Origin of the sequence: Corynebacterium bouchesdurhonense (assembly GCF_900078305.2) — a bacterium.
Lineage (GTDB): Bacteria > Actinomycetota > Actinomycetes > Mycobacteriales > Mycobacteriaceae > Corynebacterium > Corynebacterium bouchesdurhonense.
On the sequence record NZ_LT546014.1, the window covers coordinates 1 to 57,671 of the forward strand.

Consider the following 57,671-nt stretch of genomic DNA (forward strand, 5'->3'; position numbering starts at 1 on the left):
CCCACCCCCCGGGTGGTCGCGTCGGCCGCGCCGGTTGTCTATACGGGACCCCCCCCCCCCCCCCCCCGCACCCCCCCCCCCCGCCCCCCCCGCCTCGCGCGGGCCCTCGGCGATCGGCGCGGACGAGATCGCGCCCATCGCCGAGGGCCCGCGCGAGGCGGGGGAGTCGGGGGTGGGGGATGCGGATCTGACTAGGGTGCGTCGAAAAGCGATGCCCCCCTCAATCTTCGAAGACAAGGAGCAGTAATGGACAAGAAGGCGCGACTCGCGGAGCTGGTCAAGGAGCTTGCGGTGGTGCACGGCAAGGTGACGCTGAGCTCGGGCAAGGAGGCGGATTACTACGTTGACCTGCGCCGCGCCACGCTGCATCACGAGGCCAGCCCGCTGATCGGCGAGCTTTTGCGCGAGCTGACGGCGGACCTGGAGTTCGATGCGGTGGGCGGGCTCACGCTCGGCGCGGACCCGGTGGCCACCGCGGTGATGCATGCCGCGGGCCGCCCGGTGGACGCGTTCGTGGTGCGCAAGGAGGCCAAGAAGCACGGCATGCAGCGCCGCATCGAGGGCCCGTCGATCGCGGGCAAGAAGGTGCTGGTGGTGGAGGACACGACCACCACGGGCAACTCGCCGCTCACCGCCGTCGAGGCGTGCCGCGCGGAGGGGGCCGAGGTGGTGGCGGTGGCCACCGTTGTGGACCGGGCCACCGGCGCGGGGCAGGTGCTTGCCGACGCCTCCCTCGAGTACCGCTACCTCCTCGGACTGGACGACCTTGGACTCGCCTAGCCCGGAGGCCGACGCCGCGTCCGACCCGGGCCGCGGGCCCACCGAGTGGATGCCGGCGCGCCGGGGCGTGGGGCCGTGGGAGGGCCCGTGGCCGGATGACCCGCGCCTGGACCCTGAGCTGCTGCGCGGGGGCGACACCCGCAACGTGGTGGACGCGTACCGCTACTGGTCCATGCCGGCCATCGTGGAGGATTTGGACGCGAGGCGGCACGGGTTCCACGTGGCCATCGAGAACTTCGAAAACGACATGAACATCGGCACCGTGGTGCGCACCGCCAACGCGTTTTTGGCGCGCGAGGTGCACATCGTGGGCCGCAAGCGCTGGAATCGGCGCGGCGCCATGGTCACCGACCGCTACCAGCACGTGCGCCACCACGGCAGCGTCGACGAGCTGGTGGCGTGGGCCGGGGAGCAGGGGCTGCCGATCGTGGCCATCGACAACACGCCCGGCTCGGTGCCGCTGGAGACGGCGCGGCTACCCGAGCGCTGCATCCTGCTGTTCGGCCAGGAGGGCCCCGGGGTGACCGAGGGGGCGCAGGCGGCGGCGGAGATGACGTGCTCCATCGCCCAGTTCGGCTCCACGCGCTCCATCAACGCCGGGGTGGCGGCCGGCATTGCCATGCACGCGTGGATCCGCCAGCACGCGGACCTGGATCGTGCCTGGTAGGGGCGGGGAAACGTCCCGCCCGGCAGGTGTCTGGCAAGATGGCTACAGAACAACCGCATCCCGAGGGAGCCGCCGTGCCTGAAACCTGGTCGCACCGGGCCGACCTGGCATCATCCGCCATCGATGAGCGCCACGCCATGCGCCTGTGGGGCATTCCCAAAACCAACCTGGCGGCGGCCACGTGGCCGGCGGGCGCCAAGGACAAGCTGTTCTGGCACTGGCACTACTGGTGGCAGGCGCAGTACCTGGACTGCCAGGTGGACGCGGCGTCGCGCCGCCCGACCAAGAGCCGCAAGCGCCGCATCGCGGACACGCTGCGCGGGATCCAGCGCCGCAACCGCGGCAAGCTGACGGAGAACCAGCACTACGACGACAAGGCCTGGCTCGCCCTCGCCTGGAACCGCGCACTGGCACTCGAGGGCTCGCGCCGCCCCCGCGCCCTCGACGCGCTGGAGTTTGACCTGCTGGCGGGCATCGACCCCGTCACCGGCGTGCTGCCGTGGCGCAAGGGCGAGACCTTCTACAACGTGCCGTCCAACGCCACCGCCGCGATCGTCTTCGCGCGCACGGGCCGCCTAGACAAGGCGCGCCAGATCGTGGATTGGATCTTTGACAATCTGGTCACCGAGTCGGGCCTGCTTTTCGACGGCATCCGCATGCGCATGAACGGCCCCGAAGTGGTCGAGAAAATCTACACCTACAACCAGGGCACGGTGCTGGGCGCCTCGCTGGAGATCGCTCTGGCGCTGCGCGAGGACGTGGGCCTCGGCTACACCGACCAGATCGACTCCTTCGAGGACTCCCAGCGGGCCGACGACTCGGTCTTCTACATCACCCACATCCGCGCCATTGTCCAGGCGGTGGCGCTGCACCTGGCCAACCCGCAGGGCGTGATTGTCAGCCCGGAGTCCGAGTCTGGTGAGGGCGACGGCGGCCTGTTCAAGGGCATCCTCGCGCGCTACCTGGCCGAGGTGGCGGTGCGCCTGCCCGCGGACTCCAGAGAGAACATCGCCACCAAGAAAGTGGCGGCGCGCCTTGTGCTCGCCTCCGCGGAGTCCCTGTGGACCCACCGCCTGGAGGTGGACGGCCTGCCCATCTTCCCCGCCGAGTGGACCGAGGACGCGCGCCTGCCGCACAACTACGGCCTCGGCCCGTCGTCGCTGAGCGAGGCGGTGGGCCTGCTGCGCATCGACGAGCGCGACCTGTCCGTGCAGCTCTCCGGCTGGCTGCTGCTGGAGGCGGCGGCGCGGGTGGCGGCGTCGGACGTGTTGGGCTAGCCTCACGCGCCTCACGCGCCCCGCGCGCCCCGCGCGCCCCACAGATCCCACGCGTCCCACGCGCCCCAATCGCGGGGGCATACATGCTCGTTTCCGAAGCCGGCAGCATGTTGCAATCCGGCAGCATGTTGCGGGATTGAAGCATGCTGCCGGGAGCGTCGAAAAGCATGAAGCCCCCCTTCTCCCCGCACAGGAAACTCACAGCCTTAACCACGCGCCACCTCGGGCATACTAGAAGGCGACACTGTGCCCCGAGCAGGAAGGTTCACCCCATGCCCATCGCAACCCCCGAGGTTTACGCCCAGATGCTGGACACCGCCAAGCAGGGCGGCTACGCGTTCCCAGCGATCAACTGCACCAGCTCCGAGACCATCAACGCGGCCATCAAGGGCTTCGCCGAGGCGGAGTCGGACGGCATCATCCAGTTCTCCACCGGCGGCGCCGAGTTCGGCTCCGGCCTGGGCGTGAAGAACAAGGTGGCGGGCGCGCAGGCCCTGGCCGCGTTCGCGCACGAGGTGGCCAAGCACTACGACGTCAACATCGCCCTGCACACGGACCACTGCCAGCTCGAGGTGCTGGACGAGTACGTGCGCCCGCTGATCGCCATCTCCCAGGAGCGCGTGGACCGCGGCGAGCTGCCGCTGTTCCAGTCGCACATGTGGGACGGCTCCGCGGTGCCCATCGACCAGAACCTGGAGGTGGCCCAGGAGCTGCTGGCCAAGGCACACGCCGCCAACATCATCCTGGAGGTGGAGATCGGCGTCGTGGGCGGCGAGGAGGACGGCGTGCAGGCCAAGGCCGGCGCGAACCTCTACACCACCGAGGAAGACTTTGAGAAGACCATCGACGCCCTCGGCACCGGCGAGAACGGCCGCTACCTGCTGGCTGCCACCTTCGGCAACGTCCACGGCGTGTACAAGCCGGGCAACGTGCAGCTGCGCCCCGAGGTGCTGGACATGGGCCAGAAGGTGGCGGAGCGCAAGCTGGGCCTGCCGGAGGGTGCCAAGCCGTTCGAGTTCGTCTTCCACGGCGGCTCCGGCTCGGAGAAGGAGAAGATCGAGCAGGCCCTCGGCTACGGCGTGGTGAAGATGAACGTGGACACCGACACCCAGTACGCGTTCACCCGCCCCGTGGCCGCCCACATGTTCTCCAACTACGACGGCGTGCTTAAGGTCGACGGCGAGGTGGGCAACAAGAAGGCCTATGACCCGCGCTCGTACCTCAAGAAGGCCGAGCAGTCCATGTCCGAGCGCGTCATCGAGGCGTGCCAGGATCTCCACTCCGTGGGCAAGACCGTGTCCAAGTAAGCGGTAGTGTTAAGCACCGGCCGATTGTGGCCGGTGCTTTTTGCTTGTCGACGACCCCCCATACACCAATGCCCCAACAAAGAATGACCACCCGGGACCGCCTCCGCGCGGTCGAAGATTCCGTGCAGGCGCGCCTGAAACGCGTGCGTAAGCGGCTGCTGCCCATCCTGCAGACCGGCATCGCCGCAGGCCTGTCATACTGGCTGGCCAAGGACGTGATCGGCCACCACCGCCCCTTCTTCGCCCCCATCTCCGTGGTGATCATCATCGGCATGACCGGCGGGGACCGCATCAGCAAGGCGTGGGACATCGCCCTCGGCTGCCTGATCGGCGTGCTGATCGGGGACCTCTTCCTCTACCGCATCGGCGAGGGCGGGTGGCAGATCGCCCTCATCGTCTCGCTCTCCCTGCTCATCGCGTCCTTTTTCTCCAGCTCGCAGCTGATGAACAACCAGGTGGCCATCGGCGCCATCCTGATCGCCACGATCATGCACCCGGGCGCGGAGGTGACCGGCATCGACCGCACCATCGACGCCTTCGTGGGCTGCGCCGTGGCCCTGGCCACCCTGGCGCTCATCCCGCAGGCCCCCATCAACGGCGCCCGCGCCGAGATCTCCAAGGTGATGAGCCTGGTCAGCTCCGTGCTTGACGACGTCTCCTCCGGCCTACGCACCGGCAACCCCGATCACATCAGCGAAGCCCTCGACGCCATCCGCGGCTCCCAATCCCGCATCGACTCCATGGCGGCCGAGATCCAGTCCGGCGAGGAATCCACCAAGCTGTCCCCGTTCCTCTGGGGCTCCCGCCGCTACATCCAGTCCCTCGGCCGCGTCATCCCGCCCGTGGACAACGCGGTGCGCACCACCCGCGTCCTCGCCCGCCGGGCCTTGGTGCTCTGCGAGGACGGCGACTCCGCCACCGCCGAGCAAGTCGAGCTCATCGACGCCCTTTCCCAGGTCTGCCTCGAAATCTCCGAGCTCTACGACGTCCGCTCCCGCCAAACCCAGGCCGCCACCATTCCGAAGCTGGTCAACGAGCTGCGCGGCATCGCCCAGCGCTCCGGCATGGAGGTCCTCGCCGGCCCCGCCGCCTCTGCGGGTGGCGCGGGTGGCGCGGGTGGCGCGGGTTCTGCGGGTTCTGCGGGTTCTGCGGCCGGCGCGGGTTCTGCGGGTTCTGCGGCCGGCGCGGGTTCACCCACCCCGGATTCCGCCGAACCCGTGCTCTCTGCCTACGCCCTCCTGGCTCAGAGCCGCTCCCTGACGGTGGACCTTCTCCAAATCTGCGGTATGTCCCGCGAATCCGCCCTCGCTGCACTCGCGCCGACCTCGAAGACCCCGCGCTACCAGCCCGAGACCTTCGATCTGGACTAGCCCGGCGCTCCTAGGCCCGGGCCCGGTTCCCCGGTTCCCCCGACTCCTCGGTTCACCCGGTTCCCAAACAGGCATATTGGCCAAACAGGCATATTCGCGGGCGGGCCGAGCGCCGCCAAACAGGCATATCCCCAGGTCATTTTTCCCGAAACCCCAATATGCCTGTTTGGAATATGCCTGTTTGTAAGAAGTGCACCCGCCGAGGTGCACCTTCCGAGGGCGGGGCCCTGGGGCCGTGGTGGCCCCGCAAGTACTCTTCTGAGGCTATGCCTAGCGGCGTCCCAGACAGGCCCCTGGTCAAACAGGCATATTCGCGGGCGGGCCGAGCGCCGCCAAACAGGCATATCCCCAGGTCGATTTTCGCGTGGCCTCAATATGCCTGTTTGGAATATGCCTGTTTGCGGCAATATGCCTCTTTGCGCGAAGGGAGCTGCCCCGTCGGCCCCTCCCAAGCCCCTCCCAAGGCCCCAAAGCACGACGAAGGCCGGCTGCAAACCTGCAGCCGGCCTTCGGTCTAATCCGCTAGCCCAGTGGGCGGAACCCTAGCGGAACCCTAGAGGAAGCCGCCCAGCGGGGAACCTTAGCGGTTGATGTCGCCGTCGATGTTGCGAGCGTCGGCGTCGGTGACAACCTCGCCCTCGGTCTCGAAGCGCTCCTTGCGCAGCTCCTCGGAGACGCGCTGGGTGTCCTGAACGGTGTCCTTCTCCAGGGAAACCTTCTCCACCGGCACGGACTCCTTGGACACGTTCACGCGGTCCTCGTGGAGGGTGACGGAGGCCTCGGCCTCGCCGATCTGCTCGTTGGCGTAGTTGGCGCGGTCAGCCTCGGAGATCGGCTCGCGGACAACGCGAACCTCTTCGCGCTCAACCGGAACCTCGACGGTCTCGGTCTCGTTCACGACGTACTTGCGCAGGCGAACCTGGCCGGACTCGACGCGCTCCTTGGACACGTTGAGCTGCTCCTCGGAGCGGATGAGCTCGTCAGCGTGGTCAGCGTGGTCAGCGCGGTCCGCGAACTCGCGGCGGTCAGCGTCCACGGTCTCGTCGCGACGCTCGTCAGCAGCGTAACCAGCGGCAGCGCCCGCACCAGCAGCGCCAGCGGCGGCCGGAGCACCGTAGGCGGCGCCGGTCTCGTAGGTGGTCACGTCCTGAACGTCGGTCAGGCCGTAGTGGCGGTAGAACGCCTCCTGGTCCTCGGTGGTGAGGTGGCCGTTCTCGTCCAGATCCGGAGCGTCCTCGATGCGCTCCTTCGGGAAGGCGAGGTGCAGCTCGCCGTCGCGCAGGGAGTGGCCGCGCAGCGGGACGATGGAGGTGCCGCCGCCGAAGAGGCCGTGGTTCACGGAGATAAAGTCCGGCTGGCCGGTGGTGTCGTTCACGTACACGTCCTGCACGTCGCCGACCTTCTCGCCGTTCACGTCGACAGCGGTGGCGTTTGCCAGGTCCTCAATGCGGTTGTAATCAGCCATGATTTCTCCTTCGTTCATCAGCTTGCAATTTGTTCGGGGTTCCCTTTTCTGGGAGCACTGCCCAACGTAGCGAGATTCGCCGCTGTGCCGCGGGGCCCGCTTGACTTCCTGGATTCAAGGGCCACTTTCAGTCCGGTTTCAGGTATGGCGCAGATCATGGTGGCGTGACCTGCAGGAATGCAGTTGCTTTTCGACGCCCCCGACCACCCGCCATCCCCACCCAGGTCTCAGGAAGGTCACAAATCGCCCCACCAGGCTACAAAACGCCAGGATGTGATTTTTATCACATTTGTACTTTTTAGGCGTTTCGGACCGCCTGGATGTCGCGCAAGTGGCGGTAGAAGGTCGCGCGGGTGGCGGGGCGGGGCTTCAGGGTTGCGTCGATAAGCAATGCAATGCTCTTGCCCCCGGCCTGCACGGCGCGGCCCGTGAGCGCCCGGGAGGGGTCCGGCACGGCGGGCGGGGCGGTCTTGCCGCGGGTGAGCCAGCGCAGGGCGGGGGCGCCGGAGAGCCACTCGAGTTGTTCGGGGGAGCGCGAAGAAACTGGGCCTGAAGGTGAAATGGGCGTGGTGAGCGGCACGCACGCGATCCCGGGGGCGTCCATGGTGGGCACGAGGCGGGCGCCGAACTGGCCGTGGAAGCGGGCGGTGGCGCGCTCGTTATAAAGCACCGTCTGCGAATCCACCACGATCTCGCCCACGAACTCCTCCAAACCGTCACCGCGGTAGATCACGGCGGAGCCCGCCACCACATCGCCGGTGTCGTTGCGCACGCACGCGGCGGGCACAACCGGCGCCTCGAGGGCGAAAGCGGCCCCGTCCAGCCCGCCCACGCCCCAGCACACGGCGGCGGGGGAGGCCGGGTCCGTGGGTATATAGGCCACCTCGACCCACAGGTAATCGGCGCGCATCATGCGGGTGAGCACGGCGCCGAGCGCGGCGTCGGAGCCCGAGACCACCACGCGCAGCCGCTCGTCCGGCTCCTGGGGCGCGCGCTGAGGCGTACCCAGGTGCGCCACGTCCGGTTGCGCCTGGATCTCGGCCAGCGAGGGAGTGGGGTCCACGGGCAGGCACTCGCGGGCTAAGGCGTCGAGGAAGCGGAGGTCCTTGCGGGTGGGCACGGCGGGCAGCTGGTGGTGCTCGGCGCCGGGAAGACGCACGTCGGTGCCGCACGCGCAATGGATAAGACGCATGGCGCTCACGCTACAATAACGGCGGCTCCGTGCCAGATCCCGTGCCCTATTAAAGGAGATACGTACATGTCCGCCATCGTCATCGTGGGCGCCCAGTGGGGCGACGAGGGTAAAGGCAAGGCCACCGACATCCTGGGCGGCCAGGTGGACTACGTGGTCAAACCCAACGGCGGCAACAACGCCGGGCACACCGTGGTGGTGGGCGGCGAGAAGTACGAGCTGAAGCTGCTGCCCGCGGGCGTGCTCTCGGAAAACGCCACCCCGATCCTGGGCAACGGCGTGGTGATCAACCTCCAGGCCCTCTTCGAGGAGATCGACGGCCTTGAGGCCCGCGGAGCCAACGCGTCGCGCCTGCGCATCTCCTCCAACGCCCACCTGGTGGCGCCGTACCACCAGACGCTGGACCGGGTGCAGGAGCGCTTCCTGGGCAAGCGCGCTATCGGCACCACCGGCCGCGGCATCGGCCCCACCTACGCGGACAAGGTGGCCCGCGTAGGCCTGCGCGTGCAGGACATCTTCGACGAGTCCATCCTGCGCCAGAAGATCGAGTCCGCGCTAGACGTGAAGAACCAGATGCTGGTGAAGATGTACAACCGCAACACCATCTCGGTGGACGAGACCATGGAGTACTTCCTCTCCTACGCCGACCGCCTGAAGCCGATGGTGATTGACGCGGAGTACGTGCTGAACAAGGCCCTGGACGAGGGCAAGCACGTGCTCATGGAGGGCGGCCAGGCCACCATGCTGGACGTGGACCACGGCACCTACCCATTTGTCACGTCCTCCAACCCCACCGCGGGCGGCGCGTGCGTGGGCGCGGGCATCGGCCCCACCCGCATCACGGCGTCGCTCGGCATTATTAAGGCGTACACCACGCGTGTTGGCGCGGGCCCGTTCCCCACGGAGCTCTTTGACAAGTGGGGCGATTACCTGCAGGAGGTCGGCGGCGAGGTGGGCGTGAACACCGGCCGCAAGCGCCGCTGCGGGTGGTATGACTCCGTGATCGCGCGCTACGCCTCTCGCGTCAACGGCTTCACCGACCTCTTCCTGACCAAGCTCGACGTGCTCACCGGCATCGGCGAGATCCCCATCTGCGTGGCGTACGACGTGGACGGCCAGCGCTTCGACGAGATGCCCCTGACCCAGTCCGAGTTCCACCACGCCGAGCCCATCTTCGAGACGATGCCCGCCTGGGACGAGGACATCACCGGCTGCACCACCTTCGACGAGCTGCCCGAGAAGGCCCGCGACTACGTCCTGCGCCTGGAGGAGCTCTCCGGCGCCCCCATCTCCTACATCGGCGTGGGCCCCGGCCGCGATCAGACCATCGTGCGCCACGACGTCATGGCGCGGTAAAGATGGCCAAGGTGTATCTCTTTGCCGACGAGACTGGCAACCTTGATTACTCGAGTTCGCCAGACCCTCGCGGGGGAGGTGCGTCGATCTACTTCGGCTTTGGTACCGCCGCTTTCTCAGACACTCAGTACGCAAATGCAGTCGCAGAAGCGCATGAATTGAGGGCAAGTCTGGCGTCTTCGGGTCTCGCTAACGGGTTTCACGCGTGCGCCGACAGCAATAAGACGCGCTCGAAGGTGTTCGAGATGATCCGAGGTCAGCAGCCGCGCTTCGATACGACGTTCCTTTACAAAGCCAATGCCTATCCCGATGTGCGGGAGAAGGGCGGACTGTATTTGTACAAGCTGGCTTGGCATTTGCATGTAAAACAAGTGGCCCTGCAAGTTTCGGACCCGGGAGATGAGCTAGCCATTGTCGCGGCTGAGTTCGGTACCGCGAGGATGCGACAGACAGTCGATGAAGCCGTGAACGAAGTGTGCTCCCAGATCGACCGGGATATCACGACATGCATCTGGCGTGCACCGACATCGTGGGGCCTCCAGGCGGCGGATTATGGGCTATGGGCGACCCAGCGCATAGTCGAGGGAAAGCGCTGCACCTGGTTCGATCCCTGTATCGCTCCAACCCTGAAATCAACGTTTAAGCCTTGGGGCGAACCTGAAGTCTGAAAAAGAAAACCGGCTATCCCTGCTTAGCAGGGAAGTCCTCCCCTGGAGGACTTTTCGCCGGGTGGCCCCATCTTAGCTCGGCGGAATCCTGTTGTCGATATTCGTTGCGCCATTTGTCACCCAGACCCAGTTCCACCAAGCGGAACCGATCTTCGAAACGATGCCCGCGTGGGACGAGGACATCACCGGCTGCACAACGTTCGTTGAGTTGCCGAAGAAGGCACAGGACTACGTGCTGCGCCTCGAGGGGCTCTCCGGCGCACCGATTTCCTACATCGGCGTGGGCCCGGGCCGCGACCAGGCCATCGCGCGCCATGACGTAATGGAGCGTTAGGGAGCTTTTTGCTTGTCGACGCCCGCCTTGCCGCGCCCGCATTCCTCCGCGGCGTCACCCCGGGAACGTAACGCCGCGGGCCGATCACATCGATTCCCAAGTAACCGAGCGCAAGGGCCTGAACCCCTTCCTCCTGTTTGCCTCGACGCTTATTTTGAAAGGAATCCCCATGTTCGAGTCGAAAGCGGCCCGTCGCAGCACCCTGATCGCCGCAGCGCTCTCCACCGCACTAATCGCCCCGTCACTGGCCCCGGCGGCCACCGCGCAATCGAGCAACGCTGATCTCCCGTCCAGCTCCACTGGCTCCAGCAATGATTCCGCCACCTCTAAGCCGAGCAACGCCGCGGTGACGATCGTCCGCAACGTCACGGTGAAGCCGGGCGAATCCGCGAAGTTTGACCTGAGCAAGATCGCCAACCTGGGCGAGCTCGCCAATATCAAGATCACCGCTGGCAGCGACATCGCACAGGTGGAGGACAACGGCCTGGTGATCGAGCTGCCGACCAGCGGCACGTCGAAGGTAAGGGTCGAGGCCACCGTGGGCCGTCGCACAGTGACGTTTGACTTCAACGTGGCCAGGGGAGACGAAACCACCGTTGATAACAACGACCTGATCCCGAGCCCCGGCCCCGGCTTCCTCGTCATTCCGGACCTTTCGAGTCTCGGCTCCCTGGGCCTCGGCTCCTCGGACCGCCTCGGCTCCCTGGATCTCGGTTCCTCGGACTTGGAGCTGCCGGGCAAGTGCGAGATCGCGCTTGTTGGCCTTGGCCTGCCGCTGCTGGCGCTGATCCCGCTCGGCCTGGCATCGCAGGTCGCGCTCGGTGGGGCGGCGCAGTTCGCGGATCAGATCGGGGCGCAGATTCAGAATGTCAACTCCGAGCTGCAGCGCAAAGCAGGAATCATGAACCCGCAGCTTGCTGCCCAGTTCGAGGCGGCGAACAACTCCCTGCAGCAGTTCGGCCTCAACGCCGGCTCCGCCGCACTGGGCGTGGCCGCAGTGGGCACTGGTGCGGCGCTGACCGCCGGTTTGCTCGCTGCTTGCCTGAGGTAACGCGGCGTTTCCGGGCGCGCCGAACCCCTGTGGGATAATCCCCACATGAGCATCGACGGGAATCCGCAGGTTCTGATTATCGGCAGCGGCGTCATCGCTACCGAGCTGGCGGCGGCGTACGCGCAGCTGGGGTTCGAGTCCGTTATCGGCCCGCTGGCCAGCGCCGCATCCCTGAAGCCCCGCCTGATTGTCACCGCCACGGATGACTTCGACCTGGAGGAGCTCCGCCACGCCGCTGAGGCCACCGGCGCGGAGACGGTGCCCACCATCGAGGCCTCGGAGCTTACCGCCAACCGCCAGCGCACCCGCGCAAGCGCCAACGATGACTTGGGCCTGCCCACCCTGGAACATGAGTTTGTCACCGACCCCGCCCAGCTCGCGGAGGCCGCGGAGCGCATCGGCTTCCCGTGTGTGGTGAAGCCCGGCCGCTCCACTGATGGCACCGGCCAAAGCGTGGTGCGCGAGCCCGGCGAGCTCGACGCCGCGTACCGGGCCGCCCTTGAGGCGTCCCCCGGCGAGGGCGTGGTGGTGGAGCGCTACATCCAGTTCGATTCCGAGGTGACCATCCTCGCGGTGCGCTCCGTGGACCCAGCCACTGGTGAGCTGGCCACGTGGTTCTGCGAGCCCATCGGCACCCGCCACGAGCGCGGCCGGCTTGTTCAGTCCTTCCAGCCCGCCCAGCTCACCGAGGCCGCAATGGACAACGCGCGCTCCATCGCCGCCCGCGTCACCGGCGCGATGAACAGCTGCGGCGTCCACTCTGTGGAACTCTTTATCGACGGCGAGGAGGTCTACTTCTCCCAGGCCACCCCGCGCCCCACGCTCGACGGCATGGTCACCCGCGCTACCCAGCGCCTGGATCAGTTTGAGCTGCACGCCAGAGCATCGCTTCGCTTGCCTATCGACGCCACCTTGATCTCACCCGGCGCCTCGCAACTAGTCCCCACCGAGGGCCGCGCCGTGACCACGGAGTGCCTCGCCCGGGCGATGGCCGTGGAGGAGACCGGCGTGCAGGTCCTCGCCTCCGCCCTCCTGATGCGCTCCACGGGGGAGACCGCCGAGGAGGCCCAGGAGCGCGCCGCCCGCGCCGCCGCCGCGCTCTAGCGGGTACTCGCCCCCTTTGGTTCCCCCCAAATGGGTTATATATGGCCGGATCTTGATCAAACAAATGACGTGCGGGACCGAAATTGCTACGGGGATTGTCGGCTTTATCCCTGACCTGCCGTGGGCATGTATCACCTATCGGCGAGCTCTCCTTGCTCAACGTCGAATGCGTTTGGGCGCGACACATTGTGCCGATGCCGGCGGGAGAAGCGCAGGTTAAAGGGCCTAGTATTTGTTGAAGGCTGTAATAAAAGTGAGCGGATAGAAAGCTTGGGGAAACTACCTAAGCCTGTGTCTATCATGTGGATCAAGAGCGCTTGCTGTGCGATCAGATAGGCCCGCCTGTCTTCGTTCGAGAGAGCTCGGCCCTGGGGGCCGCATGTGGTGCCCGGGGAAATCCTTGTTTCGAGATCCCTGGAGGGAATCACATGCAAAGCAAGAAAACTGCTCGCCGCCGCGGCACGTCGATCGCCGCGGCTGCGATGTCTCTGGCGTTGGTGGCGCCGTTTGTGCAGCCGGTGGCGTTTGCGGCGGATGGTCCGGCGTCGGCTAACACGTCTGCGGATCGCGCGTTGCCGTACAACGTGGATCCGTCGTGCCAGACGCCGACGACGGAGTACATCTACGAGGCGAAGAATTATCAGCCGATTCCGGATGCGATCAATATTGACGGCATCGCCAACGGGTATGTCCGCGGTGGTGTGGGTAAAACTAATGCGAAGAACACCATTTCTGGTCAGGTGTTTATGGGTGGTTACGGCGCGATCACCAACGGTGATACGGGCACGAAGTTGCCGGTGCCTGAGGGTACGAATGTGTATATGCAGTGGCGTTCTCGCACGGGTGCGACGTCGCCGATCTATGTGACCCAGACCCATGATTGGGGTGGTACGGGCTCGTTTGGTCGTGGGTCGTATGTGTTTGATTTGCGTGAGGGGTTCTACGACAACCAGGGTGTCCACCACGTTTTCGGTGCGTATAACGATCAGTTCTACCGGATTTGGGTGGAGCCGCAGGTCAACCAGAATTCGGGCAATATGATGTACCCGCTTCGTGCGGGTGATGGTATTCGTGCCTATGAGCGCACCGCTGAGGGTGCGGGTCGTTCTACGGGTCAGTGGCAGACGATTGGCCTGAATTTGCAGCGTGTGGATCGGTGGATGACGGAGCTTCCGATTGATGTGGCTACGGGTGAGAACTACATGGTGGCTGACAACGTTGTTGAGATGCCGTATGTGGGCAACCGTGGTGGTTCGGCTACCGGTAAGAACCGTATTGAGGGTCGGGTGTGGTACGAGTCCGGCCAGGGTGCGGACGCGTCGAACGGGATTGCTGGTCCGTCGTATGAGGCGACGCGTGCGGGGATGGATTCGCCTGCTGGTGGGTACAAGGTGTATCTGACCACGCTGACGCCTGAGGGTGTGAGTGGGTTGCAGGATATTGAGCAGCTGGATCGTAAGGATCGCACGCGGACTGTGCGTGAGCGGTTGTTGGCGAATCCGCAGTGGTTGGAAACCACCTATGTTGCGACCACGGCTGAGGATGGCACGTACTCGATCGATGGGATTAAGAGCTCTGGGCGTGATTTCCGTGAGACGACTGGCAATGTGTACATGTGGGTAGAGGATCCCAACGGTGTGATCATGCAGACCGCGTCTGGGTTTGCCACACCGGAGTTCCGTAATGCCGCGGGCGCGGAGAACTGGCGCCCAAACCCTTCTACACAGCGTCTGATTGGTGCGGTGATCAACGAGAATTTCGCGATTCAGTCGTCGCCGTATGACGCGAACTTGAAGTTGTTTATCCGCAACTTTGATAATCACGAGTTCCCGGCGAAGCCGGGGAGCACGGCGGAGCTGGTGCTTGATGGCACGGTGCCGTTGTGGGCCACGAAGATTGTGTGGACCGATAGCGAAGGCTATGTGGTTGACACCAATGGTGTGCGTGTGAAGGATTCGCGTGGCCGGGAGACCAAGGATGTTGACGCGGCCACGGGTACTCCGATCACCACGTGTGGTGATGAGGTGAATGCGAACTTCACGGTGCCGGCTGGTGCGAAGGATGGTGAGACCTACACCGCGTTGTTGTACTCGGGTGCTGGTGTGGTGGCGTCGGATTCGTTTGTGGTGACAACCGGTGAGGCTGCGAAGTATGAGCCGCGGTATGAGTCCCCGGTTGCGCCGGACCCGGCTGGTAACCCGGTGACCTCTGATGCGCCGGTGTTCCGTAGGGAAGAAAACGGTGAGCCGGTCGGTGATCCTATCCCGACGAACCAGGTGCCGGTGAAACGGTACGAGTTCGGTGAGAACCCGCCGGCAGGTGCGACGATCGATGAGAACACCGGTAGGGTGACGTTGCCGCAGTCGCCTAGTGGTACGAAGAATGTCAAGGTGCCGGTGGTTGTTGTCTATGAGGACAACACGCGTGATTTGGTGTTTGTGGAGTTTGAGCCGGTGCCGACGGATGCGGATCGGTTCGAACCGGTGTACCCGGGTACTGCTGTGAACCCGGAGCAGGAGAATGTCTCGGTCACCCCGCAGTGGCGTGATGCAAACGGTGAGAAGATCGACACCCCCACCAGCCAGGATGGTCGGACCCCGCAGTTCAGCATTGATAAGAGCAAGCTGCCGAAGAAGGATGACGGTTCCCCGGTCTTTGACAATGTGACGGTTGATCCGGCGACTGGTGTGATCACCATTGGTAAGGCGCCGAAGAAGTCGGGTGACTACGTCATCCCCGTCGATGTGACCTACCCGGATGGTTCCACCGAGACCGCCGACGCTGAGGTTCGCGTCAACTCCGATGCTGACCGTTACACCCCGGAAGGCAAGCTGCAGGAGGTTGATCGCAACCACAACGCGGTGCCGGCGGATTCCATCGGCAACAAGAATGATCTTCCGGACGGCACTACCTACGTGTGGAAGGAAACCCCGGATACGACGCAGACGGGGGACAAGCAGGCAATCGTCGTTGTGACCTACCCGGATGGTTCCGGCGACGAGGTGCCGGTAATCGTACGTGTGAAGTCGCCTGCGATTCACTTCCGTGTGCACGCTATTCCGGATGTGACGCTGCAGGTGGAGCAGCCGATCGTGCCGATCCCGGTGATCGTGTCTGAGGCTGGTATCCCTGAGCCGGAAAAGCTTGAGGATGCTTCGGTTGAGGTGTTCGCTTTTGAGCGCGTAGGCGATGAAGAGCATTTCCTCGCGGATTTGGGGGACAAGAATAACGGCACGGGGTTGTACTACGACCCGAACTTCAGCTACCACGGTCAGCAAATGGGCGTGATTACTGGTACGCCGAACCGGGACTTGGTGAACAAGTCGTGGATTATCAAGGTGCGTGCGGTGCGTAACCAGGAAGAGGATCGCACTTACTTCTACACGCACTTTGTGGATCAGATCATCCTGGACAAGACCAAGGACGCAGATGGCGATGGCGTGCCTGATGACATCGAGATCGTCATCGGTACTGATCCGAAGAAGGCCGACACTGACGGTGATGGTCTCACTGACGGCGAGGAGATTTCTGGTTCCAAGAACCCGTTTGGCAACGAGCCGACTGACCCGTTGAAGGCTGACTCCGACGGTGATGGTCTTACCGACGGTTACGAAGTCGGCATCGTGGATGCCAACGGCAACCCCAAGGTGCCCACCAACCCGAACAAGGCAGATACCGACGGTGATGGGGTCAACGACGGTGACGAGGAGAAGTTCGGAACGGACCCGAACGACGCTAACTCTGTGCCCCCGACCATCAACCCGGGTTCGAAGACTGATGTTGTGACCTCCACCGAGCCGAAGACGCTCGACGATAGGGTTGAGAACCCGTCCAAGCTTCCGGTCAACGCAAAGGTTGTCGATGAGGCTGGTAACCCGATCGACGATGCGACCGCCACGATCGATCCGAACTCCGGTGAGATCACTGTCAACGTCCCGATCGATGCTCCGGTTGGCCCGGCCAAAGTCATCGTCACTACACCGGTGAATGGGAACGACGAGAAGGTCGGTGAGATTGACATTGTCATCGTCAAGCCGGGTACCCGTGCTTACGATTACCAGCCTTCCTTCGACCCCACCGGTGTCAAACCGGGGGCGAAGGAGACCGCCGAGGTCACCTGGGCGAAGGATCCGGCTGAAAAGCTGAAGAGCGCGGCGGGTAAGACCTCGGACGGGGCTACCAACTGGACCATTACCACGGATTCCAAGACGGGCGACGTCACAGCCAAGGCTCCGACTGATGCTCAGGTCAAGGATGAGTACGGCAAGATCTTCCCAGATGGCACCACCAACTGGAACGATTTCGTCGAGAAGTTCACTCCGTTCGCACGACCGACGGAAACGGTGACGTTCACCTACGACGACGGTTCGAAGAACGAAGCTACCGCGACCTTCGATCTGGTGGGTAAGGACGGAAAGTCCATCCTCGACCCGACGGGCGACTTTGATGGTGACGGGGTTGACAACAAGACCGAGGTTGAGAACAACACCAACCCGTTCGATGAGAACTCCAAGACGGTTCTAAACCCGGGCACAAAGATCGACGAGATTCCTGCTGATGGCAAGGGAACGGCGCTCGACGACACCGTTAAGAACCCAACGAACGACACCAAGGGCGTTGTTAAGGATAAGAACGGCGAGGATATCGAGGGTGCAACCGTCGAGATCAAGCCGCGCGAGGACGACCCGACCACCGGCGACATCATCGTAACTGTCCCTGAGGGCACCACGCCTGGTGCTGGCTCCGTCGTTATCACCGATGGCAACGGCAGCCAGATTGGAAACCCAATCCCGGTGGTTATCACTCCGCCGGCTATCACCGCTGGTGAGAATGACCGGGATGAGGTTGTTGCTGATGGTCAGCCGCACAAGGTCGACGACCGCGTGTCGAACCCGTCCGATGGTATGACCGGTGAGGTCATTGGTACCGACGGCAACCCGATTCCGGATGCCAAGGTTGAGGTCAACCCGAACACTGGTGAGATTACGGTGACGGTGCCGAAGGGTACTGATCCGCAGGATGCGACTGTGGTTGTCCGGGATAAGGATGGCAAGCAGGTTGGTGATCCGATTGATATCAAGATCACTGAGCCCAAGCAGTCCATTAAGGACGGTAAGACCACTGATCAGGTGAAGCCGGGCGTAAAGTCGCCGCTTGACGATACGGTCGTTAACCCGAAGCCTGGTTTGACGGGTACGGTGACGGACCCGAACGGTGACCCGCTGAAGGACGTCGACGGTAACGAGATTGCGTCCGACCAGATCAAGGTTGAGGTTGATCCGGACACGGGTGAGATTAAGGTCACGGTTCCGGAGAACACGAAGCCTGGTCCGGCGAAGGTGACGATTACGGATCCGACGAAGGATCCGAACAACCCGGAGACCGTTGGTTCGGTTGATGTTCAGATCATCCCGAAGGATCCGGCGATTACGCCTGGTGACACCACGGATGAGGTTGTTGCTGATGGTCAGCCGAAGAAGATCGATGATAAGGTGACCAACCCGACGACGGGTATGACCGGTGAGGTCATCGGTACCGACGGCAACCCGATTCCGGATGCCAAGGTTGAGGTCAACCCGAACACTGGTGAGATCACGGTGACGGTGCCGAAGGGTACTGATCCGCAGGATGCGACTGTGGTTGTCCGGGATAAGGATGGCAAGCAGGTTGGTGATCCGATTGATATCAGGATCACTGAGCCCAAGCAGTCCATTAAGGACGGCACGACCACTGATCAGGTGAAGCCGGGCGTAAAGTCGCCGCTTGACGATACGGTCGTTAACCCGAAGCCTGGTTTGACGGGTACGGTGACGGACCCGAACGGTGACCCGCTGAAGGACGTCGACGGTAACGAGATTGCGTCCGACCAGATCAAGGTTGAGGTTGATCCGGACACGGGTGAGATTAAGGTCACGGTTCCGGAGAACACGAAGCCTGGTCCGGCGAAGGTGACGATTACGGATCCGACGAAGGATCCGAACAACCCGGAGACCGTTGGTTCGGTTGATGTTCAGATCGTGCCGAAGGATCCGGCGATTACGCCTGGTCAGCCGCAGAAGCCGAAGCAGGGTTCTTCCTCGGCTCTGACCGACGCAGAACGTAATCGCTGCATTGCGACATCCGTGGGTCTCGGTATCCCGCTGCTGGCGCTGATCCCGCTTGGCCTGGCTACCCAGCTGCAGATCCCGGGTATCTCCCCGGCAGTTGAGCAGGTGTCCAGGCAGATCGAGCTGGCGAACGCACAGCTGCAGCAGCAGCTGGGTGTGTTTAACCCGGACGTTGCGATCCAGATCTCCCAGATCAACGCGCAACTGCGTGGCTATGGCGCTGACGTGGTGAAGGTCGGAGGCGCTCTGGCGATCATCGCCGCGGGCATCCTCGGCACCACGTTGCTGGTCAAGAGCTGCACCCCTGGTGCTGGCTCCTCGGTCAATGGATCTTCGGACCGAGCAAGCCTGACCACGGCGGCAGCTCCGGCGAAGCCGTAGTAGGTTTCAGTATCCGGTAACTCTGGAGAGCTAGCGCAGGCCGTTGTCCCGTTTCAAGTGGGGCAACGGCCTGTTGGCTTTTACAGAGTTTGGATGCCAGAAGGTGCTTGGCGGACACCCTCATCTTTCGATCAAATGGGTTTTCTCAGCGCGTCTGCGCGGCCACCTTGCAGTCGCCGAAGACTCCCTCCACCCTTACGTTTCACCTAAAATTCAATTAATAGACAGCCCTGTCCCAGCGTACATTTAAGGAAGTTCTGTGTCACCGAAGAATAAATCTCCGTTCGCGGCAGGCCGCTCGAGGCAAGCGCGTGCTGCTGCTCTGTCATTTGTGATGATTGCCCCGTTTGTGCAGCCGGTGGCGTTTGCGGCGGATGGTCCGGCGTCTGAGAACACGTCGTCTGATCGCGCTCTGCCGTATAACGTGGATCCGTCGTGCCAGACGCCGACGACGGAGTACATCTACGAGGCGAAGAATTATCAGCCGATTCCGGATGCGATCAATATTGACGGCATCGCCAACGGGTACGTCCGCGGTGGTGTGGGTGTCAGCGCTCGTTGAAAAGTAGCCCAAAACGCTCCTCGAAATGTAGCCCATCCGAAAAAGATTGGATGGGTGATTTCTTTGGATCAATGGGCTCAAATTCGGTTCCTGCGTGGGCAGGGACTATCAATCAGGAAGATCGCTGAGGAAGTCGGCTGCGCGAAGAAAACCGTTGAACGCGCTCTGACGTCTGACTCTCCCCCGAAGTACTCTCCACGCCCGGCCAGGTCAACGAGTTTCGACGCTTATGAGCCGGCGGTGCGCGCCCTGTTGGCCGAGTCGCCCCGGTTGAACGCGAAAGTCATCGCTCAGCGCGTCGGTTGGGAAGGGTCAGAATCATGGTTCCGCAAAAACGTAGCCAAAATACGCCCGGAATACCTTCCACCAGATCCGGTCGACACGCTGGACCACCTGCCGGGACATGAGATCCAGTGCGACCTGACGTTCGCTCCGGGCGGGCTGCCCGATGACACCGGAGCGTTTCGCAAGCTGCCGGTGTTGGTGATGGTTGCTTCCCATTCCCGTTTCGCCGGGGCGCGGATCTTGCCGTCGCGCACCACCGACGACCTTCTGGCCGGGATGTGGGATCTCCTCGAGCACACCTTCACAGGGGTTCCCACCCGACTGGTGTGGGACCGCGAATCCGGCATCGGCAGAGCCAGACTGTGCGAACCGGTGATCGCGTTCGCCGGCGCGTTGGGCTGCAAGATCGTGCAAACCCCACCCAGGGACCCGGAATCCAAAGGCATCGTTGAGCGCACCAACGGGTACATGAAAACCTCGTTCTTCCCGGCACGGCGCTTCACCAGTCCGAAGGATGTGCAAGCCCAGCTCGACGACTGGTTCACCACCGTTGCCAACGTGAGAACACACGCGGTGTTGAAGACTCCCCCAGCGAAACCCTCCGCCACAGTTGGGGCCGGGGGGCGGCCCCTCCCGCCATCCACCCCGCCCTTCGGCCCCCGCCCCGCAGTGCGGCTGCCGCGTAACTACTACGTCCCCGTCGACACCAACCACTACAGCGTCGACCCCGCCTACGTCGACCGACTCGTCACGGTGCACACCACCTTGCACCAGGTCATCGTGACCGGCCCGGGCGGGGAAACAATCGCCTCCCACCAAAGAATCTGGGCGAAAGGCCGCACAATCACCGACCCCGCCCACCAGGCCGCGGCCAAAGCAATGCGCCAGCAGCGCGCAACCACGCCTGCACCGAAACCCAGCTTCGACATCGCCGCCGCCGACCTCACCGTCTATGACCGCATCACCTCAAGCCCTGCGAAAAGGCCCACGGCACGACCCGCACCCCAGCACACGACACCACCGCAACAATTAACCGCTACGCCAGGCAGCTCAAAGCACCCCGCATCGCCAGCATCCACGCAACCATCGCGGAACAAGCCCGCGCCGAATCCTGGACACACGAGGAATACCTCGCCGCAGTGCTGTCTGTCGAAGCCACCGCCAGAGCAGAATCCGGCGCCACCCAACGCGTCAAACGCGCCGGCTTCCCCTCGATAAAAACCATCGCCGACTTCGACTTCACCGCCCAACCCGCAATCGACCGGGCAGAGATCGCCCGTCTTGAAACGGGCGCGTGGGTCGCCACCGCCGAAAACGTCGTCCTCCTCGGCCCGCCCGGCACCGGTAAAACACACCTCGCCACAGCACTCGGCGTCACCGCAGCCCAGCAAGGCTACCGGGTCTTGTTCGACACCGCCGCCGGGTGGGTCAACACGCTGACCGAAGCACACGCGATGGGCAGGTTGGAACCAACCTTGAAACGCTTAAGCGGCTACCACCTGCTCATCATCGACGAACTCGGCTACATCCCAGTTGAGGCCGACGCCGCGAACCTGTTCTTCCAACTCGTGTCCCGCCGGTACGAACACGGCTCCATCATTGTCACGTCCAACCTGGCATTTTCCCAATGGGCGCAATGCTTCGGCGACGTCACTGTCGCCACCGCGATGGTTGACCGTATTGTCCACCACGCCAAAATCTTCCAACACCGCGGCACCAGCCACCGCATCAAAGGCAGGGAAATCCCCGCAACAACCCCCGCCCCGCAACCACATCAGGCACAATAACCCAAGACCACACTGGGCTACTTTTCAAAGAGCGCCAGTGGGCTACATTTCGAAGAGCGCTCACAGTGGGTAAAACTAATGCGAAGAACACCATTTCTGGTCAGGTGTTTATGGGTGGTTACGGCGCGATCACCAACGGTGATACGGGCACGAAGTTGCCGGTGCCTGAGGGTACGAATGTGTATATGCAGTGGCGTTCTCGCACGGGTGCGACGTCGCCGATCTATGTGACCCAGACCCATGATTGGGGCGGTACTGGTTCGTATGACCGTGGGTCGTATGTGTTTGATTTGCGTGAGGGGTTCTACGACAACCAGGGTGTCCACCACGTTTTCGGTGCGTATAACGATCAGTTCTACCGGATTTGGGTGGAGCCGCAGGTCAACCAGAATTCGGGCAATATGATGTACCCGCTTCGTGCGGGTGATGGTATTCGCGCGTACGAGCGCACCGCTGAGGGTGCGGGTCGTTCTACGGGTCAGTGGCAGACGATTGGCCTGAATTTGCAGCGTGTGGATCGGTGGATGACGGAGCTTCCGATTGATGTGGCTACGGGTGAGAACTACATGGTGGCTGACAACGTTGTTGAGATGCCGTATGTGGGCAACCGTGGTGGTTCGGCTACCGGTAAGAACCGTATTGAGGGTCGGGTGTGGTACGAGTCCGGCCAGGGTGCGGACGCGTCGAACGGGATTGCTGGTCCGTCGTATGAGGCGACGCGTGCGGGGATGGATTCGCCTGCTGGTGGGTACAAGGTGTATCTGACCACGCTGACGCCTGAGGGTGTGAGTGGGTTGCAGGATATTGAGCAGCTGGATCGTAAGGATCGCACGCGGACTGTGCGTGAGCGGTTGTTGGCGAATCCGCAGTGGTTGGAAACCACCTATGTTGCGACCACGGCTGAGGATGGCACGTACTCGATCGATGGGATTAAGAGCTCTGGGCGTGATTTCCGTGAGACGACTGGCAATGTGTACATGTGGGTAGAGGATCCCAACGGTGTGATCATGCAGACCGCGTCTGGGTTTGCCACACCGGAGTTCCGTAATGCCGCGGGCGCGGAGAACTGGCGCCCAAACCCTTCTACACAGCGTCTGATTGGTGCGGTGATCAACGAGAATTTCGCGATTCAGTCGTCGCCGTATGACGCGAACTTGAAGTTGTTTATCCGCAACTTTGATAATCACGAGTTCCCGGCGAAGCCGGGGAGCACGGCGGAGCTGGTGCTTGATGGCACGGTGCCGTTGTGGGCCACGAAGATTGTGTGGACCGATAGCGAAGGCTATGTGGTTGACACCAATGGTGTGCGTGTGAAGGATTCGCGTGGCCGGGAGACCAAGGATGTTGACGCGGCCACGGGTACTCCGATCACCACGTGTGGTGATGAGGTGAATGCGAACTTCACGGTGCCGGCTGGTGCGAAGGATGGTGAGACCTACACCGCGTTGTTGTACTCGGGTGCTGGTGTGGTGGCGTCGGATTCGTTTGTGGTGACAACCGGTGAGGCTGCGAAGTATGAGCCGCGGTATGAGTCCCCGGTTGCGCCGGACCCGGCTGGTAACCCGGTGACCTCTGATGCGCCGGTGTTCCGTAGGGAAGAAAACGGTGAGCCGGTCGGTGATCCTATCCCGACGAACCAGGTGCCGGTGAAACGGTACGAGTTCGGTGAGAACCCGCCGGCAGGTGCGACGATCGATGAGAACACCGGTAGGGTGACGTTGCCGCAGTCGCCTAGTGGTACGAAGAATGTCAAGGTGCCGGTGGTTGTTGTCTATGAGGACAACACGCGTGATTTGGTGTTTGTGGAGTTTGAGCCGGTGCCGACGGATGCGGATCGGTTCGAACCGGTGTACCCGGGTACTGCTGTGAACCCGGAGCAGGAGAATGTCTCGGTCACCCCGCAGTGGCGTGATGCAAACGGTGAGAAGATCGACACCCCCACCAGCCAGGATGGTCGGACCCCGCAGTTCAGCATTGATAAGAGCAAGCTGCCGAAGAAGGATGACGGTTCCCCGGTCTTTGACAATGTGACGGTTGATCCGGCGACTGGTGTGATCACCATTGGTAAGGCGCCGAAGAAGTCGGGTGACTACGTCATCCCCGTCGATGTGACCTACCCGGATGGTTCCACCGAGACCGTCGACGCCGAAATACGCACGACCGGTACGGACCCGACCAAGCCGGATACTGATGGTGATGGGGTGCCGGATGCTCCGCCATCGATCAGCAAGGGCGATGTCGCTGACCAGGTCCCTTCGGATGGCCGGAGGGTAGTACTCGATGATCTGGTCAAGAATCCAACCCCTGGTCTAACGGGTGAGGTTCGTGACCTCGATAACAACCCCATCGCAGGGGCTGTGGTGGAAATCGATCCGAGCACCGGGAGCATTCACGTAAGCGTTCCGGAAGGAAGTTCGCCGGGTGACGCTTCGGTGCTCATTGTGGATAACAACGGTGAGCCGATCGGGGATCCGATCGACATCCGGATTGTTGAGCCGGAGCGGCCGTCTCCGGAGCCGGCGGGTGAATCAGGGGAAAACAATCTCCGGGCCAATGATGAGTATCAGCCGGTCTACGTGGCCTCGTGGGGACGCTCCGGCGAAGAGGTGACATCAGCGCCGCCGACGTTCGCACGTACGCTCTCCGGATTCGTTTTCAGGCGTCAGCCTGCGCCTGAAGGCGTGACCTATGAAGTCGTTGAGTCCGATATTGAGGGTGCGACGGTAGCGCCGGATGGTCGGGTGACACTGACTATCCCCGCAGGGTGGTCACCGCGACAGGAGATCAAGGTCAGGGTGAAGGTGACCTACGCTGACGGCACGACGGGTAGAACAAACGCGGTGTTCAAGGCCAAAGCACGTCTCGCGGCCGAGGGCTACCAGCCGATTTACCCCCAAGGCCAGCAGGCGGCGCCTGGAGAGTCAGTGGAAATTCCGCAGACGGAGGCATCGCTGCCAGATGGAACCGAGTTCTCCCTTGCAGACGGCCCGGACCTTGAGGGTTGGCGCGTGAGCGTCGACCCCGCAACGGGCCTGATCACTGCGACCGCCCCAGAGAAGGGCGGGGCGGAACGCATCGTGGTGCCGGTCAAGGTGAGCTACTGGGATGGGTCGAGCGAGGTGGTCGAGGCGAGCGTCGATAAGCAAAAGCTCGATGTCGACGCCTTCACCTACCAACCCGAATACGCGCAAACGGTCGTCGACAAGACCAACGCGCAGTCTGTTTCACAGACCGCGGAGGGGCTACCGGAAGGTACCACGTACACACTCGCAAATGACGGCGGCCTCGACGTAGGAGTGAACGAGACAACGGGTGAGCTCAGCGTCGCGGCGCGCGAAGATTCGACTCCCGCTGCTACCCACTTTGTCACCGTCCGCGTGGAGTACCCGGATGGGTCGAGTGAGTTGGTAATTACAGAATTCACCGTGGATTCCCAGGCGCGTACCGACTCCTCTTTCTGGAAAACACTCGCGGTGCCCGTGCGTGGTATTGCTGATGGACTGCAGGCTAACCCTGCACCGCGGAACAGCACTTTTGCTATAGCGGAGGGCTTTGACAGAACGGGTTGGGCTGTGGACATCGACCACATGACCGGCAGGCTGACGGTGGCTACGGCCGGTGGCGTTTCGGTGGGAGAGACAGCAGACATCCCGGTGGTAGTGACCTTCCCTGACGAATCCCAGCGGGTAGTCATGGTCAGGGCAGTAGCGGTGGCAAATCCCTGTGACTCCGCAAGTTCTCAACGCTCTTCGGGGTCCTCGTTGAGCTCAATCGGCTCGAGCGCGGTCGCCGGCTCATCTCGCGGGGGCAGTTCCGCAGTGTGCGCCGCGGACTCGTCGTCCAGAATCCGGTGGGATATCGCGGGAACCGTGCTTGGCGCGCTGACGCTTATTGGCGGGGTAGCTCTCGCGATTGTTGCCAACTACGAACCCATCCGTAACTACCTCCGCCAGTACGGCATCAACATCTAAGGAGCAGAAATGCGTACATCGAAATTCATCGTTGCACTTGCTGCGTCCCTTGCTGTCGTGTCCGGCAGCGTGGCCGTACCTGTGGCGAACGCGGCGGTAAGCATCAACGCAACCGCAGCGAACGTCACGCAAGATGTGGAAAATGGCGGAGCGTTTACTGGTTTTGACTTGACGGAAAAGCAGTGGAACAAACTCCGTTACGCTGACCCGCTTTCCGTTCCGGGTCTGATGGAGCTTGGATTCCAAACCAGCGTTTACGCTGGGGGCGGATTTGAGAATTTCACATCTAACACCACTGTGAGCAATCCGGACGGCAACACCGTTGTGTTTACTACTGACCACGGAGATGGTCGCAGAATCGTCCGGACCTTCGAGTTCAACGGTCCACAGGCCACCGTTACGGTAGAGGCGGAAGCGCCCGGGTACATCCAGATCGACCTCATCAACAGCTTTCAGGACACGTCGCTTTACGACGTTTCGCATGACGCCAATGCCAACTCGTACCGCATGGTTCCTCGCGGGGTGGGGTACGAAGTGGGCCTCGAATTCGAGAACGCGAAGAAGAGCGGTTACGCTGACGCGTTTGATAACGCCCTTGAACCGACGCCCGGGCAGTCGAAGTACCAGCAGGGTCTTTGGAGCGGCCGGGACAGGGTTACCGCGGTGGCAACGTTGACCGTAGCTACCCAAGAAAGTGCCGCGGATTTTGACCGCGACGGGCTGCCCGATACCTGGGAAGAGGAGGGCGTGACCATCGATGGCGTCACTTATGATCTCCCACGCTGGGGAGCCAAAACAGGCCAGAAGGATCTCTTCCTCCAGCTGGAATGGATGAAATCCGAGTGGGAAACCGCGGGATGTGCTAAGAAAGAACGGCCGATCGACCAGGCGGCCTGCGGACGCAAAGACACAACCTCATTCCGTCCCCAGCGCAGTACGCTCGTTGAGCTGGAGGAGCTGTTTGCCGCTCACGGAGTCGCACTCCACATTGACGCCGGCAACCTCTACGCGCCGGACTTCAACCTGAATGAGACAAAGGGTGGCGCAACGCTGGATTATCAGCAGTATCCGTTTGACAATGGATACGATTTGAGTGCCCGCCAGAACGAATTTGGCTCTCGAGCCAACATCTTCCGGCGCGGAATCATCGGCGGGCAGATGGAAGCTGGCCCAGTTGAAAGAGCGAGAAGTGGCCGCGGACAGAGGGCTATTGACAGTAAGGTCGGCGGTGTCGCGTTCTACGTGGCCAAGCTGCCTCAAATGAACGAGACGCACGTGCGCAACACGATTCTCCACGAGCTTGGACACACCCTCGGCCTCGATCACGATGGCTTTCCCACAGTCGAGAGTGCGAAGAACCCCGACCGCAACTACGTGCCCGGTTACAGGTCGACGATGAACTACCTGTACCAGATGGATAAAGAGCACGGGTTCAAGTACACCAAGGAGTCCGCGATAAGCGGGCCTCGTTCGAAGGAGTCGCTCGCGCGCGAGTTGCCGCGTTGCGCGGAGGAAAACTGCTACGCGGGGGCTTACAACATCCCGGCCGACTGGACCAGCCTGTCCTTGCGAAATCCGGCATTGGGTAAGAGCGCGGGGCTTGTAGGCGTTCCCGAAGCGAGCTTGGTTGAGGTTACGGAAGACCGCTCGGTGCGCGATCTAGAGATCATCGCCGCTGAATCGAACAACGGCGTAGGCGGTTTGAGCAACGATGAGAGTGGTCCAGGTGGCAACACAGTCACCGTTGGGAACGAACAGAACTCGATGAGAATGATTGTGGACAACAAGGGCATTGATCCGCACGAATTCACTCTGAAGGCTCAGTGGGCAACCGGCAGCTACGAGACGAAGGTGCCAACCACCGGCATCCTGGGCGATAGTTTCGCACAGTCAATTGACGTACCCCTCGGCCCACTCAACGGGTACTCCAAGAACACAATGCCCGTCACGTTCACCTTGCTGAATGCGTCCCGAGAGCTCCAGTCGAGGCAGACCATCGAGATCCCTGTCATTCGGGTCACTCGCGAAGAGGCCCAGGCTGTCCTGAATGAGGCAGCCGCCGCACCTGATTCCGTAGTTCCTACTGAAGTAAAGAACGACCTGAAGGTGAATCTGGAGCCGCTCATCGTTTTGCCGACTTCCACAGTGCCGGCCTCTCCGGCGCCCTCCGGAACGACTTCATCTACCCCGACCCCGGCCACTTCTAAGCCGACAACGAGCCGAGCAGTGACGCCGACGCCTGCGCCGACGACCAAGCCAACCACACCTACGACTGTGCCCACGGCAGTCACATCCACAGCGTCACCGTCATCACCGCGGACTACTGCGACCACTGCTCCTTCGACCGTGCCGACCCCAACTCCGAGCACCCCAACACCGATTCCGACTCGCACGTCTAACTCGAATCCGCCGCGCCCCCAGACGGGTAACGCAGCTTCCGGTTCCAGTGCTGGACTGTTCATCGGCCTGCTCCTCGCCATCGGCGGCGCGGTGGCTGCGATTATCGGGTGGCTGTTCAACCAAGGTTACGTACCCATGCCGGGTAAGTAGCACTGCTACCTTCTAGGGCTTGATTCGCGCTGAGCGACTCAATCAGCAGCTCGGTGTGTTCAACCCGGAAGTTGCCCTGCGGGTCGAGGCTATCAACGCCCAGCTTGGCAGGTTCAGTGCTGACCTTGGCAAGGTTGCGGGTGCGCTCGCCATCATCTCAGCTGGCATTCTTGGCGGCACCCTGCGGTGCACCCGCGGTACACCAGCGCTAAACCGGCGCTGAACCGCAAAGCCAGACCGCCGCCTCGGCTCCCCGAAAGGGGGACCGGGGCGGCGGTCTTTTCGTCGCGGGCCTCAAAGATCGCACCCGAAAAACCGTGCCCAACACCACACCCCGAAAAGCCAAAAGTCTCACCATTCGGCGCACGCGGCACCTGCGCCGCCGGTAGACTGGCACATGTTTGCGTACTCCCGCTCATGAAAGGTGAACCCATGTCCCAACCGAAGTCCCTGCTGGTCACCGCCGCGAATTACTCGCTGGATTCCGCGGATCTGGACGCGCTGGCGCAGCGCCTCGGCCTCGAGCTCGCCCGCGTCGAGGGCGCCGACATCGCCTCGGCTTACGCCGCGGGCCTGCCTCGCGAGGGCGCGCTGATCGCGGGCACGGGCGACTACAACTTCGACGCGGAGCTCGCCGCGGCGCTCGGCGTGCCGGTCGCGCTCATCGCGGATGCGCAGGTGGCGGAGCTCGCTGCGCGACGCATCGTCGAGCTCAACGCCACCCCCGCCGGCGTCGTCGCGCCCGACGCCCTGGAAAGCTTCGCGCCGGACACCGCCGGCGTGGACGCCCAGCCGGCCATGTCCCCCGTGGTCTTCGAGTCCTGGCTGCTGGAGAAGGCCAAAACCAACCGCCGCCACATCGTCCTGCCGGAGGGCGAGGATGACCGCATCCTCGAGGCCGCACACAAGCTGCTAAAGCAGGACGTGGCCGAGCTAACCATCCTGGGTGATGAGGCGGACATCCGCCGCCGCGCCGAGGAGCAGGACCTGGACCTGTCCCAGGCGCACATCATCAACCACCTCGAGTCGGAGCTGCTCGAGGAATTCGCGGCGGACTTCGCGGAGCTTCGCAAGAAGAAGGGCATTTCGCTTGACGAAGCCCGGGAGACCATGAAGGACATCTCCTACTTCGCCACCATGATGGTGCACAAGGGCACCGCGGACGGCATGGTCTCCGGCGCGGCCCACACCACCGCGCACACCATCAAGCCGTCATTCCAGATCATCAAGACCGCCCCGGGCGCGTCCGTGGTGTCCTCCATCTTCCTCATGGTCATGCCGGGCCGCCTCTGGGCGTTCGGCGATTGCGCAGTGAACCCGAACCCCACCGCCGAGCAGCTGGGCGAGATCGCGGCGGTGTCCGCCAAGACCGCCTCGCAGTTCGGCATTGACCCGAAGGTGGCCATCCTGTCCTACTCCACCGGCACCTCCGGCTCCGGCCCGGACGTGGACCGCGCGGTGGCCGCCGTGGAGGCCGCGAAGCAGGCGGACCCGCAGCTTGTGGTGGACGGGCCGCTGCAGTTCGATGCCGCGTGCGACCCGGGCGTGGGCAAGAAGAAGGCACCGGACTCCCCGGTAGCGGGCCAGGCCAACGTGTTCATCTTCCCGGACCTGGAGGCCGGCAACGCGGGCTACAAGATTGCCCAGCGCACCGGCGGCGCCCTCGCCGTAGGCCCGGTGCTGCAGGGCCTGAACAAGCCGGTCAATGACCTGTCCCGCGGCGCGACGGTGGCGGACATCGTGAACACCGTGGCCATCACCGCCATCCAGGCCGCAGCTCAGCCGGACGCTCAGGCGGACGCGTAGGAGGCGAAGTAGATGGCGTACGTACTCGTTATTAACTCGGGCTCGTCCTCGGTCAAGTTCCAGATCGTGGACCCGCAGGCCTCGGCATCGGACAAGCCGTTCGTCTCCGGCTTGGTGGAGCAGATCGGCGAGCCGCAGGGCCGCATCACCGTCAAGCACGGCGAGGACAAGTGGGTGGTGCAGCGCGCCGTGCCCACGCACACCGCCGGCCTGCAGGAGGCGTTCCGCCTCATGGACCTCAAGGGCGTCGGCCCCACCCAGATCGAGCTTTCCGCGGTGGGTCACCGCGTAGTGCACGGTGGCATGGTCTTCTCCGAGCCGGAGCTGATCATTGACCCGGTGGTCACCATGATCCGGGACCTCACCCCGCTGGCGCCGCTGCACAACCCCGCCAACGTGGACGGCATTGAGGTGGCGCGCGCGCTGCTGCCGCACGTGCCGCACGTGGCCGTGTTCGACACGGGCTTCTTCCGCGCCCTGCCCCCGGCCGCGGCGCTCTACGCCATCAACGCCGAGGTAGCGGAGCAAAATCTGATCCGCCGCTACGGCTTCCACGGCACCAGCCACGAGTTCGTCTCCTCGCAGGTGCCGGAGCTGATCGGCCGGGACCCGAAGCACACCCGCCAGATCGTCCTGCACCTGGGCAACGGCGCCTCCGCCTCCGCGGTGGCCAACGGCCACCCCATCGACACGTCGATGGGCCTGACCCCGCTCGCCGGCCTGGTCATGGGCACCCGCTCCGGCGACATTGACCCGGGCATCATCTTCCACCTGGCGCGTGAGGGGGGCATGACTATCGACGAAATCGATAACCTGCTCAACCGCCAGTCCGGCGTCAAGGGCTTGTCGGGCGTGAACGACTTCCGCGAGCTGCGCACCATGATCGACAACGAGGACGAGAACGCCTGGCTGGCGTACAACGTGTACATCAACCAGCTGCGCCGCTTCATCGGCTCCTACATGATCGCCCTGGGCCGCGTGGACGCCATCACGTTCACCGCCGGCGTGGGCGAGAACGACCAGCACGTGCGCGAGGACGCCCTGGAGAACCTCACCATGTACGGCATCGAGATCGACCCGGAGAAGAACGCGCTGCCGAACAACGGACCGCGCGTGATCTCCACCGACGCCTCCACCGTAAAGGTGCTCGTGGTGCCCACGAACGAGGAGCTGGCCATCGCCCAGAAGTCCGCTGCCGTGGCGGAGAAGGCGCGCGCCGCCGGGCTGTACTAGCGGTATAAACGGCGCCAGCGACGCCGCTAGAACCAGGTGGAGGGGCGGACCTTGTTCGCCATGTCCACCAGGGCAAAGCGGTGGCGCGGGTAGGGCGCCACGCGCGCCTGCTCGCGCAGCGTGATGGCCAGGCCGCGGCGCAGGCCCCGCTGGGTGAAGTCGTACTCGAAGAGGGGGGAGTCGCCGGCGGCGCGGTCCACGTTGTTGTCGCGCAGGAACGTCAGGCCCGCGCGCAGCACGGAGATCTTCAGCTGCAGGAAGCGGGGCTCGGTACTGGGGATCTCGTCTAGGCGGCGCCCGGCGCGGCGGATGCGGGACTCGGTGAGCTCGTCGGAAACCAGGCACAGGATGGCGGTCAGCGCGGCCATGCGGCTGTGGCGCGAGGCCTGCGGCACGCGGTCGAGGGCGTCCACGGCCAGCTCCACCTCGCCCTCGCTCATGAGTTGGCGCGCTAGGCCGAAGGCGGAGGACACGGTGGTGGGGTTGGACACCCACACCAGCGAGTAGAGGCGCATGGCGTGGAAGCGCAGCATGGCCGGGTCGAGGGTCACCATGGCCCATTCGGGGCTCAGGTGCCCGGTCTCGGAGAGGTGGCGGAAGGTGCTGGAGGGGACGTCGTGAAGCGATGCCCGAAGACCGGCACACGCGCGGGCGAGCTCCGGGGCGAGCAACGCGCGACCGCGCATCCCCTCCTGCTGCAGGAGTAGCTCGTCCACCGCGGCGAGCGCCAGCTTGGGTGCGGCCTCCCCGGGCAGGATGTCCAACACTGCGGCGAAGTCGCGTTGGGCGGCGGGGTAGTCCCCCAGCAGCGTGTTCACCACGCCGGAGTACCAGTAGAAGCGCCAGTTGGTGCCGAAGGCAGCGTCGAGCGAGCCCAGCCACGCGCGGGCCTGGGTGGTCAGGCCGAGCTCGAGCATGCTGCGCACCACGCCGAAGGGGATCTCCAGCGAGTCCCGGTACTGCGGCATCTGCATGGCCTGGCGTAGGTTCTCCAGGTTCTCCTGCGGCTCGGCGTAGGAGGAGCCCTGGAGCATGGCGGCGCCCACGTCGTGCCTGTCCACCAGCGGGGAGGGCAGGGCCGCCACCACCTCGGGCGGGGTGATCTCTACGGTGCGGGTGATGCCGTCGATGAGCTGGTCGGTGCGGAACACCAGGTGCTTCGTACCGAAGGTCTTGCGCTGCGGGGAGAAGAGGGAGTGCTGGGCGGGGTGGGTCTTGCCGTCGCGGATGGCTATCACCTCGCGCACCACGCCGAGCAGTTGCGCCTCCAGCTCGCCCGTGGAGTGGAAGCGGCGGGCGGGATCCGGGTGGCAGCAGCGCGCGATGAGGCGGTAGAGGGAGATGTAGCGGCGGAACAGGGGCTCGTCGTTGGGCGTGGGCACCCCGTCCACGTACACGCCGCCGTCTTTGGGCAGCTCCACCACGAGTGCTGCCAGGGTGCGGCCCACGGTGTAGATGTCGGACTCGATGCTGGGGCCCTCGGTGGCCACCTCCGGCGCCTGGAAGCCCTTGGTGCCGTAGATGAAGCCGTAGGCGCCGATGCCGGACACGGCGCCCAAGTCAATCAGTTTGACCTGGTCCTCGGTGACGATGATGTTGTCCGGTTTCAGGTCGTTGTACACCACCCCGCGCGAGTGCAGGTAGCTCAAGGCGGGGAGGACCTCGAGGATGTAGGCGATGGCCACGTCCGGCTCCAGCAGGTGCCGTTGCGCGGCGTTGCGGCGCTTGCGTAGCGACGGCCCGCCCACGTACTCCATCACGATGAAGCCGCCGGGCACCCGGGGGTCGTCGATGAAGTTGAAGGCCTTCACTATGCCGGGGTGGGTGATGTCCGCCAGGAACTCGCGCTCCGCCGCGGCGGCCGCCGCCTCGTCCGCGTTGTCGGTGGAGTGCAGGCCCTTGAGCACCACCACGCGCTCGGCCACGTAGTGGTCCTCGGCCAGGTAGATCCACCCCATGCCGCCGTGCGCGATCACGCCCAGGATCTCGTACTGGCCGGCCACCACGTCGCCCGGGCTCAGGGCGGGGGCGGGGATGCCCTTTTGCACCACTGCCTGCGTGGGGTCCACGATGGCGTCCTTCGGCTCCGCCGGGTCCACCCAGGGCAGCTCCACCATGCCGTCCGCCACGATGCGGCTAGCGCGGCGGGTGCCGCGGCGCTCGCGGAAGGTGTCCAGGGCCTGCAGGCGGGAGCGCTGGCTGGTGGCGTTGCGCTCCCCACCGCGGCGCAGCTCGTCCAGGTCGCGCAGGAGCCCCGCCATGTCGCCCAGCTCGGCGTAGGTGGAGTCGGAGGGCGTGTCTTCGGCGAACGGGTCGAAGGCCACCGCCTCGGTGGCCGGCTCCTCGGGCCCGGTGGTGCGCTCGGTCATCTCGCGTCCTCCCTGTACATGGGGTTGGGCGGCCAGGCGTCGGCGAGCGAGCCGGCGAGCCACTGCTCGTAGAGGCGGTACCAGGTGCCGTCGCCACGCACGCGCTCGAGCGTGAGATTGACCTGGCGCACCACGTCATCGTGCCCGCGCGGGGCCGCCACCGCGTAGAGCTGCTTGGCCAGCTCCTGCGGGTGGATCTCGGTCAGCGGGTCCTGGGCCACCATGCCGGCCAGCACCGCGTCGTCCGCCACCACGGCGTCCGCCTGGAACTGCTGCGTGGCCATCAGGCAGTCCGACCAGGAGCGTACGCGCAGCACCTTGGACTCGGGCAGGCGCTCGCGCACCAGGTTGAGCACGTTGGTGCTGTCCACCACGCACACGGTGCGCCCCGCAAGGTCGTCCAGGCCCGCCACCCCGCGGTCGCGCGGCGCGAGCATGCGCACGTAGGAGGCCAGGTACGGTGTGGAAAAGTCCACCTGCGCGGCGCGGCCCGGGGTGACGGACATGGTGCGGATGACAATGTCCACCGCACCCGCGCGCAGCGCCTCCACGCGGTTCGAGGAATCCACGAAGCGGAAATCCACCCGCTCCGGGTCGCCGAAGATGTCGCGCGCCACCTCGCGCGCCAGGTCCACCTCGAAACCGCGCAGCTCCCCGCGCGCCGCGTCGCGGTAGGAGAGCAGGTACTGGGACTGGTCGACGCCCACGATGATGCGCCCGCGCTCGCGGATGCGCCGCATATGCGTGCCGTCGCGCTCCGCCTCCGTGCCGGGCCGCAGCGAGCCGGGCCAGCCCTTGACGTTGGAGTCGAAGGCCTCCTCCGGCGGCTCGCCGGGTGAGTCCAGCACCGCGCCGGGCGGTTGCGGCGCCCCGCGGAAGGCGGGCACGTCAGGCGCCACCTCCGCATCCGGTTGGGAGCAGCCGCTTGTGAGCGCCCCCACCGCCGCAACCATTCCCACCACCAACGCCGCGCCCCGCCGCATCAGAAGTACTCCCCCAGGCGGTGGCGGATGCCGATCCAGATGCACGCCACCGCCGCAAGCGTGAGTAGCGCCACCGCGGCGGCCACGCGCCGGGTGGCGTCCAGCGAGGCGTCGATGTACGCGCGGGTGTTCTGGCGCGAGAAGGTGATCAGGCGATCCAGAGCGCCGTCTAGGTCGGCGAAGGCGCTCGCCGCGCCCGGGCTGGCGGTGAGGAGTTCGGATGCGCGTTCAAACTGGCCGTCGGCAAGCGAAAGCGCGAACGCCTCGTGGGACTCCGACCAAGACCTGAGGGCGGCGCGGGCGGCGGTTATGTCCTCCCCGGGCCCGCCGAGGCCCTCGATGGCGGCGAGGGCGTCGGTGACGTGCGCGCTGGTCTCGGCGAAGGACTCGGACGAGCGGGAGATGGACTGGCGCGACAGCAGCGCCAGCGTCTCGTCCGTGCGGGTCTCCTGCGCTTCGATGCGGGCGGAGGAGAGCTGGCGCCACGGCTCCGCCGCCCGCTCGAACCCCACCACGCCGGAGCGCCAGGACTCGAAGCTGGCCACGCCCACCCAGCCAATGGCCACCACCACCGCCAGCGTGGCGGCGAGGAAGCCGCGGTTGAGGCGGCGGCGGAACACGCGCCACAGCCACCACTGCGCCAGCACCAAAAAGAGCAGCGCCGCCACCAGGCCGGACAGGGGCACCCACTGCGGCGAGGACAGGCGCGCCACCTCGTCGGCCACCTCGCGCTGCGTGAGCTCGGAGAGCTGCTCGGCGCTGAGCAGCATGTCCTCGCGCATCACGGCGCTAGCCTCGGTCATGTACGCCACCCCCACCGGGTTGCCCACGCGCTGGTTCACCTTCGCCCGCTCCATCAGTGCCGTGTAGACGGGCAGGCTGCGCAGGATCTCCGTCACCGCGCCCGTGATCTGCCCGCGCACGGCGGCGCCCGCGGCGGGAGCGCCCGAGTGGATATCCGCCGCCGTCACCGCCGCCTTGTCCACGGATTCCAGGTAGAGGCGGAGCTGCTGCTCGTTCAGCAGCCCGGGCTGCACAAAGCCGGTGGTGGCCACCGTGTCCGCCTGGGACAGGGAGCTGTAGAGCTGGTGCGCGGAGTTGGCCATCGGCTCGGTGGTGCTCACCAGGGTGTCCAGCGCCCGCTGCCGCGACGCCATCGACTGGCTCATGGAGAACCCCGCCGCGATCAGCGCCACGGTGAGCACCAGCATCATCGCCACGATCTGACCCGGGGTGGTGGATGCGAAGGCGCCGGCGCGGCGGATGAAGCGCCCGGGGCGCGCGAAGGTGTCGTGCACCATTTGCCGCGCGGTGCGGCGCTCGGGTGGGCCTTCGAGGGTGTCCAACCATTCGTCGTCAAGCAGAAGCCCCGGCTCGGGCACGCTCGACTGCTGGACCATTCCCCAACCATATCGCGTTGTGCCTACAGTAGGGGCATGCTTGGCGACGGCAATGGATGGGTCCGCACCCCCGACGGGGCACAGCGCTGGGGCCTGTACGGCGCGGCGGGCCTCTTCCTCGTCGCCGAAGGCCGCGTGCTCATGCAGCACCGCGCCGCCTGGACCGCCCAGGGCGACACGTGGGGCATCCCCGGCGGCGCCCGCGACTCGCACGAGACCGCCACCGAGGCCGCCCTGCGCGAGACGGTGGAGGAGTGCGCCGTGGACACCGCGCGCATCACCGTGCACCGCGAGCTGGTCACCGCGGACCTGCAGGGCTGGACCTACACCACCGTGCTCGCGAGCGCGCCCGAGCCGCTCGCGGTGCAGGCCAACGAGGAGAGCGAGGAGCTGCGCTGGGTGCCCCTCGACGAGCTCGGCGCGCTCGAGCTGCACCCCGGCTTCGCCGCCTCGCTGCCTCAGGTCATCGCCGCGCTCGGGCCCGTGTGGGACGCGTAGGGCATACTGTCACGCATGATTGAAGTGCAGGGCCTGAGTAAGCGCTACGGCGCGGTCCAGGCCGTCGATGACCTCACCTTCACCGTCCAACCCGGCCACGTCACGGGCTTCCTCGGCCCGAACGGCGCCGGCAAGTCCACCACCATGCGCATGATCGTGGGCTTGGACAAGCCGAGTTCGGGCACCGCGCTTATCGACGGCACCTTGTACACCGCCCTCCCCAACCCCGCCCAGAAAGTCGGGGCCCTGCTGGACGCCAAGGGCGTGCACCCCAACCGCAGCGCCCGCGCCTCCCTTCTGTGGCAGGCGCAGGCCGCCGGGCTGCCCGCCTCCCGCGTGGACGAGGTCCTGGGCCTGGTCGGGCTTTCCGAGGTAGCCGGCAAGCGCGTCGGCGGCTTCTCCCTCGGCATGAACCAGCGCCTCGGCATCGCCGCCGCGCTCCTGGGGGACCCGGAGTACCTGATCCTGGACGAGCCCGTCAACGGCCTCGACCCCGAGGGCATCCGCTGGGTGCGCCGCCTGCTGCAGACCCTCGCCGCCGAGGGCCGCACCGTGCTCGTGTCCTCCCACATGCTCGCCGAGATGGCGCAGACCGCCGACCACCTCATCGTGATCGGCCGCGGCAAGCTGGTGGCTGACACGTCCGTGGACGACTTCATCCGCGCCAACTCGCGCGTGACCACCCTGGTCCGCGCCGCTGGCGCTGGCGCTGGTGCTGGTGCGGGCGCTGGTGCTGGTGCGGGCGCTGGCGCGGGCGAGGCGCTCGAGGCCGCCCTTGCCGCCGCCGGGGCCGCCTTCACGCGCGCCGCCGACGCGGACGGCCGCGCCGTGCTCGAGGTCCCCGACCTCTCCTCCGACGAGGTCGGCGCCATCGCCTTCGACGCCCGCGTGCCCCTAGCCGAACTCACCGAGCGCCGCGCCTCCCTGGAGGAGGCGTACATCCAGTCCACCGAGGGCCACGCGCAGTATGTGGCGGGTGGTGGTGAAGGGGGCGTCGGCAAGCAACAGCCCCACACACCGGAGGGACACAATGCTTAACCTGCTCCGAGCCGAATGGACCAAGCTGCGCTCCACCGCGTCGTTCTGGTGGACGTCCGGGCTGAACGTGGTGCTGGCGGCGCTCTACGGCGCGCTGTTCGGGTGGACCGCGCGGCTGAGCACGATCCCGTACCTGCCCATTACCGTGATCGCCACCGTGGCGCTGACGTCCGCGATCGTGCTGGTGGTGCAGCAGTCCATGATCGTGACCACCGAGTACCGCTACGGCATCCCCGCGACCAACTTCCGCATCGCGCCGAGGCGGTGGCAGGTGGCCGTGGCGAAGCTCGTGCTCGGCGCCGTGATCGCCGCCGCGACCACGCTGGTGGGGCTCGTGCTCGCCTTCGTGCTCGGCGACGCCCTGTCGCCCGTCCCCGCCTCCTGGCCCACCAACCCCGCCACCCAGCGCGCGCTGTGGGCCGTGCCGGTGGGCATGGCGCTGGTCAGCCTGTTCACCCAGGGCATCGGGTGGCTCGTGCGCAACACCGCCGGTGCCGTGGTCGCCGGCCTGGGCCTGCTGCTGGTTGTGGACTCCATCGTGGGCCTCATACCCAAGTGGGGCGCCGAAATATCCAAGTACCTGCCGTTTGGTAACCTCATCGCCTTCATGACCAACCAGCCCGCCCACGGGTTCTCCGCCGCCGCGTCGCTGGGGATCTTCGCCGCCTGGGCCGTGGCGCTGTGGGCCGCCGGCGTGGCCGCGCTCACCGCCCGCGACGTGTAGGGGGTCGGCTTCGGCTTGGGTTGGAGCTCGGCTGGCGCTCGGGTTGGAGCTCGGCGTGCGGGGCGGCTTGGGCGGTGCTACAGTTCCCGCTGACAGGGTGCGCGCCGAGGGGGCGCGCGGCCACAAGTTCGGGGGAACATTCGGGGGATCGCATGGACCGTGTTGCGTTGGTGGGGTTGTTGGTGGGTAAAGGGGGCGTCGATAAGCAGATGCTCCTGCAATTGTCCGCGACGCGCTGGATCGAGCGCGCCGAGTGGGACAAACTGAAGCGACACGAGCAGCACTTCCTCCGCTCGTACGCGACGGGAGCGGCAATGTACTCGGCGGTGCTCGCGGGGCGATCCGCGGCGCGGGTGGCGGGGATGTGGGTGCTGCCGGTGGAGGTGCTGCCGGTGGAGCTGGCCTCGCCGAACGGGCACCCACCGCCGAAGAAGCAGTGGCCGGCGGGGTGCGAATACATCTACAGCAAGGTGCCGGCGGGGGACATCGTGGAAAGCGGGGACATCCGGTACACGCGACCCGTGCGCACGGCTTTGGATATCGCCCGGTTGCACGGGGTTCGCGAAGGGACGGTTGCGATCGACAGCCTCTACTACGGAAAAGACATTGCGGCCCAGCGCGAGGTCTACGGCGACATCTCGCGGACACTCCGTGCCATGAGCGGAATGAAAGGAATTGGCACCGCCCGGAGGGCCTTCGAGCTGTCCACCAATCTTTCAGAATCCACGTACGAAACGTTGGCGCGCCTTGTGCTACTCGACGCGGGGATCGTCGCCAAACCCCAGCTCTACCTCGGTCGCTACCGGGTTGACCTGCTGTGGGGGCAGGTTGTCATCGAGATCGATGGGCGCGTGAAGTTCGAGGACACGCCGCACGCCACGGTCATCGCGCAGCTCGAGCGCGAAAACGAGCTCAGGAGCTACGGCTACGAAGTGGTGCGCGTATTCACCGAAGAACTGCGGCGCAGGCCAGCGGAGGTCATCGCCCGGATCCTGGAGGCCAAGCGGCGGGCGGATATGCGGGGGCCGGCATCGGTGCTTCCCGCCGCGGCGCCGACATTTCTGTAGCGCGGCGCCGTCGGTGTGGTGGCGCGGCCGGGGGGGGGGGGGGGGGGGCGCGGTGCGGGGCCGGCGGCGCCGCCGAGACGGCGGGTCATGCACAGCCACCACACCGACGGCGCCGACATTTCTGTAGCGCGGCGCCGTCGGTGTGGTGGCGCGGCCGGGGTGTGGTGGGGTGTGGGGCGCGGGATCTGGGGCCTAGTCCTGGGGGTTTTCACAAACAGGCATATTCGGGAGCGGGTTGGCGGGGGTTAAACCGGCATATCCCCAGGTCAGATTTTCGCGGCGGCCAATATGCCTGTTTGGAATATGCCTGTTTGCGCCAATATGCCTGTTTGGCGGGGTGGCGGCGGCAGGGTCTGCGGGGCCCGTGGGGTTTGTGGTGTCCAGCAGGCCGGTGTGGTCAAGGCGGCGCGCTGGGCTGGCGTCCGGGTGGGTTGGGACAGCCTGGCGCTGGGATATGGCGCTGGATCTGGCGCTGGGATATGGGGCCTGGTCCTGGGGTTTTCACAAATAGGCATATTCGGGAGCGGGTTGGCGGGGGTCAAACCGGCATATCCCCAGGTCAGTTTTTCACGGGGGCCAATATGCCTGTTTGGAATATGCCTGTTTGCGCCAATATGCCTGTTTGGCGGGGTGGAGGCGGCAGGGTCTGCGGGGTCAGTGGGGCTCGTGGTGTCCAGGGGCCCGGTGTGGCCGATGGGGCGCGCTGGGCTGGCCGTCTGGGTGGGTTGGGTCGGCCGGGCGCGGGATCTGGCGCTGGGATATGGGGCCTGGCCCTAGAGGTTTTTACAAACAGGCATATTCGGGAGCGGGTTGGCGGGGGTCAAACCGGCATATCCCCAGGTCAGATTTTCGCGGCGGCCAATACGCCTGTTTGGAATATGCCTGTTTGCGCCAATATGCCTGTTTGGCGAGTGGCGGCGGCCACGGCAACCCCAGCCAGGCGGCCGAGGTGCCGAGGCCACGGCGCCGCACCCCCCCCCCCCCCCCCCCGTCCCCTCTACACATCTCCCAGCCCGACCCGGCATATCCCGAGTCCTGACTTTCGGGGCGGCATATGCGCTTGTTTGGAATATGCCTGTTGGCGCCATTATGCTTTTTGGGCGGGTGGGGGGGGCCACGGCCGCCGGTCCCACGCCTCGAGGGTGAGTTCGCGGGAGACGGTGATGTAGTTCTCGGCAAGCTGGGCCAGCGCAGGCAGCAGGGGACCGGAGGCGATGAAGAGGCTGTTCTCGTAGTTGAGTGTGAAGGACCGGATGTCCATGTTGGAGGAGCCGATGGCGCCCACGGCCCGTTCGGTGCCGGGGTCCGCGAGGGCGAACTTGGTGTGCAGCACGTACGGCGCGGGGAACTCCCAGATGTGCACGCCGGCGGCGAGGAGCTGCTGGTAGTAGGCGGACTGGGCGTGCTGCACCATGAACTGGTCGGCCTTCTCGCCCACGAGCAGGTCCACGCGCACGCCTCGGTAGCAGGCGGAGGTGATGGCCTCCAGCAGGGAGTCCTCGGGCACGAAGTAGGGCGAGCACAGGATGAGGTGTTCGCGCGCGTGGTGGATCATCGCGTTGAACATGCGCAGGTTCGGCTCGCCCGCGTAGCCGGGGCCGGAGGGCACGAGCTGGAGCACGCTGTCAGGAGCCGCATGCTTGTCGACGCCCCCCAGCTCCAACCGCTCCCCCGACTCCGTGTACCAATCCACGGCGAACATGTGCTCTAAGGAGGCCACGATCGGGCCCTCGAGCTCCACGAAGGCGTCCACCCACTGGCGCCCCGCGCGGACGTGGCCGGGCATGAGGTAGCCGCGGTCGATGAGGTTGAACGAGCCCATCAGGGCGACGCGGGAGTCCACCACCACGAGTTTGCGGTGGTTGCGCAGGTCGGGGCGCCGCCACCGGCCGTGGAGGGGGTCGAGGGGCAGCATCATGTGCCAGTCCACGCCGATGGCGGTGAGGCGCTTTTTCAGGCGTCGGAAGCCGGGGTACTTCTGGGAGCCGATGTGGTCGAAGAGGAGGCGGACGTGGACGCCGCGGGCGACGGCCCGCTCGATGGCCTCGAAGACGGGGGCCGTGGTGGTGTCCCAGGCCACGGCGTAGATTTCGATGGAGATGTGTGAGGTGGAGGCGTCGATAAGCGATGCGATCCTGCGCATGGTGAGGTCGTAGTCCGTCCAGAGCGCGGGCGCGGCGCTGCGCACGGCGGGGTAGCCGGTGAGCGCGCGGTTGAGCTCCACGATGGCGGCCTTGTTGGGCGGGAGCGCGGCCGGCGCGTCGGCGATGTCCAAGTGATCGAGCTCGGCGCGGGCGCGGGCCTGGATGCCGTGGCGGCGGCGCGAGACGTAGGTGGAGCCCATGAGCAGGTAGAGGGGCAGGCCCACCACGGGCACGAGGAGGATGAGCAGCAGCCAGGCGTTCGCGCTGGAGGGCTTGCGGTTGCCGGGCACGATGCCGATCATGATGAACTTGATGGTGTAGTCCACCACCAGGCCGATCAGCTGCCAGGTGGACAGCGAGCCGAGCAGGGTCATCGCGGGCGGGTCACCGCACCTCGTCGATGGCGCGGGCGTGGTCGGCGGCGCGCGTGTCAAAGTCCGCGAGCACTGGCGCGTGGTCGGAGGCCCCCTTGCCCTGGCGCTCCTCCACGTCCACCCAGGCGCCGGTGAGCTTGGCGTGCAGGGGCTCGGTGGCCATGAGGAAGTCGATCAGCATGCCCTGGTTCTTCTGGAAGCGCATGGACTTGTAGTCCCAGAAGGAGTAGCGGTCCTCGTGGCGGACCTGGGTGAGCCCGGCCTCTTCGAGCATCTGGAAGGCGGCGCGCTCCGGCTCGGTGACGTGGGTCTTGCCCTCGAACCAGGCGATGTCCCACACGTCCTCGTCTCGCGGCGCGATGTTGAAGTCCCCGCAGAACACCTGCTCGCGCGCCGGCGAGACCTGGTTGCGCAGCTCGTAGAGGAACTCCAGCTTGTAGGTGTAGTGCGGGTCCCCGATCGCGCGGCCGTTGGGCACGTACAGGCTCCACACCTCCACGCCGCCGCACTCGGCGCCCACGGCGCGGGCCTCCACGGCCGGGTCCCCGGTTTTGGCGAACTTGGGTTGGCGGGGGAACTCGGTGTGGACGTTGTCAAGGCCCACGCGCGACGCGATGGCCACGCCGTTCCACTGGTTGTGGCCCACGTGCGCCACCTCGTAACCCGCGGCCTCGAACACGGAGTACGGGAACTTCGCGTCCGCCACCTTGGTCTCCTGCATGCACAACACGTCCGTGCCGCTGCGGGCGAGGAAGTCGGCCACCCGGTCGGCGCGGGTGCGCACCGAGTTCACGTTCCAGGTGGCAATTCGCATGGTGCTCACCCTAGCCCAGGCGGGCGTAGCGGTGGCGGTGATGCTCGACGAAGCCGAGCTTGCTGTACATGGCCACCGCGGCCTCGTTCGCCGCCTGGACCTGCAGGTACGCGGCGTCGACGCCGGCGGCAGCGCCCCACGCGAGGATGCTTTCCACGAGTTTGGAGCCGTTTGCTTGTCGACGCCACTTTTCACCCACCTCCACCGCCGAGATGCCGAGCCATGCCCGGCCGTCTTCCGAGGTGGTCACCGCCACCCGCGCCACGGCGGCGGTCTCGGGTTCAGAGGAAGCGCCGGCACCAGCGCCGGAGTCCTGCACGAGGCGGGCGAAGCGCAGCTGGCCGTCGATGGGGCGCACCAGGTCGCGCGCCTCGGCGGGGGAGAGGTCTTGGCCCCGGTAGCGGCACATGGCAAGCCACTGCGGGTGGGGCACCTCGTCGAGCACCACGCGGGGGTCGGCGTCGAAGGCGCCCTCGGCGAGCTCCACCGACATCACCAGCAGCTCCCCGCCGAGGCGCCACTTCCCGGGCGCGGCATCCACGAGGCGCTGCGCCGGCTTGCCTATGCGCTCGGGCACCAGCAGCTGCAGCGGCGCGCCGCGCTCGGCGTAAAACGCGGCCAGGGGCGCGAGCGGCACGGGGGCGAAGCCGGCGGAGTGGCCGATGGGCGTGGCCGAGTTGGAGCGCGGGGCAGGTTCGGTCGAGGTGCGGGCAAGCCAGCCGTCGATAAGCAAATGCTCCGATCCCGGAAACGCTTTGGCCGAGGCGGTCTCGATGGCGCGGATTCCTGAGTTGCGCACCGTGCGCGGCGAGAGGCGGCGCACGATGTGCGGCTCGGTGATCTCGATCGCGGGCGCCTGCGACGGCAAGCCGCCCACGGCCTGGGGGCGGACCACCAGCGGGTCGAGGGCGATGACGTGGCCGATCACGTCGCTGGCGTGGTCCCCGCGCTGGCGGCGCACCACCACGCGGTCGCCCGGCTTAACCGCCTCGGAGCGGAAGATGCGGGACACGCGGCTAGTGGCCGAACGGGTCCGGATCCGTGCCCGGCAGCCAGGTGCGGCCCGGCTCCGTCCAACCCTCGTCGCGCACCGTGCGCTTGGCCTCCTTCTTCCAGCGGCCTGTGAGCACGTCGGTGTAGAGGTAGCCGTCCAGGTGGCCTGTCTCGTGCTGGAGGCAGCGGGCGAAGAAACCGGTGCCCTCCACCTCGATCTCGTTGCCGTTCTCGTCCAGGCCCGTCACCTTGGCCCAGTCCGCGCGGCCCGTGGGCCAGCTGTAGCCCGGCACGGAGAGGCAGCCCTCGTCGTCCTCGCCGTCGTCCGCGGGCATGGTTTTGGGGATCTCGGAGGTTTCCAGCACCGGGTTGATCACGGTGCCGCGGCGCATCTCGTCGCCGTCCGGGCAGTGGTAGACGAAGATCCGCAGCGGCACGCCGATCTGGTTGGCGGCCAGGCCCACGCCGTGCGCCGCGTCCATGGTCTCGTGCATGTCCGCGATCAGCTCGGCCAGCTCCTCCACCGGCTGCGTCACCGGCTGGGTGGGGTTGTGCAGGACGGGGTCGCCGTAGATCACGATCGGTCGAATAGCCATGCGTCCAATGTACCCAGCGCTACTATGCGGGGTATGCAGACGCTCTTCGACCCCGTTCGCCGCCAGATCCTGATCAACCACATCCTGGACGTGGTGTGGCCGCTGCTGCCGCAGCGTGTGCTGGACATGCTCGCGTACGTGTAGGGGGAGCATGCTTGACGACGCCTCCCTAGCCATCCTCACCTTCGAAGCCACCGCGCCAAGATCCGCGGGCGCGAAGGAGGAAGCGATCCGGCGGGAACTGGGCATGGCGCCGATCCGCTACTACCAGCGCCTGAACGCCCTCCTGGACTCCCCGGACGCCCTGGCCGCGCAGCCCCAGCTGGTGCGGCGCCTGCAGCGGGTGCGTGACGCGAAGACGGGCGCCGACCCCGGCGCGCCGTAACCCTCAACCACAACTTGAGGCTACTGTGGCGCGTGTGACTACACGCATTCCTGGCCCTGGCCCCCGCGACGAATCCCCGCGCGATGAGTACCCGCGCGACGAGTACCGTGGCGCGCACCGCCGCCCCGACGAGGACGCGGACTACGAGTACGCCGAGTACGAGGAGTACGAGGAGCCCGAGAACTACGAGGAGCCCGAGAACTACGAGGACGCCGACGGGTACGAAGGCCCCGACGCCCTCGACGAGCCCGACTCCAGCTACGCCGAAGGCAACTACATCAACGAAGAGCCCGAGGACACCGAGTACGACGACGACTACGAGGACCGCGATGATCGCGGCGCCGCCGCTGCCCCGGCCGGCTCCACCGCCGCGGCCGCGGGCGGCGTGCCCAAGCGCGGCTTGGCCATGATCCTGATCGCGGTCGCCGCGTTGCTGCTGCTCTGGGGCATTTACGCCCTGACCCAGCGCGACGACGGCAACGGCAGCGCCACCAACACCGACGGCACCGCCACGCAGACCTCCACGGTTGCCACCGACACCGTGGTCAACACCAACACCGTGGTCAACACCGCAACGGCCCCCGCCGGCCAGGCCAGCCCGTCTGCGCAGGCCAGCCCCGCCAACCCGGCAGTGCCCGCGTCGCCAGCCGACGCCGCGAACCCCTCCGCGCCCGCCGCTAACGCGGGCCAGAACGGCCAGGCTACCGCGCCTGCCCCCGCGCCCGCGCCGTCCGGCCCCGCACTGACCGCGGGTGACGCCCAGGTGTACGTCTACAACAACTCCGGCATCCCGAACGCCGCCACCGACACGGCGAAGCGCCTGGACCAGCAGTACGCAATTGCGAACAACTCGCCTGACCCGGCCGCCATGAACATGCCGGAGCAGAACTACGGCGTGTTCCCGGAGACTTACGTCTTCTACAACCCGCAGGTCAACGGCGCTGAGCAGATCGCCGCGGACGTGGCCCGACGCGTGGGCGGCACCCCGCGCGCGGTGGGCGACCTCCCGCAGGGCGCGGCCGGCCTGCCGTCCGCGGCCACCGGCCGTAACGCCATCACGGTGGTGATCGCGGGCTAAGCGCCCCCTCCCGCCGTGTCTGCTAGCAGCGCGGCCGCCTTGCTAGCACACAACGTCCCGCGCCCCGCCCGGTCAAGGGTGGGTGCGGGACTTTTTCGGGGTCTGGACGTTGTCTGCTAGCAGGCCACTAGCACACATCGCCGGGGGCGTCCGCCCGCCTCACAAACCCCGCCTCGCAAGCCCCGCCGAACCGCATGCAACCGCATGCAATTGACGGTCAAGCGCGGGCGAGCGCATACACTTGCCGGCATGGATCCATTCCGCGATTTTGCGCGCTCGCCAGATTCCACGCTCGGTGTTGAGTGGGAGATCTGCCTGGTGGACCCGGCAACGCGCGACTTCGCCCCGCGCGCCGCCGAGGTCATCGACGCGGTACACGAGCGCCACCCCGAGACCCACCTGGAGAAGGAGTTCCTCCAGAACACGATCGAGCTGGTCACCCCGGTGTGCCGCAACACTCGAGAGGCCACGGACAGCCTGCAGCGCACGCTGGACCAGATCCGCGAGGCCGCGGACGAGCGCGGCCTGAAGCTCTGGGCCAGCGGCGGCCACCCATTCTCGGATTTCCGCGAGCAACCGCTGAGCCCGAAGCACACCTACGAGGAGATCATCAACCGCACCCAGTACTGGGGTCAGCAGATGCTCCTGTGGGGCATCCACTGCCACATCGGGGTGAGCCACGAGGACAAGGTGTGGCCGATCATCAACGCGGTGATGACGTACTACCCGCACCTGCTGGCCATCTCCGCCTCGAGCCCGGGCTGGGACGGCCTGGACACGGGCTACGCCTCCAACCGCACCATGCTCTACCAGCAGCTGCCCACGGCGGGCATGCCGTACCAGTTCCAGAGCTGGGATGAGTGGGTGGGCTTTATGCGGGATCAGCAGACGTCGGGCGTGATCAGCCACACGGGCTCGATGCATTTCGACGTCCGCCCGGCCGCCAAGTGGGGCACCATCGAGGTGCGCATCTCGGACGCCACGTCTAACCTGCGCGAGCTCGCGGCCGTGGTTGCCCTCACGCACGCGCTGGTGGTGCACCTGGACCGCACGCTGGAGGCTGGCGGCGAGTTGCCCACCCTGCAGCCCTGGCACGTTGCGGAGAACAAGTGGCGCGGCGCGCGCTACGGCTTGGAGGCGGAGATCATCACCTCGCGCGCCACGGATGAGGCGCTGGTTACGGAGGAGCTTTTCTCGCTTATCGACGCCCTCCAGCCCACCGCCAAGTCACTCTCCTGCGAGAAGGAACTGCTGCTGGTGCCCGAGATCATTGAGCGCGGCGCCGGCTACCAGCGCCAGCGCGACATCCACGAGGCTACGGGGGACTGGCGCGCCGTGGTGGACGCCACCTGCCGGGAGATGGACGAGCTGACGCTTTAGCTGCTGGTGGGGTCCACGCGGCCCGGGTGGTAGTCGGCCGGGTTCTCGTTCACGGTCAGGACGGTTGCGTCCGCGCCGGGCGGTTCGTAGAGGCCCTCGCGCCTGGCGATGCGGCCAAGGCGCTGCCCGGTGACGGGGTTGGTCATCAGGGCGAAGACCACGAGCAGCAGCATCATGCCCACGTCGCCGCGCTCGTGCACGCCGAAGGCGGGGGAGCCGGTGACGCGGATGATGGTGCCGATGATCATCAGCATCAGGCCGGTGGTCTGGGGTTTGGTGATGGCGTGGACGCGCGCGAGCGTGGAGTGGAAGCGCACCGTGCCTACGGCGGCGCTGAACACCATGAACGCTCCGGGGAGGATGAAGAGGAGGGAGGTTGCGTCGGTAAGCAATGCCCAATCCCAATTCACAGCGCACCGTCCCTCTTGCGGAAGCGGGCGACGGCGAGCGAGGCGATGAAGCCGAGCAGCGCGATGACGATCATGACGTTGACCACGGTGGTGTCGAGCGTCCAGCAGATGTAGAGGGCCAGCGCGCACTGGAGGGAGGCGGTGATGCCGTCATTGCCCAGGAGGCGGTCGAGGGAGTTGGGGCCGACGATGACTCGCCAGGCCATGAGCACGAAGCCGGCGGCGACGAGCACTGCGGCGACGGTGAGGAAGATCTGGTACGTGGCGGGGGACATGGCTACCTTTCAAAGATGTCGATCAGCTGCCGCTCGAGCTTCTGCACGTTGCGTATCTCGCGCTCGATGTCCTCGGGCGTGGAGGCGTCGAGGACGTGGATGGTCCATTCGCGGTTGGCCACGTCGATGTCCGTGACGCACCCGCCGGGCTGCAGGTTGTACGCGCAGGTGGCCAGGTACCCCACCATCTCCGAGGACACGCGCATGGGCACGCGCAGGATCGCGTTCTTCGGCTGCGGTTGCCGGCGCAAACTGAGCCACGCCACCTTCGCCGACGCCGCGAGCAGGTCCCAGAACCACTCGATGAGGAAGACGATGAGCTTGCCCCAGTGGATGCGCGTGGCCTGGCGCGGCACAGGCGGCAGGGGCAGCGCCAGCACGATCAGGGTGCCCAGGGCGAGTCCGGCGATGGCGTTGCCCCAGCTCAGCTCGCCCATGAGCAGGACCCACATGAAGGCGAGCCAGAGTACAAAGGCGGGGTGGAAGCGGTGCTTGAGCCCCGCGGTGATGTGTTGCGGCTGGTTCACTTCGCGTTACCTCCCGAGTCCGCGACCGGGGTGGGCGCATCCTGCGTGCTGACGGCGCTGTTGTCCACGGCCTGCTCGTCGCCGCGGGTGCGGCGGTGATCCAGGCTGTCGTACCCGCCGCCGCCCTCGTGCACGTCGGCGAACGCGTCGGTGTCGCGGGTGGGGTTGTCCAGGTCCCCGGTGAGGACGGCGTCGCGGTAGATGGTCAGGTCGCTGGCGGACTGGGCGGCGCGATCGGTGACGTCGGAAAGCGGGCCCGCAACAAACGTGATGCTGGTGGAGACCGCGACGAGGAACGCGGTGGACGCGAGCATGCCGAACGGGATGCGGCCCACGTCCTCGCGCTCCTCGAAGGTGCTGGTCTCCACCGTCTCCGTCAGCGTGGAGGGCCGTGCCTGCACCACGTCGCCCTCGGGGGCGTCGGAGCGGTCGCGCATGAACGCCTTCGTCCACACGATCACCATGGCGTAGAGCGTGAGGAGGGAGGTGACCACGGCGCCGGCGATGAGCACCCAGGCGAGCCAGGTGCCTGACTCGGCGCCGGCCTGGATCAGCATCACCTTGCCCAGGAAGCCGGACAGGGGCGGGATGCCGCCCAGGTTCATGGCGGGCACGAAGTACAGCACGGCAATGAGCGGCGCGGTGTAGAGCAGCGAGCCGAGGCCGCGCAGCTGCGCGGAGCCGGCCTGGCGCTCGATCAGGCCCACCACCAGGAACAGGGAGGTCTGCACGAGCACGTGGTGCACGGCGTAGAAGATGGCGCCGGACAGCCCCGCCTTGGAGCCGAGCGCCACGCCGAAGAGCATGTAGCCGATGTGGCTGACCAGGGTAAAGGAGATGAGGCGCTTCGTGTCGTTTTGGGCCAGCGCGCCCATGATGCCCACGATCATGGTGAACAGCGCCACCCACATCAGCATGCCGTCCAGCGCGCCGTCAATGAACACCACGGTGCGCATGCGGATGATGGCGTACACGCCAACCTTGGTGAGTAGGCCCGCGAAGACGGCGGTGACCAAGGAGGCGGCGGTGGGATAGGAGTCCGGCAGCCACGCGTCGAGCGGGAAGACGGCCGCCTTGATGCCGAAGGCCACCAGCAGCGTGGCAAAGATGGCGGCGCGGGTGCCGGACGGGATCTCCTCCATGCGAATGCCCACCTGCGCCATGTTCACGGTGCCCACCGAGGCGTAGATCATGCCGAGCGCGAACAGGAAGATCATCGAGGACGCCACCGAGACCATCACGTACCCGATGCCGGAGCGCACCCGCTCCGGCGACGCGCCCAGGGTGAGCAGCACGTACGAGGCCACGAGGAACACCTCGAAGCCCACGTAGAGGTTGAACATGTCGCCCGCGAGGAAGGACAGGTTCACGCCCATGGTCAGAAGCATGTAGGTGGGCAGGAACACGGCCACCGGCTCGTCGTCCCCGCCGTCGCGCACGCCCTGGGAGATGCCGTACCACTGCACGGCGAAGAGCACCAGGGAGGACACGAACAGCATGATGGTGGACAGGCGGTCCGCCACCAGCGTGATGCCGATGGGCGCCTCCCAGCCGCCCATCTGCACGGTCTGGATGCCATGCACGTCCACGGTGATGATCATGGTCGCCGCGATCACGGCCAGCGCGAACAGGGTGACCAGCGCGATGGTGCGCTGCGCCCACGTCCTGGGCACGAGGAAGATCAGGCCGGCGGCCAGGGCCGGCAGCACGAGCGGCATGACCGTCAGGTACGGCATGGCGCCCAGCGCGGCGTCGGCGAAGGGCATGAGGCTATCCTTCATCGTCGGCCTCCTTCACGGGTGTCTCGAATGAGCGGGGCCCGAACGCGTCTCCGGACGAGCCGAGCCCGCCGGTGTCCGGGTCCGCGGAGCGGTCATGGTCCGGCGCGGCCGACGGCGTGTTCGGGCGCGCCGCCACCGCGCGGTCTTCCTCGTCGCGCTCCACAATGTCGTTGGTGCGGTAGCGGTACTGCCGGTACGCCAGCGAGAGCATGAACCCGGCCAGCGTCATGGAGATCACGATGGCGGTGAGGATCATCGCCTGCGCCAGCGGGTCCGCGGCGCCATCGGCCACCTCGGAGTCGCGCCCGATAATCGGCGGGGAGCCGGCGCGCCCACCCGCCTGCAAAATCAGCAGGTTGGCGCCGTTACCTATCAGCGTCACGCCGAGGATCATGCGCGTCAGCGCGCGGTCCAGCATGAGGTACACGCCGCACGCCACGAGCACGCCCGCGCCGATCAGCAGGAAGAGGTTCGCCTCCATCTAGCGGCTCCTTTCGGGGGCTTTGTCGCTTGTGCGCGCCTTGCTTGTCGACGCACCCTTTACACCATCCGCCGCCAACCCCGCGCGCAACCGGCGAGCGCGCTCCTTGCGGGCGTCGTCCTCGCGGTCCAGGTACGCGCCGAGCGTAGGCAGGATGTGCATGATCAGGCCGACCACAATGGTGTACACCCCGGCGTCGAACACCAGGGCGGAGGGCACCGCCACCTCGCCGATCAGCGGCAGCTCAAGCTCTGCGTACCCGCTGGTCAGAGGCGGCAGCCCGAGGAACATGGGCACCACCACGGCCGCGGACGCGAGCACCATGCCCACGCCGAGCACGCTGCCCGGGTTCACGGGCAGGGCGTCCTCGATCTCCTCGCGCCCGCCCGCCAGGTAGCGCAGGGTGAACGCGAGCGCCGCCACCAGGCCGCCGGCGAACCCGCCGCCCGGGGCGTTGTGCCCGGAGAAGAAGAAGTACATGGACAGCAGCATCATCGACGGGAACAGGATACGCGTGACCACGTCCACCATGATCTGGCGGTTCTGCTCCCGCTCGCTGGGCACCCCGGAGGACAGCCAGCGCGGTTGCGTGGTGGACAGGGTGGGGCGCTTGGACGGCCGGCCGAAGTTGCCGGTGCCGAAGATGAGGCTGGCAATACCCGTGGCCGCGATCACCAGCACCATCGTCTCGCCGAAGGTGTCGGCCGCGCGCAGGTCCACCAGCAACACGTTGACGGTGTTGCGCCCGTGGCCGATCTCGTACGCCAGCTTGGGCATGTCCACCGAGATGGGTGTGGTGCGCCGCGCGGACATGGCCGTCATGGCCACCACCACCACGGACACGCCGACGGCCGCTGAGAGCCAGGCGCGCAGCCGGTTGTCGTCGCCACGCTGCTCCACCTCGGTGGGCATCTTGCGCAGCACCAGCATGAACAGCACCATCACAATGGTCTCCACCAGCGCCTGCGTGAGCGCCAGGTCCGGCGCGCCGTGCAGGGCGAAGATCATGGCCATGGAGTAGCCGGTCAGGCCCACCATCACCACGGCGGAGAGGCGGTTGCGCTGCATGGTCGAGGCGATGGCCATGGCGCACATGATCAGCACCACCACGCTCTGCCACGCGTTGTCCCACAGCACCATGCGGATCGCGTCCGTGTCCCCCAACACCAGGCAGGCGAGCGGCACCGCGGCCAGCACGAAGAAGATTACGGCCAGGTTGATGGTCAGCGAGCCGCGCTGCGTGGACGCCGTCAGCTTCAGCGACGCCGTGCGCAGCCCATGCAGGATCCCGTCCCACACCGCGTCCGCGTCCCCCAGCGCCGGCCGGTCCAGCTGCGCCCGTTTGACCAGGTCGCGCTGCCAGAACATGATCGCGCCGCCCGCGATGATCACCCCGGACAGCACCAGCGGCACAGTGAAGCCGTGCCACAGTGCGAGCTCTTGCTTTTCGACGCCCCCAAACCTCACGCCCAAATAATCCTCAAACGCCGCATTCAGCACGCCCGGGAACGCGCCGAACGCGATCGTCCCCGCCGTGAGCGCCGCCGGCGACAGCCACAGCGTGGGCCCGATCGGCTCCATCTCCTGCACCGCCTTGGACTCCCCGCTCTTGGTGGCAAAGGCGCCCCACAGGAAGTACAGCGTGTACGCCATGGTGAGGATGGAGCCCACCACCAGCACCACCAGCGTGATCTTGCCCGGCATGCCGGTGAGGAGCTCCTCGTGCAGCACCGCGTCCAGCGCCGCCTCCTTGGCCACGAACCCCAGAAGCGGCGGGATGCCCGCCATGGACGCGCCCGAGATGATGGCCAGCCACGCCACCAGGGGCTCGCGCCTGCCCAGCCCGGACAGCTCCCGGATGTCGCGCGTTCCCGTGGAGTGGTCGATGGCGCCGGTCACCATGAACAGCGCCGCCTTGAACATGGAGTGCGCGAAGGTGAGCGCTAGGCCCGCCATGGTGGCGGCCCGCGACCCGATACCGATGACCGAGATGATGAAGCCCAGCTGCGACACCGTGCCGTACGCCAGGATCAGCTTCAGGTCCCGCTGCTTCAGGGCCATCCACCCGCCCAGCAGCATGGTGAAGCAGCCCGTGGTGATGACCACCAGGTGCCACGTGGTCACCGCCGACATGTCCGGCGCCAGCCGCGCCACCAGGTAGATGCCTGCCTTCACCATCGCCGCCGAGTGCAGGTACGCCGAGACCGGGGTGGGCGCCGCCATCGCGCCGGGCAGCCAGAAGTGCCAGGGCGCCTGCGCCGACTTGGTCATGGCGCCCAGCATGATCAGCACAATCGCGGTAGAGATGCCCGCCGTTGCCTCGATGTTGGCCACCTGGGGAATTTCCGACAGCTTCCAAATCCCCGCCGAGTGCCCCAGCAGGTTGATGCCCACCAGCATGGCAAGGCCGCCGAAGGTGGTGATCAGAAGCGCCTGCACCGCCGCTCTTCTCGACGACGCTCGCTCACCGTAATACCCCACCAACAGGAACGACAGAATCGACGTCAGCTCCCAGAACACGTACATGAGCAGGAAGTTGTCCGCGATGACCAGCCCGTACATGACCGTGGCGAACGCCGTGAGCTGCGCCGCGAACGCCGCCAGCCGGATCGGGTTCGAGTCGAAATACCCCCAGCAGTAGAACAGGACAAGCGCGCCCACGCCCAGGATGATCAGGCTGAACAGGCCGCTCAGCGCGTCCAGCCGGAACTCCAGGTTGAGGTGGATGGACGGCACCCACTCGTAGGAGGAGACGATCACGCCGCCCTCACTGAACGCCCCGGTGCGGAAGTTGTGCACCATCCAGATGAAGCCGCCCAGCGGCACCGCCGCCAGCAGCGCAAACGCGGGCCGGCCCATCGTGCGCAGCAGTACTGGCGCCGCGATCGTGGCGGCCGTGAGGGCGAGCAGCAGGGTTAGCACAGGCTCGGGCCTTCCTAGTCGCAGGGGAAGTCGCAGGGGGAAGTCCAGGGGGGAACTTGCACAACTATACAGAACCCGGGGTCCGGGGCGGCCCGGCCGGCCCGGCCGGCCCGGGCGGCCCGGGCAGCCCGGGCGGCCTGGGCGGCCTGGGCGGCGGCCAATATGCCTGTTTGGCCGAATATGCCTGTTTGCCTGGGTGGCGAATATGCCTGTTTGGTTTTCGGGCACCGTCACATTTGTCCCAGTAGCCGTTGCATGCCCCACCAGCCCCAGATGTTTAGGCATATTCAGACAAACAGGCATATTGGGGAGGCGGGCCCGGCCGCAACCAGGCATATTGTGCAGGGGCCGGCCGGGGCGGGGCCTCAGCGCCCGGCAATATGCCTATTTGGCCGAATATGCCTGTTTGCCTGGGTGGCGAATATGCCTGTTTGGTTTTCGGTCGCCGTCACATTTGTCCCAGTAGCCGTTACCCACCCCACCAGACCCAGATGTTTAGGCATATTCAGACAAACAGGCATATTGGGGAGAGGGGCCGGGCCACAGATAGGCATATTGCGGTGACCTTGGGCCGGGGGTGGGGCGCAAGAGGCCGGTGGGGCTGCTGTGGCGGGCCGAGGTGGCCCCCGCCCCGGCCAGCCCCGGAAACCCGCCCTTACCGGGCGTTGCGGAGCAGGAAGGCGGCCTCGGCCACGGCTTACCGGGCGTTGCGGAGCAGGAAGGCGGCCTCGGCCACGGCGATGCGCTCAATTTCGGTGGGGTCCACGGACTCGTCGACGCCGTGAATGTTGGCTAGGGGGTCTTCGACGCCGTAGAGGGCGAACTCGGCGTCGGAGAACTGCTCCTGCAGGGTCACGGTGAGGGGGATGGAGCCGCCGCTGCCCACGATGGCCACGCCCGAGGCACCGCCAGCGCCACCGCCACCACCCACACCCCCACCCACGCCGTAGGCCTCCGCCATGCACTGGCGGAAGGCCTCGAGGGCGGGGCCGGACGGGTCGGTGGAGAACGGCTGGTTCACGCCGTCCACGTCGATGGTCACCTTGGCGCCGTAGGGGGCGTTGGCGCGTAGGTGCTCTTCCAGCTTCGCGGCCACCTCGGCGGCGTCGAGGGGGGCGGGGACGCGGAGGTTGAGCTGGGCTTCGGCGGTGGCGTTGACAATGTTGGTGGCCTCGGCAACCGGTACGGAGGTGAAGCCGATGACGGTCACGGCGGGGCGCGCCCACACCATGTCGGCGGGTTCGTCGTCGACGGTGCCGAGCAGCTGGACGCCCTCGAGGACGTGTGCGTCGCCGCGGAAGGTTTCGCGCTCGTAGGGGTCGCCCTCCCACTTGGTGGTGCTGTCTACTCCGTGGATGGAGGTGCGGCCGTGGGCGTCGAAAAGCGAGTCCAGCATGCGGATGAGCGCGTGGGCGGCGTCGGGTGCGGCGCCGCCGAAGGAGCCGGAGTGGACGGGCCCGGCGAGGGTGTCCACCCGCACCTTCACCTGGGCGCCGCCGCGCAGGTGGGTGGTCAGGGTGGGTGTGCCTACGGCCTCGTTGCCGCTGTCGCCGATCATGATCACGTCGGCGCGGAACAGCTCGGGCTGCTCATGAATAAGGTGCACCAGGCCGTCTTTGCCGCCGAGCTCCTCGGAGCCCTCCACCACAACTTTGAGGCCGAGGTCGGTGCCGCCGGCTTCCTGCATGAGGCGCAGGGCCTCGAGGTGCATGACCACGTTGCCTTTGCAGTCCGCGGCGCCGCGCCCGTACCAGCGGCCGTCGCGTTCGGTGAGTTCGAGGGGGTGGTTGGTCCAGGCGTCCGGGTTTTGGGCGGGCACCACGTCGTAGTGGGAGTAGAGGAGCACGGTGGGTGCGTCGCCCACGGGCTCCTTCACGCCGATGATGGTGTCCGCGTCGTCGATGGTGGGGTGGCGGGTGACGTCAAGGCCGAGTTCGGTGAGTTGCGCGGCCACCCACGCGGCGGCTTGCTCGTGCGTGTCGGCGTGTTCGGGCGTGGAGTGCGGGGAGTAGTAGGACACCAGCTCGCGCAGGTTGGCAAAGATGCGCTCGCGGTTGGGCTGCAATGTAGAGGTATCGGTCATGAGCTCGAACGTACCGTTTTCAGGGGCAGTTGCTTATCGACGCCCCCTCCCCACCACCAACCTGCGCACCTTGCACTCAACCCTGCCGAGTGCTAAACATGGCCTTAGCACTCGCCCCGTGTGAGTGCCAAAACATTGCCGACAAATTCCTTACGAGTAGGTGGGCTGGCCAAAGGGCAGCCGTGCCGTCGCGGGCGCCTGCTTGAACCGACGAACCTGAACTGAGGCATCACACACTCATGGCAAAGATGATTGCATTCGACGAGGAGGCACGCCGCAGCCTCGAAAACGGCCTGAACACGCTGGCAGACGCCGTGAAGGTCACCCTCGGCCCCAAGGGCCGCAACGTGGTCCTGGAGAAGTCCTGGGGCGCGCCGACCATCACCAATGACGGCGTGACCATTGCCAAGGAGATCGACCTGGAGGACCCGTACGAGAAGATCGGCGCCGAGCTGGTCAAGGAGGTGGCCAAGAAGACCGACGACGTGGCGGGCGACGGCACCACCACCGCCACCGTGCTGGCCCAGGCGCTCGTGCGCGAGGGCCTGCGCAACGTGGCGGCCGGCTCCAACCCGATGGGCATCAAGCGCGGCATCCAGGCCGCCACCGACACGGTGTCCAAGTACCTGCTGGACAACGCCAAGGAGGTGGAGACCCAGGAGGAGATCGCCTCCACCGCCGGTATCTCCGCGGGCGACCCGGAGATTGGCAAGAAGATCGCCGAGGCCATGTACGCCGTGGGCAACGGCTCCGTGAACAAGGAGTCCGTGATCACGGTGGAGGAGTCCAACACCTTCGGCGTGGAGCTCGAGGTGACCGAGGGCATGCGCTTTGACAAGGGCTTCATCTCCGCTTACTTCGCCACGGACATGGAGCGCGGCGAGGCCGTGCTGGAGGATCCGTACATTCTGCTGGTGAGCTCCAAGATCTCCAACGTGAAGGAGCTCGTGCCGGTGCTGGAGCAGGTGATGCAGTCTGGCAAGCCGCTGCTGATCATCGCCGAGGACGTGGAGGGCGAGGCCCTGTCCACGCTGGTGGTGAACAAGATCCGCGGCACGTTTAAGTCGGTGGCTGTGAAGGCGCCGGGCTTCGGTGACCGCCGCAAGGCAATGCTCCAGGATCTGGCCATCCTCACCGGCGGCCAGGTCATCTCCGAAGAGGTGGGCCTGAGCTTGGAGACGGCCGGCCTGGAGCTGCTGGGCCAGGCCCGCAAGGCCGTGATTACCAAGGACGAGACCACCATTGTCCAGGGCGCGGGCGACCAGGCGCAGATTGAGGGCCGCGTGAAGCAGATCCGCGCGGAAATTGAGAACTCGGATTCCGAGTATGACCGCGAGAAGCTGCAGGAGCGCCTGGCCAAGCTGGCCGGCGGCGTTGCGGTGATCAAGGTCGGCGCCGCCACCGAGGTGGAGCTGAAGGAGCAGAAGCTGCGCATCGAGGACGCGGTGCGCAACGCCAAGGCTGCTGTGGAGGAGGGCATCGTGGCCGGCGGCGGCGTGGCCCTGCTGCAGGCGGCCAAGGAGCTCGAGGGCGACCTGGACCTGACGGGCGACGAGGCCACCGGCGTGAAGATCGTGCGCGAGGCTCTGTCCGCCCCGCTGAAGCAGATCGCGCTGAACGCCGGCCTGGAGCCGGGCGTGGTGGCCGACAAGGTGGCCAACCTGCCGGACGGCGAGGGCCTGAACGCCGCCACTGGCGAGTACGTGAACATGCTCGCCAGCGGCATCGCGGACCCGGCGAAGGTGACCCGCTCTGCGCTGCAGAACGCGGCCTCCATCGCCGCCCTGTTCCTCACCACCGAGGCTGTGGTGGCGGACAAGCCGGAGCCGGCTGGCGCAGGCGCCGGTATGGACCCGGAGGCCATGGGCATGATGTAAGCCCCTTAGGGCTCTAGAAAGGGCGCGCACCGCTTTACGGTGCGCGCCCTTTCTCTGCGTTGCTTGGCTACGCCTGTGCGCGCTCTACGCTGCAGCGCAGCTCCCCGAGACCTCCTCGTTACCCCCGGAAGTGGTTAAATCTCCAGCGTGTCGCGGGCAAGTTCATCGGTGGAGGGACTACGAGGCGTTACGGTAGTTCCCCAACACTTAAGTTTTGCC

At 65.9% G+C, this 57,671-nt stretch carries 41 protein-coding genes and 2 pseudogenes; 27 read left to right on the forward strand and 16 right to left on the reverse strand.

All coding sequences use genetic code 11. The features are described from left to right. The first annotated feature begins 246 nt into the window (after window positions 1-246). The 5 genes from pyrE (at window position 247) to BN4252_RS00125 (ending at window position 5,401) form a co-directional block, all read left to right on the forward strand. Window positions 247-780: an orotate phosphoribosyltransferase gene (gene pyrE, locus BN4252_RS00105; protein ID WP_066523929.1), complete on the forward strand. Its 534-nt coding sequence runs from the start codon at window positions 247-249 to the stop codon at window positions 778-780. A 49-nt stretch (window positions 781-829) separates the two neighbouring features. Beyond that, complete coding sequence (locus BN4252_RS00110; protein WP_066523931.1) at window positions 830-1,447, forward strand: TrmH family RNA methyltransferase; 618 nt, start codon at window positions 830-832, stop codon at window positions 1,445-1,447. Window positions 1,448-1,521: 74 nt separating this feature from the next. Next, a complete protein-coding gene (locus tag BN4252_RS00115) occupies window positions 1,522-2,724 on the forward strand; it encodes a glycoside hydrolase family 76 protein (RefSeq protein ID WP_066523933.1) in 1,203 nt (400 codons plus the stop codon). A gap of 272 nt (window positions 2,725-2,996) precedes the next feature. Next, complete coding sequence (gene fbaA, locus BN4252_RS00120; RefSeq protein WP_066523936.1) at window positions 2,997-4,031, forward strand: class II fructose-bisphosphate aldolase; 1,035 nt, start codon at window positions 2,997-2,999, stop codon at window positions 4,029-4,031. A 68-nt stretch (window positions 4,032-4,099) separates the two neighbouring features. Continuing rightward, window positions 4,100-5,401, forward strand: a complete 1,302-nt coding sequence (locus BN4252_RS00125; RefSeq protein ID WP_066523938.1) for an FUSC family protein — start codon at window positions 4,100-4,102, stop codon at window positions 5,399-5,401. A 580-nt stretch (window positions 5,402-5,981) separates the two neighbouring features. Here BN4252_RS00125 and BN4252_RS00130 read toward each other — a convergent pair. After that, on the reverse strand, window positions 5,982-6,866 hold the full coding sequence (locus BN4252_RS00130) for a PRC and DUF2382 domain-containing protein (protein WP_066523941.1): 885 nt from the start codon (window positions 6,864-6,866) through the stop codon (window positions 5,982-5,984). Between the two features lie 298 nt (window positions 6,867-7,164). Then, entirely contained in the window at window positions 7,165-8,058 is an 894-nt protein-coding gene (locus BN4252_RS00135) for a hypothetical protein (protein ID WP_066523943.1), read from the reverse strand. A 66-nt stretch (window positions 8,059-8,124) separates the two neighbouring features. Between BN4252_RS00135 and BN4252_RS00140 the strand changes: the two genes are divergently transcribed. The 14 genes and pseudogenes from BN4252_RS00140 (at window position 8,125) to BN4252_RS00200 (ending at window position 31,253) form a co-directional block, all read left to right on the forward strand. Next, window positions 8,125-9,414 carry an adenylosuccinate synthase gene (locus BN4252_RS00140; RefSeq protein ID WP_066523944.1) on the forward strand — a complete coding sequence of 430 codons (1,290 nt, stop codon included), beginning with the start codon at window positions 8,125-8,127 and terminating at the stop codon, window positions 9,412-9,414. Window positions 9,415-9,416: 2 nt separating this feature from the next. Next, window positions 9,417-10,082, forward strand: coding sequence for a hypothetical protein (locus BN4252_RS00145; RefSeq protein WP_066523946.1), 666 nt, complete (start codon window positions 9,417-9,419; stop codon window positions 10,080-10,082). 115 nt (window positions 10,083-10,197) lie between these two features. Then, window positions 10,198-10,416, forward strand: a pseudogene (locus tag BN4252_RS00150) (adenylosuccinate synthetase); the annotation flags it as partial. Between the two features lie 169 nt (window positions 10,417-10,585). Further along, complete coding sequence (locus BN4252_RS00155) at window positions 10,586-11,467, forward strand: hypothetical protein (RefSeq protein ID WP_066523952.1); 882 nt, start codon at window positions 10,586-10,588, stop codon at window positions 11,465-11,467. 45 nt (window positions 11,468-11,512) lie between these two features. Next, entirely contained in the window at window positions 11,513-12,571 is a 1,059-nt protein-coding gene (locus BN4252_RS00160) for an ATP-grasp domain-containing protein (protein WP_066523954.1), read from the forward strand. 428 nt (window positions 12,572-12,999) lie between these two features. After that, window positions 13,000-19,059 (forward strand): Rib/alpha-like domain-containing protein, encoded by a 6,060-nt coding sequence (locus BN4252_RS00165; RefSeq protein WP_078056674.1) that lies wholly within the window; start codon window positions 13,000-13,002, stop codon window positions 19,057-19,059. A gap of 259 nt (window positions 19,060-19,318) precedes the next feature. Next, complete coding sequence (locus BN4252_RS00170) at window positions 19,319-19,621, forward strand: hypothetical protein (protein WP_143341127.1); 303 nt, start codon at window positions 19,319-19,321, stop codon at window positions 19,619-19,621. Between the two features lie 54 nt (window positions 19,622-19,675). Beyond that, a pseudogene (istA, locus tag BN4252_RS11365) lies at window positions 19,676-20,746 on the forward strand (IS21 family transposase); the annotation flags it as partial. 188 nt (window positions 20,747-20,934) lie between these two features. Then, a complete protein-coding gene (gene istB / locus BN4252_RS00180; RefSeq protein WP_066523961.1) occupies window positions 20,935-21,693 on the forward strand; it encodes an IS21-like element helper ATPase IstB in 759 nt (252 codons plus the stop codon). Between the two features lie 65 nt (window positions 21,694-21,758). Then, window positions 21,759-25,664 (forward strand): Rib/alpha-like domain-containing protein, encoded by a 3,906-nt coding sequence (locus BN4252_RS00185; protein WP_143341128.1) that lies wholly within the window; start codon window positions 21,759-21,761, stop codon window positions 25,662-25,664. Window positions 25,665-25,673: 9 nt separating this feature from the next. Next, window positions 25,674-28,214, forward strand: coding sequence for a zinc metalloprotease (locus tag BN4252_RS00190; protein ID WP_066523966.1), 2,541 nt, complete (start codon window positions 25,674-25,676; stop codon window positions 28,212-28,214). 19 nt (window positions 28,215-28,233) lie between these two features. After that, window positions 28,234-28,437 carry a hypothetical protein gene (locus BN4252_RS10980; RefSeq protein ID WP_143341129.1) on the forward strand — a complete coding sequence of 68 codons (204 nt, stop codon included), beginning with the start codon at window positions 28,234-28,236 and terminating at the stop codon, window positions 28,435-28,437. A 209-nt stretch (window positions 28,438-28,646) separates the two neighbouring features. Further along, window positions 28,647-30,020, forward strand: a complete 1,374-nt coding sequence (gene pta / locus BN4252_RS00195; protein WP_066523968.1) for a phosphate acetyltransferase — start codon at window positions 28,647-28,649, stop codon at window positions 30,018-30,020. A gap of 12 nt (window positions 30,021-30,032) precedes the next feature. Next, the gene (locus BN4252_RS00200; protein WP_066523970.1) at window positions 30,033-31,253 is read left to right on the forward strand and encodes an acetate kinase; all 1,221 of its coding nucleotides are present in this window, start codon (window positions 30,033-30,035) and stop codon (window positions 31,251-31,253) included. 26 nt (window positions 31,254-31,279) lie between these two features. On the opposite strand, the gene BN4252_RS00205 is transcribed toward BN4252_RS00200, so the two are convergent. The 3 genes from BN4252_RS00205 to BN4252_RS00215 are packed head-to-tail and all read right to left on the reverse strand — an operon-like array spanning window position 31,280 to window position 36,005. Then, window positions 31,280-33,622, reverse strand: a complete 2,343-nt coding sequence (locus BN4252_RS00205) for a serine/threonine protein kinase (protein WP_066523972.1) — start codon at window positions 33,620-33,622, stop codon at window positions 31,280-31,282. Then, window positions 33,619-34,605, reverse strand: a complete 987-nt coding sequence (locus BN4252_RS00210) for a transporter substrate-binding domain-containing protein (protein WP_066523974.1) — start codon at window positions 34,603-34,605, stop codon at window positions 33,619-33,621. Before BN4252_RS00210 ends, BN4252_RS00205 begins: the two co-directional genes overlap by 4 nt. Beyond that, complete coding sequence (locus BN4252_RS00215) at window positions 34,605-36,005, reverse strand: hypothetical protein (RefSeq protein WP_066523976.1); 1,401 nt, start codon at window positions 36,003-36,005, stop codon at window positions 34,605-34,607. Before BN4252_RS00215 ends, BN4252_RS00210 begins: the two co-directional genes overlap by 1 nt. 36 nt (window positions 36,006-36,041) lie before the next feature. Here BN4252_RS00215 and BN4252_RS00220 point away from each other — a divergent pair, with 36 nt between their 5' ends. The 4 genes from BN4252_RS00220 (at window position 36,042) to BN4252_RS11515 (ending at window position 39,332) form a co-directional block, all read left to right on the forward strand. After that, complete coding sequence (locus tag BN4252_RS00220) at window positions 36,042-36,503, forward strand: NUDIX hydrolase (protein ID WP_066523979.1); 462 nt, start codon at window positions 36,042-36,044, stop codon at window positions 36,501-36,503. 15 nt (window positions 36,504-36,518) lie between these two features. Then, window positions 36,519-37,541, forward strand: coding sequence for an ABC transporter ATP-binding protein (locus BN4252_RS00225; protein ID WP_066523981.1), 1,023 nt, complete (start codon window positions 36,519-36,521; stop codon window positions 37,539-37,541). After that, window positions 37,534-38,265 (forward strand): ABC transporter permease, encoded by a 732-nt coding sequence (locus BN4252_RS00230; protein WP_066523983.1) that lies wholly within the window; start codon window positions 37,534-37,536, stop codon window positions 38,263-38,265. Before BN4252_RS00225 ends, BN4252_RS00230 begins: the two co-directional genes overlap by 8 nt. Before the next feature lie 152 nt (window positions 38,266-38,417). Continuing rightward, window positions 38,418-39,332 carry an endonuclease domain-containing protein gene (locus BN4252_RS11515; RefSeq protein WP_066523987.1) on the forward strand — a complete coding sequence of 305 codons (915 nt, stop codon included), beginning with the start codon at window positions 38,418-38,420 and terminating at the stop codon, window positions 39,330-39,332. A 1,087-nt stretch (window positions 39,333-40,419) separates the two neighbouring features. Here the strand turns inward: BN4252_RS11515 and BN4252_RS00240 are convergent. From BN4252_RS00240 to BN4252_RS00255, 4 genes are read right to left on the reverse strand one after another with little or no spacing between them, the layout of a single operon-like run. Beyond that, the gene (locus BN4252_RS00240) at window positions 40,420-41,850 is read right to left on the reverse strand and encodes a phospholipase D-like domain-containing protein (RefSeq protein ID WP_066523991.1); all 1,431 of its coding nucleotides are present in this window, start codon (window positions 41,848-41,850) and stop codon (window positions 40,420-40,422) included. Between the two features lie 10 nt (window positions 41,851-41,860). Then, window positions 41,861-42,664: an exodeoxyribonuclease III gene (locus BN4252_RS00245; protein ID WP_066523995.1), complete on the reverse strand. Its 804-nt coding sequence runs from the start codon at window positions 42,662-42,664 to the stop codon at window positions 41,861-41,863. Between the two features lie 10 nt (window positions 42,665-42,674). Next, window positions 42,675-43,676: an N-acetylglutamate synthase, CG3035 family gene (locus tag BN4252_RS00250; RefSeq protein ID WP_066523998.1), complete on the reverse strand. Its 1,002-nt coding sequence runs from the start codon at window positions 43,674-43,676 to the stop codon at window positions 42,675-42,677. Between the two features lie 4 nt (window positions 43,677-43,680). Next, on the reverse strand, window positions 43,681-44,253 hold the full coding sequence (locus BN4252_RS00255) for a peptide deformylase (protein WP_066524000.1): 573 nt from the start codon (window positions 44,251-44,253) through the stop codon (window positions 43,681-43,683). A 151-nt stretch (window positions 44,254-44,404) separates the two neighbouring features. On the opposite strand from BN4252_RS00255, the gene BN4252_RS00260 reads away from it, so the two are divergent. The 3 genes from BN4252_RS00260 (at window position 44,405) to BN4252_RS00270 (ending at window position 47,096) form a co-directional block, all read left to right on the forward strand. Next, a complete protein-coding gene (locus BN4252_RS00260) occupies window positions 44,405-44,638 on the forward strand; it encodes a DUF3263 domain-containing protein (protein WP_066524005.1) in 234 nt (77 codons plus the stop codon). Window positions 44,639-44,672: 34 nt separating this feature from the next. Beyond that, on the forward strand, window positions 44,673-45,716 hold the full coding sequence (locus BN4252_RS00265; RefSeq protein ID WP_066524009.1) for a hypothetical protein: 1,044 nt from the start codon (window positions 44,673-44,675) through the stop codon (window positions 45,714-45,716). A gap of 249 nt (window positions 45,717-45,965) precedes the next feature. Next, a complete protein-coding gene (locus tag BN4252_RS00270; RefSeq protein WP_066524011.1) occupies window positions 45,966-47,096 on the forward strand; it encodes a glutamate--cysteine ligase in 1,131 nt (376 codons plus the stop codon). Here the strand turns inward: BN4252_RS00270 and BN4252_RS00275 are convergent. The 7 genes from BN4252_RS00275 to BN4252_RS00305 all read right to left on the reverse strand — a co-directional run bounded on the left by BN4252_RS00275 (window position 47,093) and on the right by BN4252_RS00305 (window position 55,575). Then, entirely contained in the window at window positions 47,093-47,506 is a 414-nt protein-coding gene (locus tag BN4252_RS00275; RefSeq protein ID WP_262360137.1) for a monovalent cation/H(+) antiporter subunit G, read from the reverse strand. The genes BN4252_RS00270 and BN4252_RS00275 overlap by 4 nt on opposite strands. Then, the gene (locus BN4252_RS00280) at window positions 47,503-47,781 is read right to left on the reverse strand and encodes a monovalent cation/H+ antiporter complex subunit F (protein WP_066524014.1); all 279 of its coding nucleotides are present in this window, start codon (window positions 47,779-47,781) and stop codon (window positions 47,503-47,505) included. The genes BN4252_RS00275 and BN4252_RS00280 overlap by 4 nt, the downstream gene beginning before the upstream one ends. A 2-nt stretch (window positions 47,782-47,783) precedes the next feature. Beyond that, complete coding sequence (locus BN4252_RS00285; protein WP_066524050.1) at window positions 47,784-48,290, reverse strand: Na+/H+ antiporter subunit E; 507 nt, start codon at window positions 48,288-48,290, stop codon at window positions 47,784-47,786. Window positions 48,291-48,304: 14 nt separating this feature from the next. Then, the gene (locus BN4252_RS00290; RefSeq protein ID WP_078056675.1) at window positions 48,305-50,089 is read right to left on the reverse strand and encodes a Na+/H+ antiporter subunit D; all 1,785 of its coding nucleotides are present in this window, start codon (window positions 50,087-50,089) and stop codon (window positions 48,305-48,307) included. After that, on the reverse strand, window positions 50,079-50,570 hold the full coding sequence (locus BN4252_RS00295) for a Na(+)/H(+) antiporter subunit C (protein WP_066524016.1): 492 nt from the start codon (window positions 50,568-50,570) through the stop codon (window positions 50,079-50,081). The genes BN4252_RS00290 and BN4252_RS00295 overlap by 11 nt, the downstream gene beginning before the upstream one ends. After that, window positions 50,571-53,492, reverse strand: coding sequence for a Na+/H+ antiporter subunit A (locus BN4252_RS00300; RefSeq protein WP_066524018.1), 2,922 nt, complete (start codon window positions 53,490-53,492; stop codon window positions 50,571-50,573). It lies immediately after the preceding gene. A gap of 697 nt (window positions 53,493-54,189) precedes the next feature. Then, complete coding sequence (locus BN4252_RS00305; RefSeq protein WP_066524020.1) at window positions 54,190-55,575, reverse strand: M20/M25/M40 family metallo-hydrolase; 1,386 nt, start codon at window positions 55,573-55,575, stop codon at window positions 54,190-54,192. A 239-nt stretch (window positions 55,576-55,814) separates the two neighbouring features. Here BN4252_RS00305 and groL point away from each other — a divergent pair, with 239 nt between their 5' ends. Continuing rightward, the gene (gene groL, locus BN4252_RS00310; RefSeq protein WP_066524021.1) at window positions 55,815-57,452 is read left to right on the forward strand and encodes a chaperonin GroEL; all 1,638 of its coding nucleotides are present in this window, start codon (window positions 55,815-55,817) and stop codon (window positions 57,450-57,452) included. Window positions 57,453-57,671 lie beyond the last annotated feature (219 nt).

Bases quoted from the DNA above. Each gene is read 5' to 3' on its own strand.
- pyrE (WP_066523929.1), top strand. From the start codon at position 247: ATGGACAAGAAGGCGCGACTCGCGGAGCTGGTCAAGGAGCTTGCGGTG.
- BN4252_RS00165 (WP_078056674.1), top strand. From the start codon at position 13,000: ATGCAAAGCAAGAAAACTGCTCGCCGCCGCGGCACGTCGATCGCCGCG.
- BN4252_RS00200 (WP_066523970.1), top strand. From the start codon at position 30,033: ATGGCGTACGTACTCGTTATTAACTCGGGCTCGTCCTCGGTCAAGTTC.
- BN4252_RS00260 (WP_066524005.1), top strand. From the start codon at position 44,405: ATGCTTGACGACGCCTCCCTAGCCATCCTCACCTTCGAAGCCACCGCG.
- BN4252_RS00280 (WP_066524014.1), bottom strand. From the start codon at position 47,781: ATGTCCCCCGCCACGTACCAGATCTTCCTCACCGTCGCCGCAGTGCTC.
- BN4252_RS00190 (WP_066523966.1), top strand. From the start codon at position 25,674: ATGCGTACATCGAAATTCATCGTTGCACTTGCTGCGTCCCTTGCTGTC.
- BN4252_RS00305 (WP_066524020.1), bottom strand. From the start codon at position 55,575: ATGACCGATACCTCTACATTGCAGCCCAACCGCGAGCGCATCTTTGCC.
- BN4252_RS00225 (WP_066523981.1), top strand. From the start codon at position 36,519: ATGATTGAAGTGCAGGGCCTGAGTAAGCGCTACGGCGCGGTCCAGGCC.
- BN4252_RS00295 (WP_066524016.1), bottom strand. From the start codon at position 50,570: ATGGAGGCGAACCTCTTCCTGCTGATCGGCGCGGGCGTGCTCGTGGCG.
- BN4252_RS00135 (WP_066523943.1), bottom strand. From the start codon at position 8,058: ATGCGTCTTATCCATTGCGCGTGCGGCACCGACGTGCGTCTTCCCGGC.
- BN4252_RS00220 (WP_066523979.1), top strand. From the start codon at position 36,042: ATGCTTGGCGACGGCAATGGATGGGTCCGCACCCCCGACGGGGCACAG.
- BN4252_RS00155 (WP_066523952.1), top strand. From the start codon at position 10,586: ATGTTCGAGTCGAAAGCGGCCCGTCGCAGCACCCTGATCGCCGCAGCG.
- BN4252_RS00230 (WP_066523983.1), top strand. From the start codon at position 37,534: ATGCTTAACCTGCTCCGAGCCGAATGGACCAAGCTGCGCTCCACCGCG.
- BN4252_RS00290 (WP_078056675.1), bottom strand. From the start codon at position 50,089: ATGAAGGATAGCCTCATGCCCTTCGCCGACGCCGCGCTGGGCGCCATG.
- fbaA (WP_066523936.1), top strand. From the start codon at position 2,997: ATGCCCATCGCAACCCCCGAGGTTTACGCCCAGATGCTGGACACCGCC.
- BN4252_RS00110 (WP_066523931.1), top strand. From the start codon at position 830: ATGCCGGCGCGCCGGGGCGTGGGGCCGTGGGAGGGCCCGTGGCCGGAT.
- BN4252_RS00125 (WP_066523938.1), top strand. From the start codon at position 4,100: ATGCCCCAACAAAGAATGACCACCCGGGACCGCCTCCGCGCGGTCGAA.
- BN4252_RS11515 (WP_066523987.1), top strand. From the start codon at position 38,418: ATGGACCGTGTTGCGTTGGTGGGGTTGTTGGTGGGTAAAGGGGGCGTC.
- BN4252_RS00130 (WP_066523941.1), bottom strand. From the start codon at position 6,866: ATGGCTGATTACAACCGCATTGAGGACCTGGCAAACGCCACCGCTGTC.
- BN4252_RS00205 (WP_066523972.1), bottom strand. From the start codon at position 33,622: ATGACCGAGCGCACCACCGGGCCCGAGGAGCCGGCCACCGAGGCGGTG.
- BN4252_RS00160 (WP_066523954.1), top strand. From the start codon at position 11,513: ATGAGCATCGACGGGAATCCGCAGGTTCTGATTATCGGCAGCGGCGTC.
- BN4252_RS00270 (WP_066524011.1), top strand. From the start codon at position 45,966: ATGGATCCATTCCGCGATTTTGCGCGCTCGCCAGATTCCACGCTCGGT.
- groL (WP_066524021.1), top strand. From the start codon at position 55,815: ATGGCAAAGATGATTGCATTCGACGAGGAGGCACGCCGCAGCCTCGAA.
- BN4252_RS00145 (WP_066523946.1), top strand. From the start codon at position 9,417: ATGGCCAAGGTGTATCTCTTTGCCGACGAGACTGGCAACCTTGATTAC.
- BN4252_RS00245 (WP_066523995.1), bottom strand. From the start codon at position 42,664: ATGCGAATTGCCACCTGGAACGTGAACTCGGTGCGCACCCGCGCCGAC.
- BN4252_RS00255 (WP_066524000.1), bottom strand. From the start codon at position 44,253: ATGGCTATTCGACCGATCGTGATCTACGGCGACCCCGTCCTGCACAAC.
- BN4252_RS00240 (WP_066523991.1), bottom strand. From the start codon at position 41,850: ATGACCCTGCTCGGCTCGCTGTCCACCTGGCAGCTGATCGGCCTGGTG.
- BN4252_RS00215 (WP_066523976.1), bottom strand. From the start codon at position 36,005: ATGGTCCAGCAGTCGAGCGTGCCCGAGCCGGGGCTTCTGCTTGACGAC.
- BN4252_RS00140 (WP_066523944.1), top strand. From the start codon at position 8,125: ATGTCCGCCATCGTCATCGTGGGCGCCCAGTGGGGCGACGAGGGTAAA.
- BN4252_RS00210 (WP_066523974.1), bottom strand. From the start codon at position 34,605: ATGCGGCGGGGCGCGGCGTTGGTGGTGGGAATGGTTGCGGCGGTGGGG.
- pta (WP_066523968.1), top strand. From the start codon at position 28,647: ATGTCCCAACCGAAGTCCCTGCTGGTCACCGCCGCGAATTACTCGCTG.